This is a genomic window from Nocardia sp. NPDC058176 (assembly GCF_042883805.1).
GTDB lineage: Bacteria > Actinomycetota > Actinomycetes > Mycobacteriales > Mycobacteriaceae > Nocardia.
In genome coordinates this window covers 1,643,677-1,701,074 of sequence record NZ_JBHVVA010000001.1, presented here as the reverse complement: position 1 = coordinate 1,701,074, position 57,398 = coordinate 1,643,677, and the positions used below count along the sequence as shown (strand labels likewise).

Annotated in this window: 50 protein-coding genes (2 of these 50 only partly in view); 24 read left to right on the top strand and 26 right to left on the bottom strand. The window is 69.4% G+C overall.

Going from position 1 to position 57,398, the window contains the following annotated elements; translation table 11 throughout:
* The 3 genes from glmS to ACFVVM_RS07965 form a co-directional block, all read right to left on the bottom strand.
* Positions 1-1,654, bottom strand: partial view of a glutamine--fructose-6-phosphate transaminase (isomerizing) gene (gene glmS / locus ACFVVM_RS07975; RefSeq protein WP_387614481.1) — the 5' portion only. 179 nt of this gene lie to the left of the window's left edge; the window shows 1,654 of its 1,833 coding nt (coding positions 1-1,654); the start codon lies at positions 1,652-1,654; the stop codon falls past the left edge of the window.
* Positions 1,655-1,668: 14 nt separating this feature from the next.
* A complete protein-coding gene (locus tag ACFVVM_RS07970) occupies positions 1,669-1,938 on the bottom strand; it encodes a hypothetical protein (protein ID WP_387614478.1) in 270 nt (89 codons plus the stop codon).
* A gap of 69 nt (positions 1,939-2,007) precedes the next feature.
* A complete protein-coding gene (locus tag ACFVVM_RS07965; protein ID WP_387614475.1) occupies positions 2,008-3,087 on the bottom strand; it encodes a LacI family DNA-binding transcriptional regulator in 1,080 nt (359 codons plus the stop codon).
* Positions 3,088-3,193: 106 nt separating this feature from the next.
* Here ACFVVM_RS07965 and ACFVVM_RS07960 point away from each other — a divergent pair, with 106 nt between their 5' ends.
* Genes ACFVVM_RS07960 through ACFVVM_RS07945 form a run of 4 tightly spaced genes read left to right on the top strand, consistent with a single transcriptional unit; the run spans position 3,194 to position 7,084 of the window.
* Entirely contained in the window at positions 3,194-4,498 is a 1,305-nt protein-coding gene (locus ACFVVM_RS07960; RefSeq protein WP_387614472.1) for an aryl-sulfate sulfotransferase, read from the top strand.
* Positions 4,495-5,337 (top strand): ABC transporter permease, encoded by an 843-nt coding sequence (locus ACFVVM_RS07955; RefSeq protein ID WP_387614469.1) that lies wholly within the window; start codon positions 4,495-4,497, stop codon positions 5,335-5,337. The genes ACFVVM_RS07960 and ACFVVM_RS07955 overlap by 4 nt, the downstream gene beginning before the upstream one ends.
* 1 nt (position 5,338) lies before the next feature.
* Positions 5,339-6,097 (top strand): ABC transporter ATP-binding protein, encoded by a 759-nt coding sequence (locus ACFVVM_RS07950; protein WP_387614466.1) that lies wholly within the window; start codon positions 5,339-5,341, stop codon positions 6,095-6,097.
* Between the two features lie 27 nt (positions 6,098-6,124).
* On the top strand, positions 6,125-7,084 hold the full coding sequence (locus ACFVVM_RS07945; protein ID WP_387614463.1) for an ABC transporter substrate-binding protein: 960 nt from the start codon (positions 6,125-6,127) through the stop codon (positions 7,082-7,084).
* Positions 7,085-7,127: 43 nt separating this feature from the next.
* On the opposite strand, the gene ACFVVM_RS07940 is transcribed toward ACFVVM_RS07945, so the two are convergent.
* Positions 7,128-7,631: an SRPBCC family protein gene (locus ACFVVM_RS07940; protein WP_387614460.1), complete on the bottom strand. Its 504-nt coding sequence runs from the start codon at positions 7,629-7,631 to the stop codon at positions 7,128-7,130.
* A 119-nt stretch (positions 7,632-7,750) separates the two neighbouring features.
* Positions 7,751-9,028 (bottom strand): transcriptional regulator, encoded by a 1,278-nt coding sequence (locus tag ACFVVM_RS07935; RefSeq protein WP_387614457.1) that lies wholly within the window; start codon positions 9,026-9,028, stop codon positions 7,751-7,753.
* A gap of 120 nt (positions 9,029-9,148) precedes the next feature.
* On the opposite strand from ACFVVM_RS07935, the gene ACFVVM_RS07930 reads away from it, so the two are divergent.
* A complete protein-coding gene (locus ACFVVM_RS07930) occupies positions 9,149-10,975 on the top strand; it encodes a flavin-containing monooxygenase (protein WP_387614454.1) in 1,827 nt (608 codons plus the stop codon).
* Between the two features lie 41 nt (positions 10,976-11,016).
* Here the strand turns inward: ACFVVM_RS07930 and ilvD are convergent, their stop codons facing one another.
* From ilvD to ACFVVM_RS07905, 5 genes are all read right to left on the bottom strand, one after another.
* Entirely contained in the window at positions 11,017-12,708 is a 1,692-nt protein-coding gene (gene ilvD, locus ACFVVM_RS07925; protein WP_387614451.1) for a dihydroxy-acid dehydratase, read from the bottom strand.
* Between the two features lie 23 nt (positions 12,709-12,731).
* Complete coding sequence (locus ACFVVM_RS07920; protein WP_387614448.1) at positions 12,732-14,030, bottom strand: dicarboxylate/amino acid:cation symporter; 1,299 nt, start codon at positions 14,028-14,030, stop codon at positions 12,732-12,734.
* A 159-nt stretch (positions 14,031-14,189) separates the two neighbouring features.
* Positions 14,190-16,022 carry an ABC transporter ATP-binding protein gene (locus tag ACFVVM_RS07915; RefSeq protein ID WP_387614445.1) on the bottom strand — a complete coding sequence of 611 codons (1,833 nt, stop codon included), beginning with the start codon at positions 16,020-16,022 and terminating at the stop codon, positions 14,190-14,192.
* Entirely contained in the window at positions 16,022-17,860 is a 1,839-nt protein-coding gene (locus ACFVVM_RS07910) for an ABC transporter ATP-binding protein (RefSeq protein WP_387614442.1), read from the bottom strand. The genes ACFVVM_RS07915 and ACFVVM_RS07910 overlap by 1 nt, the downstream gene beginning before the upstream one ends.
* A 176-nt stretch (positions 17,861-18,036) precedes the next feature.
* Positions 18,037-19,242 (bottom strand): acyl-CoA dehydrogenase, encoded by a 1,206-nt coding sequence (locus ACFVVM_RS07905; RefSeq protein ID WP_387614439.1) that lies wholly within the window; start codon positions 19,240-19,242, stop codon positions 18,037-18,039.
* Between the two features lie 251 nt (positions 19,243-19,493).
* On the opposite strand from ACFVVM_RS07905, the gene ACFVVM_RS07900 reads away from it, so the two are divergent.
* Genes ACFVVM_RS07900 through ACFVVM_RS07890 form a run of 3 tightly spaced genes read left to right on the top strand, consistent with a single transcriptional unit; the run spans position 19,494 to position 23,175 of the window.
* Positions 19,494-20,471 (top strand): LLM class flavin-dependent oxidoreductase, encoded by a 978-nt coding sequence (locus tag ACFVVM_RS07900; protein ID WP_387614437.1) that lies wholly within the window; start codon positions 19,494-19,496, stop codon positions 20,469-20,471.
* Between the two features lie 14 nt (positions 20,472-20,485).
* The gene (locus ACFVVM_RS07895; RefSeq protein WP_387614434.1) at positions 20,486-21,787 is read left to right on the top strand and encodes an LLM class flavin-dependent oxidoreductase; all 1,302 of its coding nucleotides are present in this window, start codon (positions 20,486-20,488) and stop codon (positions 21,785-21,787) included.
* Positions 21,784-23,175 (top strand): NtaA/DmoA family FMN-dependent monooxygenase, encoded by a 1,392-nt coding sequence (locus tag ACFVVM_RS07890; protein ID WP_387614431.1) that lies wholly within the window; start codon positions 21,784-21,786, stop codon positions 23,173-23,175. The genes ACFVVM_RS07895 and ACFVVM_RS07890 overlap by 4 nt, the downstream gene beginning before the upstream one ends.
* Positions 23,176-23,183: 8 nt before the next feature.
* On the opposite strand, the gene ACFVVM_RS07885 is transcribed toward ACFVVM_RS07890, so the two are convergent.
* The gene (locus ACFVVM_RS07885) at positions 23,184-23,477 is read right to left on the bottom strand and encodes a hypothetical protein (RefSeq protein ID WP_387614429.1); all 294 of its coding nucleotides are present in this window, start codon (positions 23,475-23,477) and stop codon (positions 23,184-23,186) included.
* Positions 23,478-23,659: 182 nt separating this feature from the next.
* On the opposite strand from ACFVVM_RS07885, the gene ACFVVM_RS07880 reads away from it, so the two are divergent.
* From ACFVVM_RS07880 to ACFVVM_RS07865, 4 genes are all read left to right on the top strand, one after another.
* Positions 23,660-25,513, top strand: a complete 1,854-nt coding sequence (locus tag ACFVVM_RS07880) for an ATP-binding cassette domain-containing protein (protein ID WP_387614427.1) — start codon at positions 23,660-23,662, stop codon at positions 25,511-25,513.
* Positions 25,510-27,276, top strand: coding sequence for an ATP-binding cassette domain-containing protein (locus tag ACFVVM_RS07875; protein WP_387614424.1), 1,767 nt, complete (start codon positions 25,510-25,512; stop codon positions 27,274-27,276). Before ACFVVM_RS07880 ends, ACFVVM_RS07875 begins: the two co-directional genes overlap by 4 nt.
* Positions 27,277-27,578: 302 nt before the next feature.
* Positions 27,579-27,785, top strand: coding sequence for a hypothetical protein (locus ACFVVM_RS07870; RefSeq protein WP_387614421.1), 207 nt, complete (start codon positions 27,579-27,581; stop codon positions 27,783-27,785).
* 221 nt (positions 27,786-28,006) lie between these two features.
* The gene (locus tag ACFVVM_RS07865) at positions 28,007-29,200 is read left to right on the top strand and encodes an acyl-CoA dehydrogenase family protein (RefSeq protein WP_387614418.1); all 1,194 of its coding nucleotides are present in this window, start codon (positions 28,007-28,009) and stop codon (positions 29,198-29,200) included.
* 22 nt (positions 29,201-29,222) lie between these two features.
* Here ACFVVM_RS07865 and ACFVVM_RS07860 read toward each other — a convergent pair whose 3' ends face one another.
* The 5 genes from ACFVVM_RS07860 to ACFVVM_RS07840 all read right to left on the bottom strand — a co-directional run bounded on the left by ACFVVM_RS07860 (position 29,223) and on the right by ACFVVM_RS07840 (position 35,777).
* Entirely contained in the window at positions 29,223-30,890 is a 1,668-nt protein-coding gene (locus ACFVVM_RS07860; RefSeq protein WP_387614414.1) for a dipeptide ABC transporter ATP-binding protein, read from the bottom strand.
* On the bottom strand, positions 30,887-31,810 hold the full coding sequence (locus ACFVVM_RS07855; protein ID WP_387614411.1) for an ABC transporter permease: 924 nt from the start codon (positions 31,808-31,810) through the stop codon (positions 30,887-30,889). Before ACFVVM_RS07855 ends, ACFVVM_RS07860 begins: the two co-directional genes overlap by 4 nt.
* The gene (locus ACFVVM_RS07850; protein WP_387614408.1) at positions 31,807-32,760 is read right to left on the bottom strand and encodes an ABC transporter permease; all 954 of its coding nucleotides are present in this window, start codon (positions 32,758-32,760) and stop codon (positions 31,807-31,809) included. Before ACFVVM_RS07850 ends, ACFVVM_RS07855 begins: the two co-directional genes overlap by 4 nt.
* A gap of 74 nt (positions 32,761-32,834) precedes the next feature.
* Entirely contained in the window at positions 32,835-34,523 is a 1,689-nt protein-coding gene (locus ACFVVM_RS07845) for an ABC transporter substrate-binding protein (RefSeq protein WP_387614405.1), read from the bottom strand.
* A 138-nt stretch (positions 34,524-34,661) separates the two neighbouring features.
* Positions 34,662-35,777 (bottom strand): rhodanese-like domain-containing protein, encoded by a 1,116-nt coding sequence (locus ACFVVM_RS07840; protein ID WP_387614402.1) that lies wholly within the window; start codon positions 35,775-35,777, stop codon positions 34,662-34,664.
* Between the two features lie 385 nt (positions 35,778-36,162).
* Between ACFVVM_RS07840 and ACFVVM_RS07835 the strand changes: the two genes are divergently transcribed.
* Together ACFVVM_RS07835 and ACFVVM_RS07830 are read left to right on the top strand one after the other, a co-directional pair.
* Complete coding sequence (locus ACFVVM_RS07835) at positions 36,163-37,533, top strand: NtaA/DmoA family FMN-dependent monooxygenase (protein ID WP_387614399.1); 1,371 nt, start codon at positions 36,163-36,165, stop codon at positions 37,531-37,533.
* Entirely contained in the window at positions 37,530-38,831 is a 1,302-nt protein-coding gene (locus tag ACFVVM_RS07830) for an acyl-CoA dehydrogenase (protein WP_387614396.1), read from the top strand. The genes ACFVVM_RS07835 and ACFVVM_RS07830 overlap by 4 nt, the downstream gene beginning before the upstream one ends.
* Before the next feature lie 8 nt (positions 38,832-38,839).
* On the opposite strand, the gene ACFVVM_RS07825 is transcribed toward ACFVVM_RS07830, so the two are convergent.
* Entirely contained in the window at positions 38,840-39,316 is a 477-nt protein-coding gene (locus ACFVVM_RS07825) for a GNAT family N-acetyltransferase (RefSeq protein ID WP_387614394.1), read from the bottom strand.
* A gap of 58 nt (positions 39,317-39,374) precedes the next feature.
* On the bottom strand, positions 39,375-40,688 hold the full coding sequence (locus tag ACFVVM_RS07820; protein ID WP_387614391.1) for a hypothetical protein: 1,314 nt from the start codon (positions 40,686-40,688) through the stop codon (positions 39,375-39,377).
* A gap of 173 nt (positions 40,689-40,861) precedes the next feature.
* Here ACFVVM_RS07820 and ACFVVM_RS07815 point away from each other — a divergent pair, with 173 nt between their 5' ends.
* The 6 genes from ACFVVM_RS07815 (at position 40,862) to ACFVVM_RS07790 (ending at position 46,074) form a co-directional block, all read left to right on the top strand.
* The gene (locus ACFVVM_RS07815; protein ID WP_387614388.1) at positions 40,862-41,650 is read left to right on the top strand and encodes a class I SAM-dependent DNA methyltransferase; all 789 of its coding nucleotides are present in this window, start codon (positions 40,862-40,864) and stop codon (positions 41,648-41,650) included.
* 288 nt (positions 41,651-41,938) lie between these two features.
* Positions 41,939-43,180 carry an oxygenase MpaB family protein gene (locus tag ACFVVM_RS07810; RefSeq protein ID WP_387614385.1) on the top strand — a complete coding sequence of 414 codons (1,242 nt, stop codon included), beginning with the start codon at positions 41,939-41,941 and terminating at the stop codon, positions 43,178-43,180.
* 47 nt (positions 43,181-43,227) lie between these two features.
* The gene (locus tag ACFVVM_RS07805) at positions 43,228-43,521 is read left to right on the top strand and encodes a hypothetical protein (RefSeq protein WP_387614382.1); all 294 of its coding nucleotides are present in this window, start codon (positions 43,228-43,230) and stop codon (positions 43,519-43,521) included.
* Between the two features lie 61 nt (positions 43,522-43,582).
* Positions 43,583-44,014 carry a DUF6325 family protein gene (locus ACFVVM_RS07800; RefSeq protein ID WP_387614379.1) on the top strand — a complete coding sequence of 144 codons (432 nt, stop codon included), beginning with the start codon at positions 43,583-43,585 and terminating at the stop codon, positions 44,012-44,014.
* Positions 44,015-44,029: 15 nt separating this feature from the next.
* Positions 44,030-44,356, top strand: a complete 327-nt coding sequence (locus tag ACFVVM_RS07795; protein WP_387614376.1) for an SHOCT domain-containing protein — start codon at positions 44,030-44,032, stop codon at positions 44,354-44,356.
* A 125-nt stretch (positions 44,357-44,481) separates the two neighbouring features.
* Complete coding sequence (locus ACFVVM_RS07790) at positions 44,482-46,074, top strand: FAD-binding protein (RefSeq protein WP_387614374.1); 1,593 nt, start codon at positions 44,482-44,484, stop codon at positions 46,072-46,074.
* Position 46,075: 1 nt separating this feature from the next.
* On the opposite strand, the gene ACFVVM_RS07785 is transcribed toward ACFVVM_RS07790, so the two are convergent.
* Both ACFVVM_RS07785 and ACFVVM_RS07780 read right to left on the bottom strand, forming a co-directional pair.
* On the bottom strand, positions 46,076-46,462 hold the full coding sequence (locus tag ACFVVM_RS07785) for a VOC family protein (RefSeq protein WP_387614371.1): 387 nt from the start codon (positions 46,460-46,462) through the stop codon (positions 46,076-46,078).
* Positions 46,463-46,472: 10 nt separating this feature from the next.
* Positions 46,473-47,273: a helix-turn-helix domain-containing protein gene (locus ACFVVM_RS07780; RefSeq protein ID WP_387614368.1), complete on the bottom strand. Its 801-nt coding sequence runs from the start codon at positions 47,271-47,273 to the stop codon at positions 46,473-46,475.
* Positions 47,274-47,395: 122 nt separating this feature from the next.
* Between ACFVVM_RS07780 and ACFVVM_RS07775 the strand changes: the two genes are divergently transcribed.
* Together ACFVVM_RS07775 and ACFVVM_RS07770 are read left to right on the top strand one after the other, a co-directional pair.
* Positions 47,396-48,958 carry a PDR/VanB family oxidoreductase gene (locus ACFVVM_RS07775; protein ID WP_387614365.1) on the top strand — a complete coding sequence of 521 codons (1,563 nt, stop codon included), beginning with the start codon at positions 47,396-47,398 and terminating at the stop codon, positions 48,956-48,958.
* Positions 48,959-48,982: 24 nt separating this feature from the next.
* On the top strand, positions 48,983-49,567 hold the full coding sequence (locus ACFVVM_RS07770) for a TetR/AcrR family transcriptional regulator (RefSeq protein ID WP_387614362.1): 585 nt from the start codon (positions 48,983-48,985) through the stop codon (positions 49,565-49,567).
* On the opposite strand, the gene rph is transcribed toward ACFVVM_RS07770, so the two are convergent.
* The gene (rph, locus tag ACFVVM_RS07765; RefSeq protein WP_387614360.1) at positions 49,545-52,175 is read right to left on the bottom strand and encodes a rifamycin-inactivating phosphotransferase; all 2,631 of its coding nucleotides are present in this window, start codon (positions 52,173-52,175) and stop codon (positions 49,545-49,547) included. The genes ACFVVM_RS07770 and rph overlap by 23 nt on opposite strands.
* A 202-nt stretch (positions 52,176-52,377) precedes the next feature.
* On the opposite strand from rph, the gene ACFVVM_RS07760 reads away from it, so the two are divergent.
* A complete protein-coding gene (locus ACFVVM_RS07760) occupies positions 52,378-52,953 on the top strand; it encodes a dihydrofolate reductase family protein (protein ID WP_387614358.1) in 576 nt (191 codons plus the stop codon).
* On the opposite strand, the gene ACFVVM_RS07755 is transcribed toward ACFVVM_RS07760, so the two are convergent.
* The 4 genes from ACFVVM_RS07755 to ACFVVM_RS07740 all read right to left on the bottom strand — a co-directional run bounded on the left by ACFVVM_RS07755 (position 52,935) and on the right by ACFVVM_RS07740 (position 56,400).
* Positions 52,935-53,561, bottom strand: coding sequence for a helix-turn-helix domain-containing protein (locus tag ACFVVM_RS07755; RefSeq protein WP_387614356.1), 627 nt, complete (start codon positions 53,559-53,561; stop codon positions 52,935-52,937). The genes ACFVVM_RS07760 and ACFVVM_RS07755 overlap by 19 nt on opposite strands.
* Positions 53,562-53,744: 183 nt before the next feature.
* Positions 53,745-54,590, bottom strand: coding sequence for an aldo/keto reductase (locus ACFVVM_RS07750; RefSeq protein ID WP_387614353.1), 846 nt, complete (start codon positions 54,588-54,590; stop codon positions 53,745-53,747).
* A gap of 32 nt (positions 54,591-54,622) precedes the next feature.
* Complete coding sequence (locus ACFVVM_RS07745) at positions 54,623-55,354, bottom strand: hypothetical protein (protein WP_387614350.1); 732 nt, start codon at positions 55,352-55,354, stop codon at positions 54,623-54,625.
* 173 nt (positions 55,355-55,527) lie between these two features.
* Entirely contained in the window at positions 55,528-56,400 is an 873-nt protein-coding gene (locus ACFVVM_RS07740) for an alpha/beta fold hydrolase (RefSeq protein ID WP_387614347.1), read from the bottom strand.
* A gap of 107 nt (positions 56,401-56,507) precedes the next feature.
* Here ACFVVM_RS07740 and ACFVVM_RS07735 point away from each other — a divergent pair, with 107 nt between their 5' ends.
* A complete protein-coding gene (locus ACFVVM_RS07735) occupies positions 56,508-57,269 on the top strand; it encodes a class I SAM-dependent methyltransferase (RefSeq protein ID WP_387614344.1) in 762 nt (253 codons plus the stop codon).
* Between the two features lie 18 nt (positions 57,270-57,287).
* Here ACFVVM_RS07735 and ACFVVM_RS07730 read toward each other — a convergent pair whose 3' ends face one another.
* Positions 57,288-57,398 carry the 3' portion of a glutathione S-transferase family protein gene (locus tag ACFVVM_RS07730; protein ID WP_387614342.1) on the bottom strand. Its footprint extends 906 nt past the window's final position, so the window shows 111 of its 1,017 coding nt (coding positions 907-1,017); its start codon lies off the right edge, out of view; the stop codon is at positions 57,288-57,290.

Sequence of the window (57,398 nt, the reverse complement as noted above, 5' to 3'; positions counted from 1 at the left end):
TGGTGACGGCGATGACCGGGCCGCCACGGGCCTTGATCTGCTCGATGGTGTTGATGTTCTTGGCCAGGAGTTCGTCGTCGGGGACGATCACCACGCTCGGCATCTCCGGGTCGATCAGCGCGAGGGGGCCGTGCTTGAGCTCGGAGGCCTGGTAGGCCTCGGCGTGGATGTAGCTGACCTCCTTGAGCTTCTGCGCCCCTTCCCGGGCGACCGGCCAGGCCCGCACCCGGCCGATGAAGAACATGCTGCGCGCCTTGGCATAGCGCTGGGCGATCTCGGCGATGGCCGGTTCGTCGGTGAGGACCTTGTCGATGGCATCGGGCAGGGCGCGCAGGCCGTCGACGACGCGCTGGCCATCGGCGGCGGAGAGATCGCGGACGCGGCCGAGCAGCAGGGCCAGCATGGTGAACGAGACCGACATGTTGGTCAGCGCCTTGGTCGAGGCGACCGAGATCTCCGGTCCGGCATGCAGGAACACCCCGGCGCCGCACTGGCGGGCGATCGCGCTGCCCACGGCATTGACGGCGCCGATGACGCGCCCGCCCTTGCGCTGGAGTTCCTGCACCGCGGCCAGGGTGTCGAGGGTTTCGCCGGACTGGCTGATCGCGACATAGAGCGCGTCGGGATCCACCACCGGATTGCGGTAGCGGAACTCCGACGCGGGCTCGGCTGTGGCGGGGATGCGCGCGAGTTCCTCGACCACCTGCGCACCGAGCTGGCCGGCGTAGTAGGCCGAACCGCAGCCCAGGAACACGACCTTGCTGATTCCGCGCAGCTCTCGCGCGTCCATGTTCAATCCGCCGAGGTGGGCGGTGGCGAAGCGATCGTCGAGGCGGCCGCGCAGCGCTCGGCGCACCGCCTCGCCCTGTTCGGCGATCTCCTTGCGCATGAAATCGGGGTGACCGCCCAGGGCGTAGTCCTCGGCCGCCATGTCGATGGTGGTCGGCACCTTGTCGGTCTGCTCGGAGTCGGCGCCCAGGGTGCTGGTGCGGAACTCGCTCGCCCGCAGGGTGGCGATCTCGCCGTCGTCGAGGAACACCACGCGCTGGGTGTGGTGGACCAGGGCGGCGACATCGGAGGCCACGAACATCTCGCCGTCGCCCACGCCGAGCACGATGGGGCTGCCGTTGCGCGCCACGACCAGTTCGGTGGGACGGCGCGCGTCGAGGACGAGCAGCCCGTAGGTGCCCTGGATCCGGTACAGCGCGGTGCGCACGGCGGCTTCCAGCGACTCGGCGTCGTCTAGCTCGCGGGCGATCAGGTGGGCGATGGCCTCGGTGTCGGTGTCGGAAACCAGCTCGACACCGCTCGCGGTCAGCTCGGCGCGCAGCTGTTCGGCGTTCTCGACGATCCCGTTGTGCACCACGGCGATCCGGCCGGTTCCATCCACGTGGGGGTGCGCGTTGGCGTCACTGGGTTCGCCATGGGTGGCCCAGCGGGTGTGCGCGATGCCGACCGTCCCGCGCAGCGTGGCGGTCTCGGCCTTGTCGCGCAGATCCTGTACCCGCCCTCGGGTTTTGGTGACCTTGAGCTTGCCGCGATGCGGCAGCGCGAGACCGGCCGAGTCGTAGCCGCGGTATTCGAGCCGGTGCAGTCCTTCGAGCAGGACCGGGACCGCCTGCCGGTGACCGATGTATCCGACGATTCCACACATGGCGCGAGGACTCCTTACCCGTAGACGATGCGACGCAGTTGCCGTTCGGTGAACTGGGGGGCGGCGACCGGCCGCTGCGCGAGCTCGCCGGCCAGCACCTGCCAGATCTCGGCATTGCGCACCTGCCGCGCCTGCAACTCGGTGTGGCGGCGCCGGACGAACTGCTCGGCCGTCTCGTCGAAGTAGCCGACGATATCGGCGATCACCCGCGCCGCCAGCCGCTCCGGCAGGCCCGTGGACACCGCCACGTAGCGGACCAGATCAGCCGATGCCCCGTCGTTCACCCGGATGATCCTGCCTGGCGAATCCGGTTTCACCAACTTCCCTGCCCGAAATCGGGCAGAATCACCGATCTACGTGGGGAGGCAGCCGCAGGATTCGGCGGGCTTCACCGCGATCGGCAGCGATGCGGGGTCGATGGCCGCCGGTTCGGGTGCGGTCGTGAGCAGCCGGTCGAGTGCTTGGCGGGTGATCGCCTCGATCGGTTGCTGCACCGAGGTCAGGGTGATCTGGCTGAAGTTCCGGGCGGCGCTCGCGTCGAAGCCGACGATGCGCACCTGGTCGGGAACCCGGAAACCCGCGTCGGTGATCGCGCGCACCGCGGCGTCTGCCTGGGCGTTGGTGCCGACGACCAGGCCGTGCGGTGGCCGGTCGCGGGTGGCGAGGTGGTCGGTCACGCCGCGGTACGCCCCCGCGGCGGTCAGGTCGGTCGGGATCGCGGTGGCGGTGTCGCCGACGACCGAGGCGAATCCCTGGAAGCGCTGCGCGACGGTCTCCCGGTCGCCGTAGCGAACGTCGTCGGCGGTGAATCCGCCGACGAAGACGATGTCGCGACAGCCGTGAACCTCGGTGAGGTGCTGGGCGGCGAGCCGACCCGCCGCCACATGATCGGCCCCGACGATCGGTGAGTCGACGGGGCTCCTGGTGTTGTGGACCCACACCACGGGCATCCGGGCCCGCGCGCAGATCCCACCGGTCCGGGTGGGGTCGACGGCGCCGACGATCATCAGCCCGTCGATGCCGACCTCGGTGAACGCCGTGGCGAACTCGAGTTCGCGTTCGGGGTCGTACCCGGTGTTGCCGATCATCGTGAGGTGGTCGCGTTCTCGCGCTTCGATCTCGACCCGGCCGACGAGAGCCGCGTAGAGCGGCATGGTCAGGTCGGGGACCAGGAGTCCGATCTGGCGCCAGCGGCGGGGCCTGCGCAGGGCCCGCGCGAGCCGGTCGGGGCGGTAGCGCAACTCGTCGGCCGCGGCGATCACCTTGGCGCGCAAGGTGTCCGAGACGGGCCGTGGGCCGTCGTTCAGGACGTAGCTCACCACCGCCGTGGAGACACCGGCGCGGGTCGCCACGTCGGCGAGGGTGGGGCGTTTAGCGGTCACATTCGGTCCAGTCTCGGGGTCGGTGCTGCGGTTCCGAAGGGTTTCGTTCATCGCGATTCCTACCCTATGCGCCGGTCCGATCCTGCCTACGCTAATCGATTAGATCAGTTACCGGCGCGACCCACGGCCGCAACAAACGACAGGTGAAGTAGACGACATGGCATACACACGACTCACCGGAGTCACCCACTTCGAACCCGAGAACGTCCACGACAGCCTCGTCCTGTTCACCGGCGCCGACTCGGTCACCCGTCTCATCGCCCTGGACGGCACGGTCGTCAAGGACTGGCCGCACGCGGGCGTTCCACCGCGCGTCATCGACCCCGCGCTCAACGGCGGCCGCCTCGGCGATCTCGGTGTGCAGCTGAGCGAGAGCGGCGACGGTCGCGGCGGGATCTACGCCAATGGCACTGTCGGACAACTCGATTGGTCGGGGGAGCGGGTGTGGGAGTGGGGTCGCGAGGCACCGGGCGGCGCGGCCCGCCAGAATCACGACTGGCAGTTGTTGCCCAACGGCAACCGGCTGCTGCTCGTCACCGTGCCCCGGGTGGTCGCGCAACTCGGCGTCACGGCGGAGGTCGGTGACCAGGGCCTGTACGAGGTGGCGCCGGACGGTGCGATCGTCTGGCAGTGGCTCGCCGGTGATCATCTCGACGAGTTCGGCTTCTCCGAGACCGGCAGGCAAGCGCTGCGCGAGACCGCCGCCCGTGATCCCGAGGACCCGTGGGGCTATCTGGAGATGAACAGCGCCACCCCGCTCGGCCCGAACCGGTGGCACGACGCGGACCCGGACAGCGTGTTCCACCCGGACAACATCATCGTCAGCTTCCGCAAGGCGAATGTGGTCGCGGTGATCGAGAAGGCATCGGGTGCGATCGTGTGGCGGCTCGGCCCGTACTTCGAGGCCGAGGCGGGGGCGCAGCATCAGCGGATCAATGTCCACAAGGTGCCGCGTCCGGTGGACCAGATCTCCGGCCAGCACAACCCGCACCTGATCCCCGAGGGGCTGCCGGGCGCGGGCAACATCCTGGTCTTCGACAACCAGGGCGGCGCCGGATATCCACCGGCCGCGCTGGGCATCTACGCGGGATCGCGGGTGCTCGAGATCGATCCGACGACGCGGCAGATCGTCTGGCAGTACACCGCGGAGGATTCCGGGCGCCCGTCGTGGACGTTCTTCAGTTCCTTCGTGAGCAACGCGCAGCGGCTGCCGAACGGCAACACCTTGATCACCGAGGGGATGCAGGGGCGGTTGTTCCAGGTGACGCCGCAGGGTGACGTCGTCTGGGAGTACCACAGCCCGTATGAGGGCTACGGCGTCGCGGGTGAGCCCGAGGTGCGCGAACCCCGGGTGCCCGGCGTCGACCGGCTCACCCTGACACCACTGGTCTACCGCGCCCAGGCGGTGCCCTTCGCGTGGGTTCCCGAGCAGGCGCGGGCGCGGGAAGGTGCGACGACATGACGAGTACGGTGCGCGCGACGACTGCCGACCCGCCGCGGATAGGGCCACTCCCCGGCCGCAGCCGGGTCCGGTCCTGGATCGCACGCGGCGGTTCCCTCGGCTGGACGCTCGCCGGGCTGACCCTGGCCGCTCTCGCCTGGACCCTCGTCGTCGCCTCGGGCCAGTTCCCCCGCGAACTGTTTCCCAGCGTCCCCGAGATCCTCGGCGCCGGACACGCACTCTGGCAGGAGGGCCTGCTCGCCGACGACGTCCTGGCCAGCCTGCGGCGGGCGCTCGGCGGATTCGCCCTCGGCGCGGTGGCCGGGATCGCCGCCGCGATCGTCACCGCGACCACCGCGCCAGGACGCAATCTCTTACAACCGGTCCTGCGCCTGCTCTCACCCATCCCGACCATCGGCCTCGTCCCGCTGGCCATCCTCTGGTTCGGGCTCGGCGAGAGCAGCAAGGCGCTGGTCATCGCCCTCGGCGTGTTCGTGCCGGTGTGGATCAACAGCCACGCCGGACTGGCGAGCACCCCGCGCGACTACCTGAAAGCGGCCCGCTGCCTCGGCGCGCGGCGGCGCCAGACGCTGTTCGAGATCGTGTTGCCGGAGGCGGCTCCCGACATCGTCGCCGGACTCCGGGTCGGCGCCGCGATGTCGTTCGTCCTCATCGTCGTCGCCGAGATGACCGGCACCACAGCGGGAATCGGCTACCGGCTCTATCAGGCCCAGCTGTTCTCCCAGGCGGATCAGCTGATCGCCTGCCTGATCGTGCTCGGCGTCCTCGGCGCGCTGGTCGATCTGATCCTCGCCGCGACCACCACACCGATGACCCGCTGGGCCGGCGAGGAGCACTGACATGGCCATCAGCACCGACGACCTCGTCGTCCACTTCCCCGGCAATCCGGCACCCACCCTCGACCGGATCACCCTGACCATCCCGGACGGTGCGTTCACCGTGCTCGTCGGTGCGTCGGGATCCGGGAAATCGACACTGCTGCACTGCCTGGCCGGACTGATCACCCCGACCTCGGGAACCGTCAGCGACAACGGCGAACCCGTCCGCGCGCCGGATCCGCGCCGCGGCGTGGCCTTTCAGCGCGACGTGCTCTTCCCGTGGATGAGCGTGGCCGACAACATCGGCTTCGCCCTGCGCGCCCGTGGCGTGGCCGCCGCCGAGCGGCCACGCCGGATCGCCGAACTGCTCGACGACGTCGAACTCGCCCGCACCGTCGGAACGCGACGGCCCAGCGAACTCTCCGGCGGCATGCGCCAACGGGTCAGCATCGCGCGCCTGCTCGCCGGGGAACCCGCGGTGATGCTGATGGACGAGCCCTTCGCCGCCCTGGACGCGCTGACCAGGTTGCGCATGCAGGACCTGCTCATCGACCTGTGGACCCGATCCGGGCGCACGATCGTGTTCGTCACCCACGACATCGACGAGGCGATCCGGCTCGCCGACACCGTCGATGTGCTCGACAACGGCCGGATCGCCGCGCGCCTCACCAATCCTGTCGACCGGCCCAGACCCGCCGACGCCCTCGCCGACCGGCCCGGCTACAGCGACATCCGCAAAGAACTGCACCACCGGCTCGGCATCGCCCATGCCGGTGGATGACCTTCCACCACACCGAGGAACACCACTGTGAAGACCACCATCACGCGGCTGCTCGCCGCCGCGCTCACCGTCACCACCCTGGCGATCACCGCCACTGCCTGCGGTTCCGACGACGACCCCGCCACCTTGACCGTCGGTTTCGTCGTCGACCCGTCCTGGGCACAGATCCCGGTCGCCGAGCAGGCGGGCTACTTCGAGAAACACGGTGTCGACGTCAAGGTCGTGAACTTCTCCTCCGGCGTCGAGGCCCTGCAGGCCGTCGCGGCCGGGCAGCTCGACGTGGCGACCGCGGCCGATGTGCCCACCGCCGCCGCCCTCACGAAGTCCCCGTCGCTGCGCGTGGTCGGCGACGGATCGCGCTGGGAGGGATCGCGGATCATCGCCCGGCGCAGCGCGGGCATCGCCGAGGTGGGCGATCTCGCGGGCAAGTCGATCGGCACGCCGATCGGGACGAGCGCCGCCTATTTCGTGGCGAACACCTTGGCGCACAACGATATCGAGGCGACCCTGGTCCAGGTGGCACCGTCGGCGATGGTGACCGCGGCGACGCAGCGCAATGTCGACGCCGTGTCCATCTTCCAGCCGTACCAGGCCCAGGTCGTCCAGGCGCTCGGTGACGATGCCGTCGAGCTCAGGGGCGGCACCTACCAGCAGCACAGCCTGTATCTGGCCTCGCAGAACGCGCTCACTGGCAAGTCCGAGGCGCTCACGGCGTTCTTCGCGGCACTCGACGAGGCCGGGCGGGATCTGCGCGATCTCACCGAGCCCGCGGTCGCCGCGGTCGCCGCCGCCACCCGGCTCCAGCCGGATCTGCTCCGAAACGTGCTGCCCCAGTTCGACTTCGCCCTCGAGCTGACCCCCGAGCTGGCGGTCAAGCTCGATGAGCTCGGCGCCTGGGCCAAGGACCAGGGAAAGATCGACGGCGGCACCGCCCTGCCTCGCTACGACGACTTCCTCGACACCCGATTCCTGCCGGCGAATCGGTGACACGGCACCGGCGGCGGGTGTGTCCGCGCGTCGCCGGTGCGGATCAGTCCGTCGATTCGAGCTGCCGGCGAAGAGTGCGCAGGGTGCGCCGGATGTTCTTGCGCTGGAATTCGGCGAAGGTGTCGCCACCGGTGGCCACACGGTCGAAGACGCCCGCGATCGCATCCGGCCATCGAGCGCGATCGTCGTGCCAGGTCTCGGTGACCCGGGTGCCGCCGTTCGCCGGCGCGAACCGGTACTCCCAGGTGGCGATCGGCGCGCGCAACACCGGACGGCCGACCCCGATCGCCTCCACCCGGAAGGCGAAGCGCTGCCCGGGATCCGCGGCGGTCACCACGCAGCGCGTCACCCAGCGGGCGAATCCCCGCTTGTTGAATCCGTCGAATTCCATTCCCACATAGGTGGACTCGCGCGGCTCGGCGACCTTCGCCCCACGATTCTCCGGGCTCCACCGGCCCATCAGGGTCGGATCGCTGACCTGCTGATAGACGGAGACCGGGTCGGCAGCGATGTCGATGCTGTCGAAGACCGTCATGGTGCGGCTCATGGGCTCGAACCTAGCCGATCGCCCACCCCCGGTCACCGGAGGATCTGTCGGCGACGCCCGGTGGAGAGGTGCCGGGGGCCGCGAGCGCGGATAATGGGAATGCCGACGTGCCCGGTGCGTCAGCGTTCGGCGTCGGTCGCGCACCGCGCGCGCAGGCCGGGGGTCGCGGTGTGCCGGACGAAGTCGGACTCGGCCAGGCGTTCGGCCGCGCCGAGAGCGACGGTGAGACTGGCGGATTCGGCGATCCGGTAGGGGCGACTGGCCAGCACCGAACCGAGGACGCGCCGCAGCCGGGAGACCTCGGCTCGGACGGCGACCGCATGGTCCGGGTCGCCGTAGAGCGCTTCGCTGAGCTGGAGCACCGTCATGCCGTGTCGACCGGACAGGTGCAGGAGCAGCAGGATCTCGGCGTGGCGGGCCGAGAGCGCGGTGCGCCAACCGGATTCGCCGCCGAGCGCGCGCAGCATCGGCGGACCGGACAGGTCGAGCTCCCACTGCGTGACGCGCGCGCGGGCATCCGGGCGCAGGAGCCAGCCGTCGCCGAACTGCTCGGCGACGCACACGCCGAGCCCGGGAAGGGTGATCGCGGCACCGGCGTGCGGCACGGCGACCCGGCGGGCGGCGGCGACGCCGACGGCGTGCGCGACCCAGCCGTCGTCGTCGACCACCACGGCCGGGCCGGTCACGGTCGCGAGCGCCGGACCGGCGGCCGTGCGCAGCCGGGCGAGGCGGTGCTCGTGATGACGCCACAGCTGGGCTTCGGCGAGCCGAACGCTGGTCGCCACCAGCGCGGTGACGGCGGGATGCAGGGTCAGCGCGGGACCACTGATGTCGACGATGCCGAGCAGGTCGCCGGTGCGCGGGTCGTGGATCGGGGCGGCGGTGCAGTGCCAGGGATGCTGGAACTGTTCGAAGTGTTCACCGGAGAACAACTGGACCGGGGCGGCCTCGGTGAGCGCGGTCCCGATGGCGTTCGTGCCTACCGCGTTCTCGGTCCAGCGCGCGCCCTCGCGGAAGCCGAGCGTGTCGGCCTGGTGGCGGACCTTGGCCGAGCCGTGCCGCCAGAGCACGACGCCCTCGGCATCGGCCACCACGAGCATCAGCTGGGCGGCGGTGTCGGCGAGGGAGGCGACCGCCTCGGTCAGATCCTCGACCACCGCGGTGAGCGTCGATTCCCGGCGACGGCGTTCGACATCGTCGACGGCGAGGACGGACCGGGTCCGCGGCTGATCCGGAACCAGCCCGGCGGCCAGCACCCGCGACCACGACCGGGCGACGAGCGGGCGCGGACGCAGTGGCGAGCGGCCACCGGCGATCACGGCGCCGTGCATGCGAATGAGTTCGCGCGCGTAGCCGGAGAGATCGGTGCCGGGCTCGACCGCGTTGAAACCGCCCACGATCCGCCCCTTCCTCCGTTCCGGCCGGCAGCGCCGCGTGCGTTGCAACGCACTGCAACGATTGTGCCACCCCACGGTCATGGCGTGTGCTCTAGGTCACAGATCGTTGAGGAGGATTCGATGACCCAGACACTCGACGCCGTCGTGGACGGACCGGGCGCGCTCGACCCGCAACAGCGCGTGGACACCTGGCTGGCCGCTTTCGAAGCGGCGCTGGCCGCGCGTGACGTCGACGCCGCGGCCGCCATGTTCGCCACCGACAGCTTCTGGCGCGACCTGATCGCGTTCACCTGGAACATCAAGACCGTCGAGGGCCGCGGCGGTGTCGCCGACATGCTCCGCGCGCAACTGGCCGACACCGACCCGTCCGGCTTCCACACCACCGAACCGCCGACCGAGGACGACGGCGTGATCAGCGCGTGGATCGGCTTCGAGACCGGTGCGGGCCGCGGTGTCGGGCACCTGCGGCTCACCGACGAGGGCGCCTGGACCTTGCTGACGAGCCTGCAGGAGCTCGCGGGTCATGAGGAGGGCAAGGGCGCGCGCAGGCCGAAGGGTGTGCACCACGGTGCCGACCGCGCCCGGGTGACCTGGTCCGAACAGCGCAGGCTCGAACAGAACGAGCTCGGCTACACCCGGCAGCCGTATGTGCTCATCGTCGGCGGGGGACAGGGCGGGATCGCCCTCGGCGCGCGGATGCGTCAGCTCGGGGTGCCCGCGCTCGTCGTCGACAAGCACGACCGGCCCGGCGACCAGTGGCGCAAGCGGTACAAGTCGCTGTGCCTGCACGACCCGGTCTGGTACGACCACCTGCCGTATCTGCCGTTCCCGGACAACTGGCCGGTGTTCGCGCCCAAGGACAAGATCGGCGACTGGCTCGAGATGTACACCAAGGTCATGGAGGTGCCGTACTGGTCCAAGACCACCTGCACCTCGGCCCGGTACGACGAGGCGAGCCGGACCTGGACGGTGGAGGTCGAACGCGACGGTGCGCCGGTGGAGTTGCGTCCCACGCACCTGGTGCTCGCGACCGGGATGTCGGGCAAACCCAATGTCCCGAATTTCCCTGGCATGGACCGCTTTCGGGGCGATCAGCATCACTCGAGCCTGCACCCGGGACCGGACCGGTACGCGGGCCAGCGGGCGGTGGTGATCGGAGCGAACAACTCCGCGCACGACATCTGCGCGGCGCTGTGGGAGGTGGGCGCGCAGGTCACCATGGTGCAGCGGTCATCGACGCACATCGTGAAATCGGATTCGCTGATGGAGATCGGGCTCGGCGATCTGTACTCCGAACGGGCGCTGGCCGCCGGAATCACCACGCACAAGGCCGATCTCACCTTCGCCTCGCTGCCGTACCGGATCATGCACCAGTTCCAGATCCCGGTCTACGACGCCATCCGGGAACGCGACGCTGACTTCTACGCCCGCCTCGAACGGGCCGGATTCGACCTCGACTGGGGCGACGACGGTTCCGGGCTGTTCATGAAGTACCTGCGCCGTGGCTCGGGCTACTACATCGATGTGGGCGCCGCCGAACTCGTCGCCAACGGTGACATCGCGCTGGCGCACGGACAGGTGCGCGAACTCACCGAGAACAGCGTGATTCTCGCCGACGGCACCGAGCTGCCCGCCGACCTCGTCGTCTACGCGACCGGATACGGCTCGATGAACGGCTGGGCCGCCGACCTCATCGGCCAGGACGTCGCCGACACGGTGGGCAAGTGCTGGGGTTTCGGTTCCGGCACCACCAAGGACCCCGGACCGTGGGAGGGCGAACTGCGCAACATGTGGAAGCCGACCCAGCAGGACGGATTGTGGTTCCACGGCGGCAATCTGCACCAGTCCCGGCACTATTCGCTGTATCTGGCCTTGCAGCTCAAAGCCCGTTTCGAGGGGATTCCGACGCCGGTCTACGGGAAACAGGAGGTCCATCACCTGAGCTGAGCGCGGGGCGGCTCCGCTGTGCACGGAGCCGCCCGACCAGTTCAGCCGGTGACGGCGCCGTGCGCGGCCGAGCTGACGAGCTTGCGGTACTTGGCCAGCACGCCCGAGGTGTACTTGGGCGGGAACGGCTCCCAGCCGACCTTGCGCGCGGCGAGCTCGTCGTCGTCGATCTCCACGTCGAGGCGGCGGTTGGCGACATCGAGGGTGATCGGGTCACCGTCGGCGACGAAGGCGATCGGGCCCCCGTCCACCGCCTCGGGTGCGACATGGCCGACGCACAAACCTGTTGTGCCACCGGAGAATCGGCCGTCGGTGAGCAGCAGGACATCCTTGCCGAGCCCGGCGCCCTTGATCGCGCCGGTGATGGCGAGCATCTCGCGCATACCGGGGCCGCCCTTGGGGCCCTCGTTGCGGATGACGACGACGTCACCGGCCACGATCGTGCCGTTCTCCAGCGCGTCCATCGCGGCGCGCTCGCCGTCGAACACCCGTGCCGTGCCGCGGAAGACGTCGGAGTCGAACCCGGCGCTCTTCACCACGGCGCCCTCGGGGGCGAGGGACCCGTGCAGGATGGTGAGCCCGCCCGACTTGTGGATCGGCCGATCGAGCTTCCGGATGACATCACCGTCGAGGCCCAGTTCGATCTGCGCCAGATTCTCGGCCATCGTCGCACCGGTCACGGTCATCACATCGCCGTGCATCAGACCCGCGTCGAGCAGGGCCTTCATCACGACGGGGATGCCGCCGACCCGGTCGACGTCGTTCATGACGTAGCGGCCGAACGGCTTGAGATCGGCCAGGTGCGGCACCTTGTCGCCGACCCGGTTGAAGTCGGCCAGCGTGAGCCCGACTCCCGCCTCCCTGGCGATGGCGAGCAGGTGCAGCACGGCATTGGTCGAGCCGCCCAGCGCCATGACCACCGTGATGGCGTTCTCGAACGCCTCCAGGGTCATGATGTCGCGGGCGGTGATGCCACGGCGCAGCAACTCGACGACGGCCTCGCCGGACCGGCGGGCGTACTCGTCGCGGCGCCGGTCGGGTGCGGGCGGGGCGGCCGAGCCGGGCAGGCTCATCCCGAGCGCCTCGGCCGCCGAGGCCATGGTGTTGGCCGTGTACATCCCGCCGCACGCGCCCTCACCCGGACAGATCGCCCGCTCGATGCGGTCGACCTCGTCGCGGGTGATCAGGCCCTTGATACAGGCGCCGACGGCCTCGAACGCGTCGATGATCGTGACGTCCTTGCCGTCGACATTGCCCGGCAGCGTCGACCCCGCGTAGAGGAACACACTCGACAGGTCCAGGCGGGCGGCGGCCATGAGCATGCCCGGCAGGCTCTTGTCGCACCCGGCCAACAGCACCGAGCCGTCGAGGCGCTCGGCCATCATCACGGTCTCCACCGAATCAGCGATGATCTCCCGGCTGACCAGCGAGAAATGCATCCCCTCGTGGCCCATCGAGATGCCGTCGGACACCGAGATCGTGCCGAACTCGAGCGGATAGCCACCGCCCGCGTGCACGCCCTCCTTGACCGCCTTGGCGAGCCGGTCCAGTGAGAGATTGCAGGGGGTGATCTCGTTCCAGCTCGAGGCGACGCCGATCTGCGGCTTGACCCAGTCCTCGTCGCCCATGCCGACCGCGCGGAGCATGCCGCGGGCGGCGGTCTTCTCGAGTCCGTCGGTGACGTCGCGCGAGCGCGGCTTGATGTCGATCGGCTGGTCGCTGTCGGATGCCATGCCCCAAGCCTACGAGCCGGACCTCATTCCGCTCGATCGGCACGAGCCAACGTGTCGCTGTATTCGTCGAGATCGATCTCCTCGGCCGTGACGGTCTTGGTGCCGTTGTAGACCTCCCGGTCGATCTCGTCGTCGGCATCGGCGACCAGCACGGCGACGAAGGTGTCGCCGTTGACATTGAGGAAGGTGCGGAAGATGCCGGCGAACCAGTCGACGGCGATCAGCAACCCGACCGCCTCCACCGGCAGATCCAGCGAGGCGGCCAGGAACATCGCCACGACCGGGAACCCGCCGGGCACCGTGATGGTGCCCATGTTGAGCAGGATCGCCAGACCCATCCCGAGCGCGATCTGGCCGATGCTCAGCTCGACGCCACCGGCCTGCGCCAGGAACATCACGACGATCATGTAGTTGAGGACCGCGCCGTAGGAGCCCATCGTCAACCCGATCGACAGGGTGAAGTTGGCGATCTGCTGGCTCACGCCGACCTTCTCGACGGTGTTCTTCAGCACCGTCGGGAAGGTGACCGCCGAGCTGGTCGTGGTGACCGCGATGGTGGTCTGCTCGGCGAGCTTGCCCGGCAGTTTCCGCGGGTCGAGGCGGGTACGGACGGTGACGACCACGACGAACAGCGCGAACAGGATCAACACGCCGAGCAGGGTGGTGCCCAGGTATTTCAGCGAGGTGGTGACGACGGCGAATCCGACGTCACCGGCGAGTGCGGCGAGCAGGCAGAAGACACCGATCGGCGCGAGCTTCATGACCAGCCGGATCATGGTGAGCACGATCTGCTGGATCTGATCGATGAAGGTGAGCACCGAGGTGTCACCGGTCCGGCTGATCTGCTCGCGCAGCGCGATCCCGAACAGCAGCGAGAACACGATGATCGGCACCATCGTCGCGGTCGACATCGCCTGGAAGACATTGGTGGAGACGAAGTTCAGCAGGGTGTCCTGCCAGCCGAGCGCCTGATCCGCGGAATCGCGCAGCCCCGAATCCAACTCGCCGTCGAACACCATGCCCGCACCCGGCCGCACCAGCACGCTCAGCACCCACGCCAGCACCGCCGCGACGACCGAGAAGCCGAGCATCCACTGGAAGGTGCGCAGAGCGACCTTGCCGGTGCCCGCGCCCGCCATGGACCCGGTCGCCACGATCACCGAGGCCATCACCAGCGGCACGATCGACATCTGGATGAGCCGGATGAAGATGTCGCCCACGAACTTCAGCTCGGCCGCCCAGTCACCGACGATCAGGCCGAACGCCAGTCCGCCGACGGCGCCGAGGCCGATCTGGAGCGCGGGGTTGGACAGAGCTTTCATGGAATCCTCCTCGACAGCGCCGTGTACCCCGGACGTCATCGAGTGCCCCGGGTCCGCACGGCAGAGTGTGCGCGGGGCGGGCTACCGGAGGGTGGCAGGCGGATTTCCTCGATGTATCCGCCGAGATATATCGGCCGAGGCCGCTGGCCGAATGGTCGTTCAGTCGCCGAGGGTGCTCGGCGCGTAGTCGTCCGCGGTCACCGAATCGCGGGTCCAGGTCGCGTGCAGCCGCGCGTAGCGGCCGTCCTCGTCGATCAGTTCGGCGTGGGTGCCGTCCTCGGCGATGACGCCGTCGTGGAAGAGCAGGACCCGGTCGGCGGTCTCGGCGGAGTGCATCCGGTGGGCGATGGTGATGGTGGTGCGGCCGTGGGTGAGTTCGGCCAGCGCGTGCTGGACGCGCACATCGGTGCCCGCGTCGACACCGCTGGTCGCCTCGTCGAGGACGAGCAGATCGGGGTTCACCAGCGCGGTGCGCGCGAGGGCGACGAGCTGGCGTTCGCCCGCGGAGAGCGCCTCGCCGCGCTGACCGACCCGGGTGTCGAGGCCGTGCGGGAGGCCGTGGACCCAGTCGGTGAGGCCCAGGCGCGCCAGCACGGCGAGCACGTCGGCGCGGGTGGCGCCGTCGTGACCGAGGGCGATGTTCTCCTCGACGGTACGGTCGAAGAGGAAGGCGTCCTGCGGGACGACGGCGACGCGGCGGGTGAGCGCTTCGTCGGCGATCTCGTCGATCGGGACACCCCACAGCGTGAGCGTGCCGGTGCCCGGCAGCAGCTGGCGGGTCACCAGTTTGGCGAAAGTGCTCTTGCCGGAACCGGTTTCGCCGACCACCGCGACGTGTTCGCCGGGCTCGATCCGCAGGTCGATCCCGCGCAGCGCGGGCTTGCCGGTGCGGTAGCTGAACCCGACACCGCGCAGGTCGACGGTGGCGGGCCCGGTGGGCAGCGCGGTGCGGACTCCGGGGACGGTCTCGTCCTCGTCGTCGAGGATCTCCAGCACCCGCCGCAATCCGGCTTCGGCATTGCGCGAATCGGCCAGGCTGCTCACGGCGAACTGCATCGGCCGGACGAAGAACGTCACCAGGAACAGGAACGCGACGACATCGCCCGCCGACAGATCGAGGTGCAGGCCGAGCGCGCCGACGCCCGCGGCGGTGCCGGCCACCAGCACCGAGGTGGTGATCAGTCCGCTGGCGACCTCGCCGATGGAGATGTTGAAACCGGTGGGCCACAGGGTGCGTCGCTGGGCGTCGCGCACCGCGTCGATCTGGGCGTCGGTGCGGGTGCGCATCCGCTCCTCGATGCCGTAGCCGCGGATGGTGTCGATGCCGACCAGGGTCTCGAGGAGCCTGGCGTAGAGCGTGCCGATCCCGCGGCGCACGGCATCGAACCGGCGCCCGACCCACCGTTGCAGGCTGCGCCCGGCGATCGGCACGCTGAGACCGATGAGCAGCACCAGCAGCGCGGGCGCCCAGGAATAGCTGAACATCACCGCCAGCGCCAGGATCATCTGCGCGATGTTCTGCACCAGGGTGATACCGCCGGACTGGGCGTAGAGGGTGACGACATCGACATCATTGGTCACCCTGGCCACCATGGCGGTACCGGAATCGGCGCGCGCGTCGGCGGGGGAGCGGCGCAGGATGCGCGTGAACGCGGCCACCCGTAGATCCAGGAGGGTCTGCTCGACGACCCGGATCATCTGGTGGTTCATCAGCGCCGACGCGATCATCGCCAGCACCACCGCGACCACACCGGCCACGACCGCAGTGGTGACGACGTGCGCGCGGGTGGCAGGATCGACCTCGGCGAGCAGTGCGTGATCGAGGGCGTACTGGATGGTCACCGGGATGACGATGCGACCGCTCGCGGCCACCGTGGCCAGCAACGCGATCACCACGAGGGCGCCGCGGGAGAGCGTGGTGTGCCTGCGGAGCCGGCGCAACACCGCGGTGGTGCCGTAAGCGCGGTGGGGCCGTGGGGATTTCGCGCTCATCACACGGCCTTCGCGGTGTCGGGGCGGTAGGCGCCGAGCAGGGCCCGATAGCCGGGTTCGGTGTCGAGCAGTTCGGCGTGCGGGCCGTGCGCGCGGACGCGTCCGTCGTCGAGGAAGACGACGGTGTCGGCCAGTGCGACGGTGGCGCCGCGATGCCCGACCAGAACGACGGTGGTGTGCCGGTCCTCGCCGGCGAACTCACCGCGCAGCCGCTCGACCACCGTGTGTTCGACGAGCGGATCGAGCGCGGAAGTGGTGTCGTCGAGCAACAGCAGGCCCGGCCGCCGGAACACTGCGCGCGCCAAGGCGAGTCGTTGCCGCTGCCCGCCGGAGAGCTGGGTGTTCTCGTCGAGCACGGTGTCGGCACCGTGGGGCAGCGTGGCGACGAACTCCGCGGCGTCGGCGATGTGCAGCGCGCGCTCGAGTTCGCCCGGGTCCGCGTCGACGCCGAGGGTGACGTTGGCGCGCACGGTGTCGCTGAACAGGAAACCGTTCTGCGTGACCAGCGCGGTCCTGCCGCGCATCGCCTCGGGTGCGAGCAATCGGGTGTCCACCCCGTCGACGGCGACCACACCCCGATCCGCCTCGATCAGATGGGCGAGCAGCGTGAGCAAGGTGGTCTTGCCCGACCCGGTCGCCCCCACCACGGCGACGACGGCACCGGGCCGGATCGTGAGGCTCACCTCGCGCACCGCGGCCCGTTCACCGTCGGGCGCGGCGTCACCGCGATAACCGAAGCCGACTCCGCTGACCGCCAGCGCGACCCCGTGCTCGTCCCGCGCCGGGCAGTACTGTCCGTGCGCGGGCTGCTCGGCGGCGGTGAGCACCTCCTCGACGCGGGTCGCGCCCGCCACCCCGAGCGGCAGGATGCCGAGGAACCGGGCGATCACATTGAGCGGGATGGCGGTGGTGATGAGCAGGTAGATCACCTCGACCAGCGCGCCGACGCCGAGGTGCCCCGCCTCGACCCGGGAGATGCCGATGGCCAGGATCACCAGTGCGGCCAGCGGTGGCAGGAGTTCGATGGTGGGATCGAAGACCGCGCTCGCATTGCCCATCCGCCGGTTCGCGGCCCGGGAGGAGTCGGCGGCCTCGGCGAAGCGGGCGATCTCGCCTTCGGTGATGCCGAGCGTGCGCACCACCTGCTGACCGGCGATCGCCTCGTGCGCGAGCCCGCTCACCACGGCCCGCTGATGCTGGGCCGCGCGCGCCCGCGGTGCCAGCACCCGCTGATAGAGCAGATTGGCGGCGAACACGAGCGGGATGAGGACCACGGCGACCAGCGCGAGCCACCAGTCGACATGGGCGATGTCGGCCAGTACCAGCAGCAACATGCCCGCCATCCCGATCGCGAACGGGAAGTGCTGCATGGGATCCCACATGGTCTCGGCATCGGAGACCGCGCGCGAGACCAGCTGCCCGGCCGAGCGGCGCCGGTGCCAGGAGACACCGAGCCGCAGGTAGGCGGCGACCACCGCCCGGCGGGTCTCGGCCTGATTCCGGTACTCCACGATCCCGGTCGCCACCCCGCGGGAGATGATGGTGACGATCCGCAGCAGCGACACCGCCAGCACGAACACCGCGCCCGCCGCGGCCGCGCCGGGCAGGAACCTGCCCTCGGCGAAACTGGCGACCACGACGTGCTCGGTGCTCCACCCGACGGCCTTCGCCGCCAGCACCATACAGACGGCATTGACCAGGCCGGACCCGATCGCCACCGCCGCCGCGCCCGGCGCGAGCACGCACCCGCGCGCCATGATCGCCAGACCGGTGCGCAGCGAATGCGTGTCGGTCCCGGTGTCGTCCCCCGCGAGCAACGCGCCTCTGCCGTAGCTCACGACCGGGATACCTCCTGTTGCTTTCGGACACACATGCCCGGACAACTCTTCGCCGAATTAACTACCCGGGGCAATGATCGAGATCATCGTGATCGGAATACCGGGCCCTGTTTCAAGCTGAACTTCAGCGATGCTTTAGAAAATCGACAATTGTCGCGCGGGCTCCCGGAATGTGTTCAGAAGAATCCGACACTGGGCAGCGGTGCGTCATTGACGACCGCGTCACCGATCGCGCGCGCCTTGAACGCGGTGGGATTGTGCGAGAACAGGGTCCGCAGATTGCGCCAGTGCCGGTCGAGGTGGGTCGGCTGCCGGATCGCGGACGCACCGCCGACACCGTAGAGTTCGCCCGCCGCGCGCAGCGCGATCTCCTCGACCCCCACCTTCACCCTGGCCGCCGCCAGCGAGGCCGCTCGTTCGAGCTCCTCGTCGACCCGGCCGTGCTCGTGCGCGGAGTCGAGGGCGCGGCCCAGCGCGTCGGCCGCGGCCAGCACCGCGGCTTCGACGACGAAGGCGGCCGAGGACAGCTCGCCGACGATCTGCAACAGCTGCGGATCATCCTGTGACTGTTCGGCATTGCCCCAGGCGTACGAGCGCGGCCGGTTGCGCAGCAGCTCGGCCGCGTCCGCGGTGACCGCGCGCAGGATGCCCGCGGCGATGGCGTGCAGGAGCAGTTGCGGCTGCGCGCCGCCGGGGCGGCGATCGGCACCGATGCGCCGGAACGGCAGCAGTTCGGCGGGCTCGACCAGCACATTGTCCAGGATGGTCGTGCCGGTTCCGGTGTGGCGCTGGCCGATGCCGTCCCAGTCGTCGACGTGCACCACACCGGCGCGGTCGGCCGGGATGAGGGCGCTGATCTGGCCGCCGTTCTCGTCGTCGGCGGTGATACGCAGGTAGTCCGAGTACAGGCTGCCGGTGCTGTAGAACTTGCGTCCGTCGAGCCGGAAGTTGTCGCCGTCGGGCACCAGTTTGGTGTCGAAGGTGTAGACGCCGACCCGGTTGCCCAGTTCGGAACTCGCCCCGCCGAACAGCTTTCCGGCGACCACCTCGCCCAGCCACGGCCGCTTCCGGTACTGCTCGGGGTCGCGCCGCAGCTCCTCGACGAACCCGTAGTGGATGCGCAGGATGTGCGGCACGTCGGGGTCGGCCTCGCCGAGCCGGATCAGCAGCTCGAACAGTTCTCTGGTGGTGTAGCCGCCACCGCCGTCGGCGGCCGGGACGCGCACCGCGCCGAGGCGATGCTCACGAACCAGGCGCAGGGCCAGGTCGGGTCGGGCGCCGGGGGTGTCGAGCCGCTGCCGCGCGTCCTGGGCGATCGCCTCGATCACCTCCCGCAGTTCCGGTGAGTCGAGGGCGGCGGGGCGGCGGGCGATGGTGGTCATGGCGTCCTTCGGGAGGGGTGCTCGACGGCTGGCCACGGCAGCTCTGCGAGTGCCATGACCCGGACAAGTATGTGACCGCGGGCGAACGGGAACAATGTTTTATTTCGCCGGTAATTCATTTGCCGACGCCGGGAATTCGTGTTCGGAACGGCGTGAGGAGAATGCTTCCCCGCGCTCGGGATGTGTCGTTACAGTCACCTCGAATATCTGGTTGTCGCGCGGTCCGATGAATTCGGGTGAGGAGGTCGGGCATGGCGCTTGTCGTCGGTGTGGAGATTTCGGACGGTGAGCTCGCCCGCGCGGTGGGCACCGGTTTCGACGAGGTGGCGGGACTGCTCGACGGGGCCGGGATCGGCTATGTCGTCCTCGGCGCCGACCGGGCGGACGGCGCGACCGAGTCGTTGAGTCCGGCGATCGCGGGGACGCTGTTCGCCCGGCGGACCCGGGGGCTCGGGATCGTCGCGGCGGCGTCCCCGCAGCGCGACCACCCCTACAACATCGCCCGGCGACTGGCCTCACTCGACCACCTCGCCCACGGCCGGGCCGGCTGGCTCGCGCTGCGCGAGGACCGGTCCACGACCTTGGGTCAGGTGGCCCGCGGCAGCTGGACGGGGCCCGAACCACTCGGAGCCGCCCCGCTGGCCGATGCGGTGACGGCGGCGCGGGCACTGTGGCGGACCTGGCCGATCGAAACGCTCACCGGCACCGATTCCTTTGTGCGCCATGCCGATCACACCGGGCAGTACTCGACCACCGGTCCGCTCAACGTCCCGACGACGCCGCAGGGGGAGCCGGTGGTGTGGTGGCGTTACGAACGCGGCGACGACCCCGGCCACGTGGGTGTCGCCGATGTGGCGATCGTCGCGCCCGGCGAGATCGACACCGCGCGTGCCGAGTTGCCGGAATCGGTGCACCGGCACGTGCGGATCGACAATGCCGACCTCGCGGGGCACACCGGCGACCGCGCCGACGTCCACGGCTCCGCGCTACCTGGCGGCCCGACGCTCGCCGACCTCGCGGCACGCGACGATGTGCACGGGGTCCTGATCCGACTCGACCTCGCCGCGCTGCCGGATTTCGCCGAACGAACCCTCCCCGCACTGGCCGCCGCCGGACTCGTACGTCTGCGTGTCAGCGGCGGAACATCCACTCTGCGTGACCATCTCGGCATCGCCCGCCGCACCGAACCCGACCTGAGTCGGCACCGGCTCGTCTTCGCCGCTTCCTGAAGGGACCACTTGCCATGAGCCGCGACCACGTCATCCTGAACGTGAATGTGCTCGACCTCGGAATCAGCGGGGCCGCCTGGGAACTGTCCGGACTACCGAAGGACACGGTGGTCTCCGGCGACTACTACGCCGAACTCGGCCGGATCGCCGAACGCGGCACACTCGACGCCTACTTCCTCGCCGACAACCCGGCCATCCGCGAAGATCCGCGGGTCAAACCGGGCCGCGCGCTGGAACCGACCACCATCCTCGCCACCGTCGCCGCCGCGACCACCCATCTCGGCCTCATCGGCACCCTGTCGACCACCTTCAACGATCCGGTCGAACTGGCCGAACGCCTGCTCAGCCTCGACCATCTCAGCGGGGGTCGCGCCGCCTGGAACGCGGTGACCACCTACAACCCCGCCGCGGGCGGCAACTTCGGGCTCACCTCGGTACCGAGCCGCGCCGACCGCTACTCGCGCGCCCACGAGTTCGTCGACGCGGTCGTCGCACTGTGGGAGGCGGCGGTGGATGGAATCGACATCGACCACCGCGGAGCGCATTTCACCATCGCCGGGCGGCTCCCACTCGGGCCGTCACCACAGGGGCACCCCCTGATCGTGCAGGCCGGTGGGTCGCCCCAGGGCCGGGAGCTGGCGGGGCGCACCGCGAACGCGGTGTTCAGCGCCGAGCTCTCCCTCCAGGCGGGGATCGAGCACTACGAACAGGTCAAGCAGGTCGCGGTCGCCCACGGTCGCGATCGTGACGAGGTGGCGATCCTGCCCGGCCTGATCACCATCATCGGCAGCACGCACGCCGAAGCCGTCGCCCGCTACGAACGAGCTCGCGAACTGCTCGGCCCCGTCCACGAACTCAACCGGCTCGGTGCGGTTCTCGCCCATGATCTGAAGCAGTACCACTTGGACGAGCCGTTCCCCGCGGACGTGCTCGCCGATCTGCCCGATCCCGAGGGGTTCACCGCCTCCCTCGGTTTCCGCGAATCGGTCGTTCGCGGCGTCGGCGACCGGATCACGGCCACCCGAGGGCGGTACACGCTGCGCGATGCCATCGCCGAATTCGGTGACGGCGGCCATCGCCGCATCATCGGCTCACCAGAGGAAGTCGCCGACACGATCGAACAGTGGTTCCGTGCGGGCGCCGCCGACGGATTCAACCTGATGCCCGACGCCTTCCCCTCCGGGCTGGAGATCTTCGTCGACGAGGTGGTCCCGATCCTGCGCCGCCGCGGCCTGTTCCGGCACGAATACGCCGAATCGACGCTGCGGGCCCGCTTCGGGCTCGCGCCGCGCCAGGCCCGGGTGGTCGTGGCATGACGCGTCCCAGGCTGTTGCTCAACGCCTTCACCATGAACACCGCCACCCACGTCTCCTACGGCACCTGGCGACGCGAGGACACCCGCCAGACCGAGTTCCACACCCTCGACCCGTGGCTCGAACTCGTCGGGATCCTCGAACGCGGCACCTTCGACTCGGTGTTCTTCGCCGATGTCGTCGGCCTCTACGACGACTTCGACGGCGGCTGGGACACCCACGTCACCGAGGGGCTGCAGATCCCCAATCATGATCCGTCCGCGCTGGTCTCGGCCCTGGCCGCGGCCACCGAGCACCTCGGCATCGTGATCACCAGCTCGGTGCTGCAGGATCACCCGTTCTCCTTCGCCCGCAAGATCTCCACCCTCGATCACCTCTCCGGCGGGCGGATCGGCTGGAACGTGGTCACCAGCGCGCTGCGCAATTCGGCGCGCAACTTCGGGCTGCCGGACCGGCTCGCCCACGACAGCCGCTACGAATGGGCCGAGGAATACACCGAGGTCGTCTACAAGCTGTGGGAGGGATCCTGGGACGACGGTGCGCTGATCCAGGACCGCGACCGCGGAATCCACGCCGACCCGGCCCGGATCCACAAGATCAATCACCGCAGTGCCCGGTACTCGGTGGAGGGCCCGCACCTGTCCGCGCCGTCACCGCAGCGCACCCCCGTGCTGTTCCAGGCCGGCACCTCCGCGGCGGGTCGCGCCTTCGCCGCCCGGCACGCCGAAGGGGTGTTCATCAGCCAGGGTTCACCGGAGGCGGCGGGCGAGGTCATCCGGCAGACCCGCGACCTGGCCGCCGCGGCCGGGCGCGCACGTGACGACATCAAGTTCTTCCAGGGCCTCACCGTCGTCGTCGGCTCCTCGGAATACGAGGCACGCCGCAAAGCCGCCGATCTGGACGAATCCTTCAGCGAGACAGGCCTGCTCGCGCACCGCAGCGGCAGCATCGGCATCGACTTCGGCGGCCTGCCGACCGACACCCCGATCGGTGAACTGGCCGGACAGGTCGACGGCACCCGCAGTGCCATCGAAGGGCTCATCCGCGCGGCGGGCGGGCGCACCGACGTCACCATCGCCGATTTCGTCCGGCACAAGCAGGAAGCCACCCGCATCGTCGGCACCCCCGAACAGATCGCCGACGAACTCGAACGCTGGCAGGACGCGGGCGTCGACGGCATCAACCTCCAATACCTGGTCACCCCGGGCAGTTTCGCCGATTTCGCCGACCACGTGGTCCCGGTCCTGCGCACCCGCGGCCTGGCCCAGCACGAGTACACCCCGGGCACCCTGCGTCACAAACTGACCGGCGCCGACGACACCCTCCCCGACTCTCACCCCGCCCGCGCCTGGCACGGCGCCTTCAGCGCACCGGCCGCCGTGCCGCGTTGACGTCAGGGTCAGCTGTCGTCCGTGGACGAAGGGGATCGACGACTGGTGCACGCGACGACGCCGACCGCGCCAAGCCACACCACCACCGCGCAGGTTCCGGCGATCACCGTTCCCCACAGCACGATGAACGGCCCGTACTCCGCCACGCGCGGCCAATATCCGCAGGGGCCCACATCCTGGGGAATGGTCGCGCATTCGGGGTGGCCGATGGCCGCGTAGGCCAGGGCCGCGAGTATCGGAATCACCACGGCCATACCGAGAACGACCGCCAGGCTGCCGATGAGCCGGGACAGAACTGCCATACCGTCAGCCTCTCATGCGTCGCTGACGCAGGCAGTCCGCGACTCGTCGGTCGGCGACCTGTGTTCGAGTCACGATGATCCGACCCGTTGTTCCGAGAAGTACGGGCGCACAGGATGTTCAGGTCGACAGGACCCGCGATCCGGCGGATTCTGCGCATCGGGGATGGATCGGACGGGGGATCATGGGGCGGCAGGTGGGGGATCCGCGCTGGCAGGTCGGGGCTTTGGCGCCGACGGCGGCCGCGGTGTTGTTCCGGGAGCGGTGGTCGTTGCTCACCCTGCTCGGTTCGGTGCCACGGGGCATCGTGGGTGGCTATGTGGCGGTCGCTCTGGTGTCCGTCGCCGCGCCCGTCGCGCTCGCGCTGGCGACCGCGGCGTTGATCGGTGATCTGCGCGGCGGTGCGGCGGTGGGGGAGTCGTTCTCGATTCCGGTGACGGCGATCGTGCTGGGTGTGGTGGTCGTGGTGGCGGAGTCGGCGATCGGGGTGCGGTCGGCGCTGCAGTGGCGACTGACCGAAGCGGTGGACGGGCACGTTCGCGCGGTGGTGCGGCGGGCGGCCGGCGGTGACACCCCGTTCGCGGTCGTCGCCTCGACAGCGTTCCAGGCCGATGTCGTGCGGGCGTGTGATCCCGGGGTGACGGCGCGTAATCGCACGGCGGGCGCGGCCTGTGCCGGTCAGCTGCTGCTGGTGTTCCGGTTCGCCGGAGCCGTGCTCGGCGCGGTGGTGCTCGCGGTGTTCGATCCGGTCCTGGCCGCGGGCGTGCTCGGCGCGGCGCTGGTCACCAGGATGCTGGTACGCAGACAGTGGATCCACCTGTCGAGAGTCCAGGACGACACCATCACCGAGGTCTACGAGCGGGACGCGTTCGCCACCGTGGTCACCGACGAACGCGCCGCGCGCGAGCTGCGGGTCTTCGGCCTCGGCGACTGGTTCATCGACCGCTGGACCGAGATCGCCGACCGGCATCGCGGGCGGTTCACGGTCGAGCATCTGCGGGTGGTTCGCCGCCAGATCGTCACCACCGCACTGGTTTTCGTCACGATCTTCGCGGGCTTCGGCATCCCCGGCTCGGCGGCGGCCGGTGGTGGGCTCGGTCTCGGTGCGCTGACCGCCTGCCTCGTCGCGGTGGCCGTGATCTTCCAGATCGCGGCCATGGGCTACGAGGCGTTCGACATCGACTACGGGCTCGTGGCACACCGTGCGTACCAGCGCATCCTCGCTACCCGCGCACCGGAACCGACGGCGGTGGTGCCGGATCCGTCGGCTTCCACCGCGCCGATCCGGTTCGAGGCGGTGAGCTTCTCCTACCCGGGTTCGTCGCGCCGGGTCCTGCGCGATCTGAACCTCGAGATCGGCGCGGGACAGACCCTCGGGCTCGTCGGGGTCAACGGTGCGGGCAAATCGACCCTGACCTCCCTGCTGACCGGCCTCTACCCGCCGACCGCCGGACAGATCACCCGGGCCGGACAGCCCTACCCGCCGGCTGGACGCGGCGAGGTCGCGGTGGTCACCCAGAACTTCCTGCGCTACCCGCTCTCGCTGCGGGAGAACATCCGGCTCGCGCTCACCGACGACCACGCCGACGACGACCTCGTGTGGCACTGCCTGGAGAAGGCGGGCCTGGCACCGCATCTGCGCGACCGCGGCATCGCCCTCGACGATCCGGTGTGGTCGGTGACCGGCGCGGCCCGGATCGGCCTGTCCGGCGGGCAATGGCAGCGACTGGCACTCGCGCGCGCCCTGTTCGCCGCCGCCACCGGCCACTCGCTGGTGGTGCTCGACGAACCGACCTCCCAGCTGGACGTGGACGCCGAACTCCGATTCCACGAGCAGGTGCTGTCGGCACTGGCGGAGGTGACGGTCGTGCTCATCACCCACCGGCTCTCGACCGTCCGGCACGTCGACCGCATCGTACTGCTCGACGGCGGCCACATCACCGAGGACGGCACCCACGACGAGCTGATGGCCGCGGACGGAACCTACGCGGACCTGTTCCGGTTGCAGGCGGATCGATTCGGGGCGGTCCGGGCATGAGCGTGGCGACCGAATGGCTGACCACACTGAAACTCGGGCACCGGGCCTCGCCGGGACTGTCCGTCCTCACCGCGGTCCTGATTCCGGGCGCGGCGGCGGGCACCGCACTGGCCGCCGTCGGTCAGCGCTGGGTGGTCGACAGCGCGGGTGCGGGCGTGGTGCGGAGCGTGCTGATCGGCGCGGCGCTGGCCGCGCTCGGACTGGGGGTGAGCGGGTCGATCGGGCGGGTGGTGACGAACCTGCGCAACCACCTCGGTCACGAGGCGGGGCGTCAGCTGACCCGCCGGGCCTTCCAGCTGATCTCCCGGCGCCGCGACTATCAGCTGCTGTCCGACACCGCCTACGCCGACGATGTCGAGGTGCTCCGCAAACACGCACTGGCACTGGGCAATATCGGGTGGACCGGGGTCACCATGGCGGCCCAGTGCGTGGGTGTCGTCGTCGCGCTGATCCTGCTGGTCGCCGTGCATCCGGTGCTCGGGATCGCCGCGGTGCTCGTGCTGCTACCGGTCGTGCTGTCGGTGTGGGCGCAGCGCCGCACCAGGGCCGCCGACGAGGCCGCGACCGCGCAGCTGCGCCAGGAACGCGAGATCCACGCCGACTGCACCCGCGCCGACCGGGTGGGTGAACCGCGCGTCTACGGCGCGGTGCCGAACCTGGACGCCTACGCCACCCGGCTGTGGGACGAGGCGGCCGATCGGCGCGGTCACGCCCGCCTGCTTGGCGCCCTGGCGACGACGGCCGGGTGGCTGGGTTTCGGCGCGGGCCTGGTCATCGGACTCGCGGTGCTCGGCGGCGAGCTCGCCACCGGGTCGGCGAGCGTCGGTGACGTGATCCTGGTGATCGTCCTCACCACGGGGCTGCGCCTGGAACTGTCGTTCATCCTGCTCGAACTCGACATGTTCACCGACGGCGTCACCGCGGCCCGCGCCATGGTTCGGGTGCGCGCCGCCGCGGGTGGCACCAGCCCGACCCGGACCCCGCCCGCGCGGCTGGTGGACGCGATAACCGTCGAGAACGTGTCGTTCACCTACGCCACAGCGGACCATCCGGCGCTGGAACAGGTGAACCTGCGGATCCCGGCGGGCTCGGTGGTCGCGGTCATCGGGCTCAACGGCGCGGGCAAATCCACGCTGATCGACCTGCTGACCGGCGTGCTGACACCGACCAGCGGCCGCATCCTGTTCGACGGCGTCGATCTCACCGAACTCGACCTGCACGGCGAGCACCACCGGATCAGCGGCGCCTTCCAGGATTTCCTCCGGCCACCGGTCTCCCTCGGCGAAGCGGTCGGACTCGGCGAAATCACCCGGATCGCCGACGAACCCGCGATCCGGCGCGCCATCGACGCCGCCGGCGCGAGCGCACTGGTGACCTCGGCGCCCGACGGCCTGCACACCAAACTCACCGCGCATGACGGAACCGATCTGTCCCAGGGCCAATGGCAGAAGCTGGCCATCGCCCGCGCCTACATGAACAGCGCCCCCTTGCTCGTCGCCCTCGACGAACCGACCTCGGCTCTCGACCCGGCCGCCGAACACGACATGTTCACCACCGCCGTCACCCGCGCCCGCACGGTCGCCGACCGCAACGGAACGGTCACCCTCCTGGTCTCCCACCGCCTGGCCGCGGCCGCCCTGGCCGATCTGATCATCTCCGTCGACAACGGCCGCGTCGTCGAATTCGGCACGCACAGCGAACTCTTGGCCCGCCGCGGCCGCTACCACCGGCTCTACGAGGACCAGCGGGGCGCCTACCGCTGAGTAGACCTCGGTCGAAGGTCACCTCGACCGGCTGCTCACCGACACCATCGGAACCACGCCGCGGGACGTGACCGGTGTCGAAGCGGGCCCACTGGGCGGGATCGCCCGGTGCGCGACCGCCGACATGGACCTGGGGCCGACGTGACGGACACGAGCCGATCGTCATCGACCCGGGCGTCATGGCGTAAGCCGCTGTGCCACCCTACTTTCGGGGGCAAGCATTTCGAGGTCTGTCGGAAAGAGCAGTGATCTCGGTACCTTCGCTGCGATGGCCGACTCCCGGCCGCCCGAAAGGAACTGTCATGCGCAACAAGCTTCGTGTCGGCCTGCTCGCCGGTGTACTCCTGATGGCACCCTTGGCGACCGCGATCCCGGCCTCCGCCGCCGGCCTGCCGCTGCAGTCCGCCGAACCGACCGAACAGGTGGCCTCCCCGGGCTGCCCCGGTGGCGCGCCGCACTTGAGCTGCCTGCTGGAATCGCTGTCCGCCGGCGGCTCCACCGGCCAGTAGCACCCGCCACGCGAGAACGCCGCCGCGCGAACCGACCCGGTTCACGCGGCGCCGCCGTGACTCTCTCGGGTTCGGCGGTGCGGGGATTCGCGCGGTGCGATCCGATATCTGGCTGACGTATCGGCTTCGGAAATAGGCTCGTTCGTGACATTCGTGTCGAAGGTCCCGGAGTGACTGAAGGACGAGAACGTGACCGGAACGATCGTGTCGGACGGTGTCCGATGACCGCGGTGGATGTAGAGCCGAGCGCTCGGGGTGGGGATGCCGCGCCCACCGTCGCGGGGATCACCGCCGCCGTGCTTCCGATTCTGGAGCGGTTGCGTGAAAGTGCCGGTGCGCGTGAGGCGACGCGGGACTTCGCGTTCGACGACGTCGCCGAACTCGCCCGCCGCGGGGTCCTGCTCGTCGGTGTCCCGGTCGGGGACGGGGGCGCGGGTGGCAGTCTGCGCGATGTGCTCGATCTGGTGGTCACCATCGCGCGGCACGACTCCAATATCGCGCAGGCGTTGCGCGGCAGCTTCGGTACCGCCTTCGGGGTGGCGAACGATCCACGAGCCGAGGGCCGGGAGCGAACCCTCGCACGGATCCACGCCGGAGACCTGTTCGCGGGCACGGTCAACGAACGCACCGGCGGCCCCAGTGGCTCGGTGAACACCACCCTCCGCGGCGATGCGGACGGCTATGTCGTGGACGGCGAGAAGTACTACTCGACCGGCGGCCTCTACGCGTCGTGGTTCTCGACGACCGCCAAGGACGAGCAGGGCAGGACGGTGCGCTTCCAGGTGCCGCTGGACCGTGCCGGGGTCGAACGGGTCGACGACTTCGACGCGATCGGCCAGCGGCTCACTGCGAGCGGAACGACTCGCTTCACCGGGGTGCGCCTGGATGCCGACGAGGTCGACTTCTCCGGCACGGGAAAGCCACCGCTGAACCCGTGGGGCGGGCTCGGACACCTCTACCTGTGCGCGGTGCAGGCCGGAATCGCCTACAACGCGCTCGATGACGCGATCGCCTTCGTCCATGCGGCGGAGGACGGCGCGGGCCTGGACGATCCCTACATCCAGCAGGTCGTCGGGCGGATCGCCGCGAAGGCACACGCGGTGCGTTCGGCGGTGCTGATCGCCGCCGAGGAACTCGAGCGTGTCTGCGACCTGCCGGCAGAGCGGCAGCGCGCGGCCGGTGCGGCGGCATCGATCACGATCGCGCAGACCCAGGCGCTGGCAGCCGAACAGACCCTCGAGGCGGCGACGCTGCTGTTCGACCTCGGCCCCGGCACCGATCAGGCGCCCGGCTTCGACCGGCACTGGCGCAACTCGCGCACCATCGCCAATCACAATCCGCGGGATTGGAAGCTCGCGAAAGCAGGCGCCTACTTCCTCACCGGCGAGGAGCCACCGACCAGCGGCCTGTTCTGAGCCGCGGGCCGGTGGCCGCCGGTCAGCGGGACAGGGTGGCTCCCGGTACCGACTCCACGAGCCTGCGCGTGTACTCGTCGGTGGGCCGGTCGAGAATTTGTGCCGTCGTGCCGGATTCGATGACCCTGCCGTGGCGCATCACTGTGACGGTATCGGCGAGCAGCCGCACCACGCCGAGGTCGTGGGTGATGAACAGGTAGGTCAGCGAGTAGGCGGCCTGGAGGTCGACGAGCAGTTGCAGGATCTCGGCCTGCACCGACACGTCGAGCGCGGACACCGCCTCGTCGAGGATGACGATCTCGGGGTTGAGCGCGAGGGCGCGGGCGATCGCGACGCGCTGGGCCTGCCCGCCGGACAGCTCACCCGCCCGGCGGCCGACGTACTCGCGGGGCAGCCGCACCCCGTCGAGGAGTTCCTCGGCGATCGCGCGACGTTGCGCGCGCCCGATGTCCTTGCGGTGCACCCGCAGCGGCTCGGTGATCAGGTCGGCCACCGAAAGTCGCGGATTCAGCGAGGAATACGGGTTCTGGTAGACGAACTGCAGGTTCCGGCTCAATTCCTTGCGGTTCCACGTACCGGACCGGCCCAGCAGTGTCACCTCGCCCGAGTCGGGTGTGCGCAGGCCCGCGACGATGCGGGCGATCGTGGACTTGCCCGCACCGGACTCACCGACGAGTGAGTGTGTCGTGCCGGTCGCGACCCGGAACGAGACGTCATCGGCCGCGACGACGGGTTCGGCCTTGCTGTGGGCGGCGTGGAACGTCTTCGAGACCGCCGTCACCTCGATGGCGAATTCGGCGGTGCCGGTTCCGGTTTTCGGTGCGGCGTCCGCGCCGAGGGTGCCGACACGGATCGGGCGTGGGGTGAGAGTGGCGGTGTGCAGTCCGGGTGCGGCGTCGAGGAGCGTGCGCGTGTACGGATCGGCGGCGTGGTGCAGGAGCGTGGCGCTGTCGCCCTGCTCGACCACCTCGCCCGCGCGCATCACCACCACCCGGTCGGCGCGTTCGAGCGCCACCCCGAGATCGTGGGTGACGAGCAGGATGCCGATGCCGAGGTCGGCGCGGAGCCGGTCGAGATGGTCGAGGATCTGCTTCTGCACCGTCACGTCCAGCGCGCTGGTCGGTTCGTCGGCGATGAGCAGTTTCGGTTCGCCGGACAGCGCGATCGCGATGAGCACGCGTTGCTTCATCCCGCCGGAGAGCTCGTGCGGATACTTGGCGTAGATGCGTTCCGGGGTGGGCAGTCCGGCGAGCTCGAGGAAGTTCAGCGCCTGCGACTTGATCTGGTGTCGCCGCGCCGCGGACGTGAACGGCAGCCGACGACCGCGCCCCAGCCGATTGACGAGCGCGTCCTCGAGCTGCTTGCCGATCGGTTTGACGGGATTGAGCGAGACGCCGGGGTCCTGGGGCACGAAACCGACATAGCTGCCGCGCAGGCGCGCGAACCTGTTCTGCCGCCAGCCCGCGACATCGTTGCCGCCGAGCAGGATCCGGCCGCTGACCCGGCTGGTGCGCGGCAGCAGCCCGATCGAGGACCGGATGAGGGTGGACTTCCCCGAACCGGATTCACCGACGATCGCCACCAGCTCACCGGCCTCGATGGACAGGCTCACCCCGGACACCGCCTGCGTCGGTGCCCGGCCGCGACCGGTGTACCAGATGTCGATGGAGTCGAAGGACAGCAGACTCATCGCAGACCTCCTTCGCTGTGCAGTTCACGGCTGATGCGATTGCTGGCCAGCACGACCGCCAGGATCACCGCGCCCGGCAGCAGCGAGATCCACGGGGCGATGGCGAGCAGGTCGCGGCCCTCGGAGACGAGCAGGCCCCACTCCGGTTGCGGTGGCGGAGCACCGAACCCGAGGAAACCGAGCGCCGCGATCGACAGGATCGCGGCGCCGAACTGCAGCGGCACCAGTGCGACCACGGAGCTGAGCGAGTTCGGCAGGACGTGGCGCCACAGGATCGCCAGGCGATGGGTGCCGATGCTGGCCGCGGCTTCGACATAGTCGGTCTGGACGACGCGCAGCACCTCCGCGCGCATCACCCTGGCGAAGTTCGCGACCGCGGAGACGCCGACGGCGATGGCCACATTCGTCGTCCCGTACCCGAGCGCGGACACGACCACCATGGTCAGCAGCAGCCCCGGCACCGACAGCAGCACGTCGACGACCCGCATGATCACCAATTCGACCGGGCCGCCGACGAATCCGGCGACGAGCCCGAGCGCGGTCCCGACGAAGAACGCGATCGACACCGCGAGCAGGGTCGCGCTGAGGGTGATCACCGCGCCGTGCACGGTCCGCGAGTAGATGTCGCGCCCGAGCCGGTCGGTCCCGAACGGGTGCTCCGCGCTCGGACTCAGCAGGATGGCCGAGGAATCCGGCGCGTAGGGGTCGATCCAGGTGAACAGCCCGGGGACGAAGCACCACGCCACCGCGGTCGCGACGATCAGGACGGCGAGGACGAGCCCGGGGCGCGCGAGCACGGGAGCGAGCGGCCCGAAACGCCTGCGCGGCAATGCCGCCGGCGTCGGGGCGGGCCGCTTGTCGTAGTCGACCGGATCCGGGGCGAGGGGTGGGGCGAGTGCGAGATCGTTGTTGATCGTCATGTGGTGCGGACCCCTTCACGGCTGGCCGAGAGGCGTGGATCGATGAGCGGGTAGGCGACGTCGACGACGAAATTGACGATGACGAAGCTGAGGGCGACGAACATGACGACGCCCTGGACGACGGGAACGTCCTGGGCGCGCACCGCCTGCTCGGTGAGGCGCCCGATCCCGGCCCTGGAGAAGATCGTCTCGACGATGACGGCGCCGGCGAGCAGCTCACCGACGACGATGCCGCCCTGGGTGAGCGCGGGCAGGCTGGCATTGCGCAGCACGTCGCCGCTGATCACCGAGCCCTTGCGCAGCCCCTTGCTGAACGAGGTGAGCACATACGGCGAGCCGTACTCGGTGGAGAAGTTGCGCAGCAGCAGCTGCGCGATCGGACCCGCCACAGGAATCGCCAGCGCGAAGGCGGGCAGCACGAGACCGTGTAATCCGTCGCGACTGATCGACGGGAACCAGCCGAGCTGGAACGAGAAGACGCGAATGATGATGAGGCCGAGCAGGAAGCTGGGGAACGACACCAGCAGCGGGGGGAAACTCGCGATGAGATTGCGCAGCCACGGGGATTCGAGATAGGTGGCGGTCCACGCGATGGTGAGCGCGATGATCGCCGCCAGCACCAGGGCCGCGGAGGCCAGGACGAGGGTGTTCGGTAGTGCTTCCGCGATCGCGGTGACGACCGGCTTGCCGGTCTGCACCGAGCTGCCGAAGTCGAAATGCAGTGCGGCCCAGAGCCGGTCGAGGTACTGGACCACGACCGGCTGGTCGAAGCCGTACTGCCGCTCGATCTGCGCGTAGGCCTCCGGGGGAATGTCGGCGCGCTCCTCCGGGGAGAAGAGCAGTTCGATCGGGCTCGCGGGCAGCAGGTACAGCAGGATGAAGGAGGCGGTGAACGCGCCCCACACCACCACCAGACCGCGTCCCAGCTTCAGCAGGATGTAGCGGGTCATCGAAATCCTTGGGGGGTTCTTGCGGGTACCCCGGGTCCGTCCGGTCGGGACGGACCCGGGGTGGTGAGCCGAGGTCAGCTCTGGTCGATCCAGGTGCGCAGGAAGTGCAGGCGGCTGGTCGCATCGAGGTCGATGCCGTACACGTTCTTGGACGCGGCCACCTGGGAGGGCTCGAACACCGGGTTGAACAGCGCGAACTCACCGTGGATGAGTTCCTGTGCCGCCCTGGCGAGTTCGGCGCGCTTGTCCGGATCGAGGGTGGAGTCCAGTGCCTCGAGCGTGTCGATGATGCGCTGGCGCTCGGGGAAGTTCTCCGGGATCCGGGCGCCGTTGGTCCGCGACGGGTTGAAGTTGACGTTGAGCATCGCGGCGTCGTTGCGGCTGCGGTTGGTGTTGATCAGGTGGTACTCGGCCTGGATCTGCGCGGTCGGCACATTGGCCGCGTTGAACAGGAAGTCGAGTTCGATGCCGACCTCCTTGAGCGCGGCCTGGGTCGCCTCGTAGACGTAGCGGCTGTTGGGGACCAGGTGGTGCCCGGTGCCTTTGAGCTGCAACCGCTTTCCGTCCTTCACCCGGATGCCGTCGGGGCCGACCTTCCACCCGGCCGCGTCGAGCAGCCGCTTGGACTCCTCGGGGTCGTAGCGCAGCGCGTCGTCGGTCAGGTCGACCGAGCCCTGCACGTGACCGGCCAGCGCCGAGGTCGCCTCGCCCTCGGACGGTGCCAGGATCGTCTTCTTGAACCCGGCCCGGTCGGTGGCGTGCACGATCGCCCGGCGGACGTTGATGTCGTTGGTCGGCTCGAGGCCGGTGTTGATGTTCCAGCCGAGGTTCACCCCGGCGATCCGCCGGGAGGTGATGTCGAAGCCCTGTCGCTCGAGCACCGCCTCGTCGGTCGGCAGGATGTCGAACGCGGCCTGGACCTCACCGGCCTGCAGCGCCCCGGTGCGCACGCTCGCCTCGGGGATCGTGATGAACTCGATGGCGTCCAGATAGGCCGGACCCTCGTGCTTCAGGCCGGGCGGCGCCCAGTTGTAGTCCGCGCGCTTGGTGAGGACCGTCTTCTCGTTGGGGACGTACTCGCTGACGACGAACGGGCCGGTGCCGACGACGTTGGCCGGGTCGAGCCGCTGTTCGGCATTGGCGCGCAGGGTCTTCTCGCCGATGATGCCGGGCTGGTTGTTGCCGGAGTACGAGACGAACTGCAGGAAGCTCGCCGACGGGGTCGAGAAGTTGATCTTGACGACATCCTCGGCCAGCACCTCACTGCCGGTATAGGACCGCAGGTGGGTGGCCCCGTTGGGCTTGATGCCCAGCGCGGGGTCACCGTTCACGTACTGGTCGAAGTTCTGCTTCACGATGTCCGCGTCGAGCGGAGTGCCATCGCTGAAGGTGACGCCGTCACGCAGCGTGAAGGTGAACTCGGTGTAGGTGCTGTTGGTCTCCCAGGACTTCGCGAGCCAGGGGCCGATCTCACCGGTCTCCGGGTCCTGCCAGGTCAGCTTGTCGAAGACGCTGTTGCCGTAGTTGCTGGCGGCGAACGAGGTGTTCAGATGCGGATCGAGCGATTCGGTGGAGCCGAGCAGCGCGAACTTCAGCACGCCACCGTGCTGCGGTTCGCCGCCACCGTTGCCTGCGCCGGTGTTCGCGGAGTTGGCGCACCCGGCCAAGACGAGCGCTGCGGTGACCGCGAGGGCGCCGAACGCGCCGGTGAATCTCTTGCGCCGCAGCCACAACGAGTCTCGAGCAGGGGTTTTCGTTTTCATGGCCCTGAATGTAAGGCCGCACGAAGAAGCGGTCACTCTATCAGACCGCGATGAGTCGAACTACCGATAGTGGCCGAAAACAACGACTTCCAGGCCGAAGACCTCGGCGGGTCTTCGGCCTGGACGATGCCGGCGAACTCAGGCCGGCGACGCGAAATCGTGCAGCAGCAGGGCGATGTCGAAGCCACGGCGCTGCAGCCAGTGCGCGACCACCGAGGCACGGGCGGCGGTGCGATCGTCGATCAGGACCACACGGGCGCCACGCACGGCGATGGTCCGGTAGGAGACACCGAGCAGCTGCCCGCCTTCGGCATTGATCGATCCGGGCAGGTGCTCCTGGGCGAATTCTTCCGGCGTGCGTACGTCGAGGAGATAGGTGGTGCGGTCGGGATCGGCCGCCCACGCGTGTGCGGTCGCCAGATCGACGCGGTCGAACTGGTCGTCGGCCGAGATCGCCTCGACCCGCTCGGTGACGCGCTCACGGGCGGCATCGTCGACCGGGCCGTAGAGGGCGGTCGCGCCGGTCTCGAGCTCGAGGTTCTCCTGCTTCCACGCCTTCGTGCCGTCGTGCAGGTAGGACACCTTGTTCGGCACACCCGCGTCGATCAGGGTCTGCGCGCCGATGATCGCGCGGGGCAGCCCGGCGCACGACACGACGATGTGGGTGTCGGGGGAGGGGACCACATCGGCGAATCGCAGCAGCAACTCCGCGCCAGGAACGCCGACCGCGCCGGGTACGTGACCGGCGGTGAACTCGGGAACCGTGCGGGTGTCGATGACGACGACATCGGCGCCGGAGTCCTTGAGCGTCTTGAGTTCGGCCGCGGTGACCGAGGGCGTCGCGCGCTCGTCCCGGATACCGAGGGAGAACGCCTGGCCGGGGATGTCGAAGGTCGGCAGGTCCTCGACGCCGTCGCGGGTCCACTCCGGGATACCGCCGGTCAGGGCGTAGACCTCGGTGCGTCCGGCGGCGGCCAGCGCGTTCGCGAGCGGCTCGGCGACGCCGTCGCCCGCGTCGACCAGGACGGTCCGCACGGGCTTGCGCGGCACGAAACGGTCGATCTCGGCCTCGACGCGGTCGGCGGGCAGGTTCGTGGCGAACAGCGGCGACGCGTAGCCGACCACCTCGCTGGGGCGGATGTCGAGTACGGCGAGTTCGTCACCGTCGGCCAGCCAGCGGCGCAGGGTGTCGGAATCGACGGTCTTCGTGGTGCTCTCGGTGGCGGAGCTGTGCTCGATCGATGATGTGCTCACGGGTGGTCCACCTTCGGGGGAGGGGCGTGGGAGGAGCCGGGCGCGATTGCCACGGGGACCACACGGTAAACCCGGATTTCGCCATCCCGGCCGGCGTCCGATCAGGACCGGGAGCGGGAGGTGGCACTGAGCTGCGTCGACGCCACGCGGCGGCGTTCGGATCACGATGGTTCGAGTGTCGGCGGTCGAGGAGGCACCGCCGCGGGGTTTCTACCACGGCGAATCGTATTCATTGACGGACATCCGGCGAGTCAGTAGGAGATTAAGGGGTACGGAACTCGCCGCCGCCGCGGCGCCGCCGCACAGTGAAGCGTTTCAACGATTTCGAGCGTCACCCGTCGCACAGTTCGTGCGCGGAGCCTCGTTCACCGAACAGGAGCCGCCCATGAGCCCGGCAACCGAACCCGCCCCGCGAGGGCCACAGCGCAGGCTGACCCTCGCCGCGTCCATCGTCGGATCCGGCGCCTCGGCCAAGGCATGGAACTGGCCGGGCACCAAGTGGAATCGCTTCGCGGATTTCGAGCACTACCGTCGCTCGGCGGAGATCGCGCGGTCGGGGAACCTCGACGCGGTGTTCGTCTCCGATCATCCGGCGCTGCAGCGCGATGCCCGGCACGGACCGGGTCACCTGTTCGACCCGATCGTGCTGTTCGCGGCGATCGCGGCCGCCGTCCCGGACATCGGCTTCGTGCTGACGGCCTCGACCAGCTACAACTCGCCGTACAACCTGGCCCGGCGGCTGGCGAGCCTGGACACGATCTCCGGCGGCCGGGTGATCTTCAACGCGGTCGCCAACTTCAACCCCGACATCGCCGCGAACTTCACCGCCGACGGGCTGCTCGATCGCGAGGACCGCTACCGCAAGGCCGACGAGTTCCTCCAGGTGGTCAAGAAGCTGTGGCTGTCCTGGGACGCGCCGACCGGACCGGAGCCCGATGGACCGCTGTGGGACGAGACCACCGCGCGGGTGATCGATCACCACGGCGAATTCTTCGATGTGCGTGGACCTCTCAACGTGCCGGTGGGTCCACAGGGGCACCCGGTCATCTCGCAGGCCGGTGCCTCCGAGCACGGCATCGACTTCGCGGGCAAGCACGCCGAGATCGTGTACGCGGCCCTGCTGGAGAAACAGTCCGCGCTCGACTTCGCCGCGAAACTCGACGCCGCGGCGCAACGGCACGGTCGTCCGGCCGACAGCATCCGGCTGTTCCCCGGCGTGAACGTGTATCTCGGTGACACCAGGGCCGAGGCACTACGCCGCCACGAGGTGTTCAGCGGCGCCGACAACGAAGACGACCTGATCGGGAACTTCCTGCACCAGCAGCGCGCACTGAACCCGGCCTTCCCGAAGCAACTCGACGCCGATACGGCCCTGAAGCCGGAATGGTTCGAGCCACAGGAGGACCAGACCCGGCCGATCGGATTCAGCAGGGCGCTGCAGGATCTGGTCCGGAACGAGGAACCGACCACCCGCCAGATCATCCGCCGGGTCGGTGGCGCCGGTGGCCATCGGCTCGTGATCGGCACCCCGAAGGAGGTCGCCGACGCGCTCATCGACTGGTGGGCCGACGGCGCCGTCGCCGGATACAACGCGCACTTCCCGCTGCTGCACGACGATCTGGCGCGTTTCGTCGAGCAGGTGGTGCCGATCCTGCAGACCGAGGGCGTGTTCCCGACCGGCTACGACGCACCGACCATCCGTGGCCGATTCGGTCTCCCCGAACCGAGCACGAACACCACCGAGGAGGCCGCATGACCACCGCACCACTGACCGAAGCCGGACCCACCGACGCGGAACTGCTCGCGAAATACCGTCCGGTGTTCGCGCGCATCGCCGAGGGCGCCCTCGAACGGGAGACCAGCGGGCGCCTGGCCCTCGAGGAAGCCGGGTGGTTGCGCGAGGCCGGATTCCCGGCGATCCGGGTGCCCCGCGAATTCGGCGGTGACGGTGCCAGCCTGCGTCAGGTGTACCTGCTCGTCGTCGAACTCGCCGCGGCGGAATCCAATCTGCCCCATGCCCTGCGGGTACACCTGCGGTTCGTCGAGGACCGCTGGCGCGAACGGCACACCCCACGTGGGCAGGAATGGCTGCGCCGCATCGGTGACGGGCTCGTGTTCGGCACCGCAGTCAGCGAACGCGAGGGCGCCTTCGGCAAGCCCGCCACCACACTGCGCACCGTGGACGGTCGGCTGCTGCTGAACGGGAAGAAGTACTACAGCACCGGCGCGCTCTACGGCGACCACCTGACCGTCGCGGCGCTCGACGACAACGGCGAACGGGTCACCGCCGTGGTGCGGGCCGACGCACCCGGTGTCGAACGGATCGACGACTGGGCGGGTTTCGGGCAGCGCGCCAGCGCGAGCGGGACCACGATCTTCACCGATGTGGAAGTGGAAGGCCCCGAAGCGATCTTCCCGCCACCGGGCGGAACCGCCGGGCACCTGGCCCACTTCCAGCTGACCCACCTGGCGACCATCGCGGGCATCGTGCGCAGGGCCACCGACGACATCGCGGAGTTCGTGCGGCGCAGGCACCGCACCTACCCGGCGGCCAAAGCCCCTGTGGCAGCGGATGATCCGCTGATCCAGCAGGTAGTCGGGCGCACCGACGCCGCCGCGTACGCGTTGCGGGCGATCGTGATCGACGCCGCGGAATCGCTGAACGCGGCCGCCGAACTCGGCTACGCGTTCCGCGTGACGCCCGAGGCGGAGCGCACACCGGAGGCCGAAGCCGAACTCGCGGCCGCGGAGCTGAAGGCGGAATTGGACGCCTTCCGCGCCCAGTCCGTCGTCCTCGACCTCGGTTTGAAGGCGACCACCGAGATCTTCGAGGTGGGCGGCGCGTCCGCGCTCGATCGCAAGTACCAGTTCGACCGGCACTGGCGCAATGTCCGCACCTTGGCCTCCCACAACCCGCTGATCTACCGCGAACAGCAGCTCGGTGACTACGTGCTCAACGACACCCCGCCGAGGTTCCTGTCACCGGAAGGCGCCTCGGTGCTCACGGGTGCGTCCGAATCATCCACTGCGGCAACGGAGGTCGTGGCGAGCTGAGAGAGTGCTCAGGACAGTGCGAGCTCGTAGACGGCCCGGGTCCGACCGGGCCCCTTGTAATCGGTGACCGCCGAGATGTCCCCGAAGGACCGATCGCCGACGACATTGCGGAACCCGAGCGCCGTCCAGGCCGCATGCGCGGTCTGATTACCCGGCTCCGACGTCAGATACAGCCGCCGACACCCCCACTCGCGCCCGCGCCCGGCCACGGTGTCGAGCAGGGCCCGGGTGATGCCCTGACGCCGGTGCCCGGGATCGGTGACGACATCCTGCACGTAGATGTCACCGGGCTCGTCCTGACTACGAAACGCCACCACCGAACCCACCACCCGAGCGCCGACAATAGCGAGCGGACAGGTCGAGGAGAACAACGTCGCATAGGCCCAGTAGTCCGACCAGGTCCGCGGCGTCAGATAGGGCGCCCCGGTACTCACCAGGTCGATGACCTCACCGATCCTGCCGATCGACAACGGTTCGATGTCCATACCAGCACGGTAGCCCCGCCGGCGCCCGCGCAGGGACTGAGGCGTCCATGCGATGCCATCACCGAATCCCACCGACCCGGGCACGAGCGGCCAGCCGATTGTCGTCGTCCTCGCTGGGATCCTCGGCAAGGTGATCGAGCCGCTGACGGACACCAGGGACCCCGATGTCCACACAGGCGATGGCCACCGCCCTCGTCCCGGATTCGCAGTCGTCGAGACACTCGACCGCCCGACCGGCTCCGAACTCCGTGGACAGGCGGCTCAATGCCTCGGCACACTGTCGGCGCAGGTATGAATAGACGGTCGTGTCGAAGATCTCCTCGATGATCGGTACCGCGGCGACATGCTCGAGTGGCGCGAGTGCGGAGACCAGGGTGCACTGATCCACGATGTGGTCGTTGCCCCGGGCGAGCGCTTCGGTGAGGAGTTCGAGCAGCGCGGGGGCATCCGCCGGTGTGGCTGTCGACGACAGTATCGACAGCGCCCAATAGCCCAGGTCGCTGTCGAGATCGACGTTGGCCCTGGCCCATTCCGACGCGGACGGCGAATTCAGTTGTCGCAGGCATCGGCGTAGGGCGATCTGCTCCCGTCGCGTCCAACCGATATCCGCGCCGTACGAATAGTCCGTCGCGACGGTGAGAAGTGTTGTCTCCCACTGCTCGGCGGAGAGGTCGAGCGTACTCGGCGCGGCGACGACCTTTGCGGCCACCGCGGCTCGCAGCACGAGTTCCCGATCCGAGGGGCCCCGATCGCGGGCCAGCCGAGCATGCTGCGCACGGACGAGCTCTGCCGCACGGACAGTTCGGTCGATGCGCGCACTCTCGCGCCGCCACTGCGGCCAGGGCGGCAACGCCAGCTCAGCGGGCGAGCAGAAGCCGACGCAGTCCAGCAGCTGGTCGTTGTCGTACACCTGGAGGATGTCATCGAGCAGACCCTGTGCCTCGGGATGGTCCACGAACGGAATCAGCCGGTCCAGAGCGATATTCAGGTCACGGCCCGAGCGCAGGTAGTGCCGAAGCTCCGCAATGCTTCCCGCTGTACCGCGCGCGGCGAGGTGCCCCAGCACGCCAAGGGTGAGCCAGGCGTCCGAGTCACCGGTGGGATCCAGCGGGCCCGCGTAGGCCGGGCGGAACCGAATCGGATCGATCCCGAGGTCGACGACGAGATTCGCATACAGCCAGCCGCGTGACTCGACCTGGTGGTCCCATCGGGGATCGCCGACGATGCAGTCGACCACGAGCTCACGGGCGATCGTCGGCTGGGCCAACGCCGCGGGCCGGCAAGCGCCGCGTCCGCGCTGGATCATCCCGAGAAGGGTGTCCGGGCCCGCCAAGGGCGTGTCGGTGGACTCCGCATGGTCGTCAATGGTCACAGGCGGCCTGCGGGACGGCCGGTAAAGGATTTCGATCTGTTTGCACGGCAGGACCGTAGCCCTGTCTTCGGTGGTGGCCAATCGAATTATCGGACAGGCACTTCGGACCTGGCTCGGTGGGCCTGGAAATTGGAGTGCGTGGCGGATGGTGCCGGGCGTAGCGTCCCGGGGCTATGAGCGATGCGGTGGACGCGGGTGGGTCGGTCGGCGAGTGGGCGGACGACCCGGCGGACGGGTGGTTTCCGGAGAGTGTGGCCGCGCGGTACGACGGGCCGGGGGGTGCGAATGCGCCGGAGGCGGTGACTCCCGCGGTGGATGTTCTGGCGGGCCTCGCCGATGGGCCGGTGCTGGAGTTCGCGGTGGGGACCGGGCGGATCGCGGCACCGTTGGCGGCGCGGGGCGTGCGGGTCAGCGGTATCGAGTTGAGCCGGGCCATGGCGGGGCGGGCCGCGGGGAAGCCGGGCGGTGCGGCGGTCGAGGTCACGATCGGCGACATGACCTCGACGCGGGTGGCCGGGAAGTTCTCGCTGGTCTTCCTGGTGTTCAACACGATCAGCAATGTGGTGACGCAGGACGGGCAGGTGGCGGTCTTCCGGAATGCCGCGGCGCATCTGCGGCCGGGGGGATTGTTCCTGGTCGAGGTGGGCCTGCCGGATCTGCGTCGGCTGCCGCCGGGTCAGGACACCGTTCCGTTCACGGTGGCGCACGGCGACGACGGCGGCGGATATGTGGGGTTCGACCAGTACGACGTCGTCACCCAGGAATTCACGTCGAACCACGTCACCGTGGCACCGGACGGGACGGGCCGTTTCCGCCGCGTCCCGTTCCGCTATGCCTGGCCCGCCGAGCTGGACCTCATGGCGCGCATCGCGGGGATGCGCCTGAAACACCGCTGGGCGGATTGGGACGGTTCGGCGTTGACGGCGGAGAGCACCAAGCACATCTCGATCTGGGAGAAGTGACTGACCATTTCGGTATGAATCGACCAGGTTGGCCGTGGATTCTGTCAACTCCACATGACGAAGGTGGGTGACGAAGGCTCCGTAAATTCGGGGGATTCTGGCTCTGACAGGCGAAAATGTTTGCCCACGTGTTCGTGATGGCTTACAAGGCCGTGCGTGTTCGGAAAAGCGCTCATGCGCGACCACGTCCCTGTTAAGTTACTACTCATTCCAGCAGATTCGACCGACGCGCGGCAATAGTCCTCGGCGCGATCGGTGATCTGTTCGTGCTCGATGAGGAGTGACACCATGGATGGACTCACCAGGCGTGACGCGTTGAAAGCGGGCGGGGTTCTAGGCGTTGTCGGCGCCGTGGGATCGACCGCCGTGGCCCGGGCGCAACCATGGACGTGGTCGCCACACGGGTCGGTGGCCGGCACCGGTTCCGGTGCCGACCCGATGACGGTGTGGGACCCCGAAGCGGACGAATTGGTCGCTGGACTGATCGACCGGGGAGAGGTCCCCCGGGTCAACGAATTGTTGCGGACCTGGACAACGAACGGCCAACCCCTGCCCGGCGGATTGCCCCCGCAACTACGGGATTTCATGGAATACGCCCGCCGCTTGCCGCAGTGGACCGACCCGCGTCAGCTGGATCTGGCGATCGAGTTCAACAAGAAGCGCGGACTGTATCTCGGCGTGCTCTACGGATTCGCCAGCGGCATGATGAGCACCGTCATCCCGAAGGAAGCGCGAGCGGTCTACTACTCCAAAGGCGGTCACGACCTCAAGGACCGCATCTCCAAGACCGCCAAACTCGGCTACGACATCGGCAGCGCGAATGCCTACGCCCCCGGCGGGGAAATGGTCGTCACCTGTGTGAAGACCCGATTGGTGCACGCCGCGGTACGCCATTTGCTGCCGCAGTCCCCGCACTGGGTGCATTCGGCCGAAGAAGACATTCCGATCAGCCAGAACGACATCATGGTCACCTGGCACAGCCTGCCAACGACCGTCATGAAACACCTGCGGTCCTGGAACGTGCCGATCCCCGAGCGCGAATCGACGGCATTCCTGCACTCGTGGCAGGTGGCCGCGCACCTGCTCGGCGTGCGCGACGAATACATCCCCCGGTCGTGGCCCGACGCCGATGCCCAAGCGGCGCAGGTCCTCGACCCGATCATCGCGGCGACCCCGGAGGGCGCGAAACTGGCCGATCGACTGCTCGGCCTGGGCGCCAATATCGACTTCGCGCTGTTGAGCAAGCCGATTCTCGGCGCGTTCACCCGATTCCTGCTCGGCGACGCCATCGCCGACGGGCTGGCCATTCCCCGGGAACCGGTCTGGGATCCACTGCTCCGATTCAGTTGGGGCCCGTTCATCGCGGTGCGCGAGGGCCTGCTCACCGCGGTGCCGCCCCTCGGTGACCCCTACTGGTTGCTCGACGAATTCCTCCGCAAGGCCGCCCTGATCTATCTGGCCGAACTGCGCATGCCGATCAGCATCGAAATTCCGACGATGAACCGCGACATGAGCGTGCCGCCCCGGTGATCTCCGGGCGCGAATTCACCGACCATTCTCCAGTGAGGAAAGCGACCATGCGTACCACCCGGAATCTTCTCGCCGCCGCGGTGGCGGCGGTATGCCTCGTCGGCACCGCGGCGACCGCCACGGCCGACACCGGCTCCTCGGCGGTCGACGCCGGATCGGCGGCAGCCCACTCGGCCGGGGTGTTCCTCGGGCACGGCGACCTCATCGGCCTCGTCGTGCTGCTCGGCGTCGCCCCGTTCCAGATCCTGACCAGCGGCATCTGTGACCTGGCGACGATGTCGTCGCTGCCGAATCCGTGCGCGCCGGGCAGCCATCGATACGAGGCCGCGACGGTGCCGTGAGCCGCGGATCTCACCCGATTCGGGTGACGCGGGCCCGGCGCCCGGCGCGAACAATCGCGGCATGCGGACATCATCGGTACTTGGCCCTGTCGAGCTGATCGTGCTGACCTTCCCCGGCACGCGCGTCGACGCCGCGGTCACGCGGGCACTGGCGGAGATCGTCGAGCGCGGCACGGTGACCGTGCTGGACCTGATCGTGCTGGCCATGGACGAATCCGGCACGATCACCGAATTCGAAGTCGACGACGACATCGCCGAACTCGGCATCTCCGGGCTGACCGCCGCGGACCTCGATCTGGTCGCCGACGCCGATCTCGACGTGGTGCGGGCATCCATGGAACCGAACTCCACCGCGGTGGTCCTGGCCTTCGAGGAGACCTGGGCCAAGCAACTGGCCGACGCCGTCCGCGCCGCGGACGGCGAGGTGGCACTGCACGTCCAGGTGCCCCGCGACGCCGTCGACGCCGCGGTGGCCGCCGCGTCGACCACCTAGGCAAAGGAGCAGAGCATGCCACTACGCAGAGGCCGCGTCGGGCGCCCCGGCTTGCTGGGGACCGTCGCGCGGACCGCGGTCGTCGCGGGAACCGCGACCGCGACATCGAACGCCGTCAACAATCGGGCCCGCCGCCGCGGCGCCGAGCAGCAGGCCTATGCCGAGCAACAGCAGGCTTACGCGCAGCAGCCTGCCGCGCCCGCCTATGCCGCCCCGGCGCCACCGGCCGCGCCCGAACCGGAGGACATGGTGTCGAAACTGGCGACGCTGAGCCAGCTGCACAGCTCGGGCGCCTTGTCGGACGCCGAGTTCGCCGCCGCCAAAGCCCAATTGCTCGGTTGACCGGCTAGCTCGGCCGAACCTCCCCTGGGTCCACCAGCACGCCGATCGCGACTATTTCTAGAACACGTTATAGTCGGGCGATCGGCGACGATGCCGGTGGTACATCCGCCCGGAAGGTGGTCAGAGTGCGGGCCTGGGACAGTTCAGCCGATGTCGTGGTGGTCGGATACGGCGGGGCGGGTGTGGCCGCGGCACTGGCGGCGCGCGAAGCCGGTGCCGACGTCCTCGCGATCGACCGCTATCTCGGCGGCGGCGCGACGGCACTGTCCGGCGGCATCGTGTACGCGGGCGGTGGCACCTCGGTGCAGCGCGCGGCGGGCATCGACGACGACGTCGAGAACATGCTCGCCTACCTGCGCGCGGAGGTCGGCGACGCGGTGAGCGAGCAGACGCTGCGCCGATTCTGCGAGGAATCCCCGGCGCTGATCGACTGGCTCACCGGGCACGGAGTGCCGTTCGAGCCGTCGGTGTGCCCGTACAAGACGTCCTACCCGACCGACGACTACTACCTCTACTACTCGGGCAGCGAGAACTCCGGCGGGTACCGGGATCTCGCGCGACCGCGACAGCGCGGTCACCGCGCGCACGGCCCCGGTGTGTCCGGCAAGGCACTGTTCGGGCCGTTGGCGGCGTCGGCGGCCGAACGCGGTGTCCGCGTCCGACCCGGGACCAGGGCAACGCGTCTCGTGGTCGAGGACGGGCGGGTGACGGGCATCGAAGCCGTCTCGATCGCGCACGCGCCCGCCGGGGTGCGCCGGCGTTTCGCCGCGCTCGCCCGCATCTCCGCGAAACCCGGTGTGTACCACCCGGGCCTGCGGCGGGCGATGCAGCTGCTGCTCGACCGCATCGAGCGCAAACACGGTGTGCCGGTGCGCATCCAGGCGAAGTCCGCGGTGGTGCTCACCACGGGCGGGTTCATCGCCAACCAGCAGATGGTCGCCCGGCACGCGCCCGCGTACCCGTGGTCGCAGGGGCTGCCGCTGGGCACCGCGGGCGACGACGGCAGCGGCATCACCATGGCGCAGGACATCGGCGCGGCCAGCGGCAAGATGGACGCGATGTCGACGTGGCGGTTCATCGCACCGCCCAGCGCCCTGTTCGGGTCGATCGCCGTGGATGTGCGCGGCGAGCGCCTGATCGACGAATCCCGCTACGGCGCGGCACTGGGCGCGGCGATCGCGGCCGCTCCCGGCCACCGGGCCTGGCTACTCGTCGATGCGGCACTGGAGGCCGATGCCCGCAAACAGATCGGCACGCAGTCGGTGTGGTTCCAGCGCATGCAGACCGAGCGACTGCTGCGGTTCGGCCGGGTCGACGGGCGCACCGTCGAAGAGGCCGCCACCCGCGCGGGCATCGACCCGGCCGCGCTGCGCGCCACCGTCGCCGCGCACAACCAGGCCATCGAGCACGACACCCCCGACCCGCTCGGCAAGCCCGACGACATCCGCCGCCCGATTCGCACGGGACCCTTTGCCCTGCTGGACATCTCGTTCGCGGCCAGGCTCACCTACCCGATGCCCATGCTCACCCTCGGCGGTCTGCTGGTGGACGAGGACACCGGCGCCGTCCGCGCCGAAGCCGGTGGCGTGATTCCCGGCCTCTTCGCGGCGGGCCGTGCGGCGGTCGGTGTCTGCTCGAACTCCTATGTCAGCGGCCTGTCGCTGGCCGACTGCGTGTTCTCCGGGCGCCGCGCGGGCACCTACGGGGCCAAGCCGTGACCTATCGAGGCTTGCCGCTGATCACCCAGAGGTGCCCGAACGGGTCACGCACCCGGCCCTGACGTTTGCCGTACGGACGATCCTCGACCGGGATCACGAGTGCGGCGCCGTGCTCGACCAGCCGATCCGCCGTCGCGTCGGGGTCGGCGACGGTGAGTACGAGCAGAACCGGTGAGCCGCCCACGGATTCGGGATCGTGCCAGCCCCACTCCGCGACACTCTGCGCCAGCGCGAAACCGACCGCTCCGAGGGTGAGTTCGGCGTGATTCACCACGCCGTCGTCATCGGCGATCCGGCGGCGCACCTCGGCGCCGAGGGCACGGGTGTAGAAGGCGATCGCGGCATCGGCGTCGGCGACAAGCAGTTTGGGTTCCAGTGCGGTGGTCATGCCTCGATCATCACGGGGCAGGGAGCCGCCTGCCTTGTAGATTTCGGCCCTCTTCGGCCAGCCACGCGGTCGGTGTCGTGTGCATGAGGTCGTGGAAGTCGTGCACGAGATGACTGTGATCGTGGTAGCCGGATTCGGCCGCCACCTGCGTCCAGGAGTCCGCGCCCGCCCGGGCGCGACGCACCGCCGAGGCCAGCCGCGCGACCCGGGAGGCGAACTTGGGCGTGATGCCGAGGGACTGTCGCATCAGGAACCGCAGCCGTCGCGGGCTCAGGTGCGCGGCGCGGGCCAGTTCCGCCACCGGCACGGTCCCGGCGCCGGCGCCGATCAGGTGCAGTGCGCGCAGGGCATCCTCGGATTCGGTGCGGTAGTCGGCTCGGGACAGCTGCTCGAGCAGTCGGACTCGCAGGAGACGCTCGCGGTCGCCGCCCGGATGATCCACCAGTTCCTCGGCAAGGGTGTCGATCCACGGCAGGGTGGCATCGGCGCTGACTCCGCCCGCGTCGAACTCGCTCAGTGGCACGCCGGTGAGCCGCCGCAACGTCGATGGCGCCAACTCGACGTAGGCGATCGGCTGGTGTGCCCGCAGCGTCATCGACGGCGTCGCCACCCCGGGGCGCATCAGCCCGGTCGTCACCGCCGGTGAACACCGCGTCTGCCCGTCGTAGTGCACCGTGATCGGGGCGCCGAGGCCGACGACCAGCCGGGTCGACAGGGACGGAACAGCGCGATGCACGCGCGGTCGACCATCGTGTGCGCTGACATTCACCACACCGATCCCCGCGGCACGACATGCCCGATCCAGGTCCACCCTCGCATTGTCCCGCACGACCACGAGGTGGGTCGACGACGGGAATCAGGGATTGCCCTGATGTATCCGTGCCGCGAATCCTCCACCATTAAGAGACGCATTCGTTTCTTAAAGGGGTTGGTATGTCGCGTAGTCTCCGCCACCTGCTGGTGTGGCTGCACGTGGTCTCGTCGGTCAGCTGGCTCAGTCAAGCGATCGCCTTGACCGTACTGCTGCTGGTCAGCGCGTTCTCGCCACCGGGGGATCGCAAGACGGGAGCCGCGGCGACCGCCGAGCTGCTCGATCAGACCGTGCTGGTCCACTCGGCCAACACCTCCGCGTTCACGGGCCTGATCCTGGCGGCGGTCACCGCGTGGGGCTACCTCCACTACTGGTGGGTCGGGCTGAAGTTCGTCCTCACGCTCGGTCAGCTGTATCTGGGGATCTTCGTCCTCTCCGCGGCGATGCACGAGACCGTGGCGGCCACCGAGCAGGGCTCCGACGGTCTGGCGCTGTCGCTGGCCGTCGCCTCCGGGGTGATGGTCGTCGGGCTGGCCTTTCAGGTGTGGCTGTCGGTGGCCAAACCGTGGGGGCGGACGCCCCTGGGTGAACGCGCTCGCGCTCGTCCGGTTCCCGCGCCCGCCTGGCTGTACGCACTCGGTGTGCTCGCGCCGCTGGGCGACGTCGCAACCGGTGTGGCACTGGGCAATCCGGCGCCGATTCTGTCGCTCGTGACGTTGATCCTCGCACTGGTCACCCGGGCACGCCGCACGCGGAAGGCCGCGGTGCCCGTCGCTCTAGATCAGGACACCCGGACCGGCGTGATCGACCGCGTCACCCGGCTCACCCCCGAGGTCGTGGCCGTGCGCATCGCCTGCGAGGCCGGACCGTGGGAACCGGGAGCCCACATCGATCTGGTCCTGCCCTCGGGCAAGACCAGGCAGTACTCGCTGTGTGGCGACCCCGCCGACCGGACCGGCTACGAGATCGCGGTCCTGCGCGAGGACGAGGGGCGCGGCGCGTCCCGCGAGATCCACGCGCTGACCTCGGGCGACACCGTGCGAATCGGCGGTCCCCGCAACAACTTCCCCCTCGTCGACGCGCCCGCGTACCTGTTCGTCGCGGGCGGGATCGGGGTCACCCCCTTCCTGCCCATGATCGCCCGGCTGACCGCCGAGGGCCGCCCGTGGCAGCTGATCCATCGCGGCCGATCCCGCGACCGGATGCCCTTCACCGACGACCTCGAGCGCGCCTACGGCCACCGGGTACGGGTCCTGCCGTCGGACACCACCCCGCGCCCCGACTTCGCGGCCCTGCTCGCCGAACAGCCCGACGGCACCGCCGTCTACTGCTGCGGTCCCGAAAGCCTGATGCGGGCTCTGTCCGAACATGCCGGTCCCACACTGCATCTGGAACGCTTCGCCGCCACCGACCGCAGCGACGCGCCGGCACCGGCCTTCGATCTCTACCTCTCGCGGACCCACCGCGTCGTGCGGGTGCCCGAGTCGGTGAGCGCCCTGGACGCCCTGCGCACCGCCCTGCCCACCGCCCCGGGCTCCTGCGAGAACGGACTGTGCGGCAGCTGCGTCCTGCGCGTGGAGGCCGGGCATCCCGACCATCGCACCGAGGTCGCGCGGGATTCCGCGACGGTCTTCCACCCGTGCGTCTCCCGCTCCCGGGGGCCGTTGCTGGTGGTCGACGCCTGATGGTGCGCGGCTACGCTGAGGCGGATGGATCCCGCACAGCGTGTCCGCACCCGGCGCCGGGGCGAGGATCTGCTGCGCGCGATCCACGCCGCGGTCCTGGCCGAACTCGCCGACGTGGGGTACGGCGCCCTGACGATGGAGGGCGTCGCGGCCAGAGCGGGCACCGGCAAGGCGCCGCTGTACCGCCGCTGGAAGAACAAGGACGACATGGTGCTCGACGCGGTGCGCCACGGGTTTCCGCTCCGTCCGGGACCGGAGTACTCGGGCCACCTCCGCGAGGACCTGCTCGCCCTCCTGCGCGGCCTGGCGTTCGGTCTCGCCGGGCCGTTCGGCAGCATTCTGCGCGCGATTCTCAGCGAAACCCATCGCCGCCCGGCCCTGATGGCGGCGCTGCACGCATCGATCTTCGACCCGCGGGCCGCCGAACTGCGCACCATGCTGCGTGCGGCGGCCGCCGCCGGGGAGATCCGCGCCGACGCCGTCGACTCGACCGGTGCCACCCTCGGCCCGGAACTGGTGGTGTTCCGGTTCCTGACCGAGGGCGCGCCGGTGCCCGACGCGACGATCACCGGGATCGTCGACGATGTCATCCTGCCGCTGCTGTCGTGAGGATCTCGACGTATCCGTCCGTGCCGTTCACCCGGATGCGCTGCCCGTCACGGATCAGCTCGGTGGCGTGTTCGACACCGACGACGGCGGGCAGCCCGTATTCGCGGGCGATCACCGCGCCGTGCGTCATCAGACCGCCGACCTCGGTCACCAGTCCCGCGATCGCGACGAACAGCGGCGTCCAGCTCGGATCGGTGTAGGCGGTGACCAGGATGTCGCCCGCCGCGAGATCGGCCTGCGCGATATCGGTGATCACGCGAGCGCGCCCCTCGATGATCCCGGCCGACACCGCCATCCCGGGCAGCGCGCCCGCGGGCAGGTCCTCGCGCCGGTACGTTCCGGTGACGGCCTCGCCGTCGGAGGTGAGCACCCGTGGCGCGGTGAGCGTCTCGTACGTGCGGAACGCTGCCTTGCGCTCGTCGATGAGTTCCGCATCCGCGCGGCGCGTACGGACCACCTCGTCGAGTTCGTCGAACCGGAGGTAGAAGATGTCCTCGGGCTCGCGCAGGACCCCGGCCTCGACCAGCCGCGCGGCCTCGGCCGACAGGGCCTGCTTGTAGACGAAATAGCGGCTCACCATGCCGTATTTCGGATACTCCCGATACCCGGAGAACGTGCGGACCCGGTCGATCATCGCCGCGGTCTCCTCGGCCTTGCGTTCGCCGTCTGGCAGGGCATGGAGTCGTTGCAGGAGTTGGTGTTTCGTCTCCTCGGCGTCGCGGAGACCGTCGGCGAAGCGCTGTCTGCCCGCGCCGGGCCCGAAGTTCTTGATATTGCTCAGGATCGTCGGCACGAGGGTGGCGGGGCTTTCGCTCCAGCGCGGCCGGGTGATGTCGATCTCGCCGACACAGCGCATGCCGTACCTGTCGAGGAAGTCCTCGATCGCGGCCCGCGCCTCATCCCCTCCTTGGCATTCGGCCAGCTCGCCCAGGAAATCCGATCCTGTCGGCCCCGCCTCCTCGACCTGCCGCAGATAGGCCACCACCTGCGGGTGCGGGCGGAGCGCATCGGCGACGTCCAGCAGCGCAAGGCCCATCTCCGAGGTCACGTTCCCCGGCACCGACTGGGTGAGCGCGTCGGCGGCGTTCTTCTCGCCCAACCACTCCCACAGTTGGACATTGAGCCACTCCGCGGCATCCATCCCGGCCGTGATCACCTCCAGCCCGCGGGGCGCGAACAGCACGCGCCGCAACTCCTCGATATCGGCTCGGATGAAGTCGATCAGCGCCGGTCCGGACTCGGCGCGGATGTCTCGTTTCAGCGCCGCGAGGGAGACCTCGCTCTCCGTGATGAGCTCGGTGACGATGCCGGGATCGGTCTCGATCGGCTCGGGTCCACCCCCTTGCAGCGCGGTCGGTGTGCCACCGGAAACCGGCTGCGGCACTTGGCGGATGAAGTCACCGCGGTCGATGACGGTCTGCAACGCGTCGCCGATGAGCGGATCGGACTTGCCCAGCGCCTCGATCAGGCCGGTGCAGGTCGTCGGCGAGGACAGCGCCGGGGTGACATCGACGAACAGCCGCCCGCCCGCATCGCGCATGGGCGCGCGACTCGTCAACTGCCACAGCGAGATACCCAGCGGCTTCATCGCGTCGGTCATCATCTGCTGATGGCCGACCGACACGTAGACGCGGTTCTGCTCGTCGGCGGCGACGGGAATCGGAAACAGCGTGGTGATCGGCCTGCTCTGCACGATGCGGATATCGGCACCGTCGAGGCACCATTCGATGTCCTGCGGGCTGCCGAAATGCGCCTCGATGCGGCGGCCCTCGTCGGCGAGCCGGAGCACTTCGGCCTCGGTCAGAACCGGCTCGTCGCGGCGGTTCTCGGCGATCTCGCGCACCTGCGTTCCACCGGTCGGCACCGGCTCGACGGCGAGCTTCTTGGTGGCTGTCGTCGCGCCGATGATCGCGCCGTCGCGTACCCGGTACACATCGGCGTTCACGAGACCCGACACCAGGGCCTCGCCGAGGCCGAAACCCGCGTCGATGGACACGACGGTCCGGTCGGAGGTGACGGGGTCGGCGGTGACCAGGATGCCCGAGGCGCGCGGGAACACCATCCGCTGCACCACCACCGCCATCCGAATCGACCTGTGGCCGAAACCATTACGCAGCCGATAGGTGACCGCTCGCTCGGTGAACAGCGAACCCCAACAGCGACGCACGTGCTCGAGGATCGCCGCGGAGCCGAGCACATTGAGAAAGGTGTCCTGCTGGCCCGCGAAGGACGCGGTGGGCAGATCCTCGGCCGTGGCACTGGACCGGACGGCATAGGCGCCGTCGACGCCGAGCCGGGCGTGCGCGGCGACGATCTCGGCCGCCACATCATCGGGAACGGCGAGTTCTTCGACCGCGCGCCGGATCCGCGCGCTGAGCTCGGTGATCGCCGACCGGTCGTCCGGTGCGAGGCGGGCGAGTTCGTCGAGCCGGTCGTCGATGGACGGCACGCCCGCCACCGTGCGCGCGAAGGCATCCGTCGTCACACAGAAGCCGTCCGGCACCGCGACGCCGTCGATGCGCGACAGTTCACCGAGGTTCGCGCCCTTGCCGCCCACGATCGCGACCTGTGTCCGATCGATCTCCCCGAAGCCGAGCACATAAGCCATCCCGATACTCCTCACCTGGTGTTTTGGGTATATCGCGAGCGATTATGGACCACGGATCGGCGCCTCATGAGGGCACGGAATCGTGTATACAGTGAAAGGGGGAAGGGTTGCGGCGGAGCGTGTCGGTTTCGTCCAAGACAGCGCCTGCGGGGATTCCTAAGCTGACGAGCGAGAAGTTGATGCTCGTATCCAGGAGGAATTGATGGCACGCGAACTCGTCTACACAGGCTTCATGTCGCTGGACGGCGTCGTCGACTCGCCCGGTGGCACCGTCGAGGGCCACCGCAGCGGCGGTTGGGTGCTCGACCCCGAGTTCGTGCCCGAGGCCTTCTCGCTCAAAGGCGAGGAACTGGCCGACACCACCGCGCTGCTGTTCGGGCGTCGCAGCTACGAGGCGTTCGCGCCGATCTGGCGGGACTCCGAGGATCACGCCGCCTACAAGGACCTGCCGAAGTACGTCGTCTCCACCACCCTGGCCGAGGACGCGCTGCTCGACGGATGGGGCGAGACCACGATTCTGCGCTCGACCGAGGATGTCGCGAAGCTGAAGCAGACCGACGGCGGCGCCGTCTTCGTTCACGGCAGTGCCGAGCTGGCCAGGAACCTGGCGGCGGCGGACCTGATCGACCGGTACAACCTGCTGGTGTTCCCGGTCCTGCTCGGCGCGGGCAAGGGCCTGTTCGACCGGTCCGACCGTGCCAAGCGGTCGCTGCGGCTGCGCGAGTCGGCGACCTACTCCAACGGCGTGGCCAAGCTCGTCTACGACGTCGTCGACTGAGCGGGGTCGAGCGCGAGCGTGCCGCCGGTCCCGGCCCGCAGCTGTCCGGCCGTCCGCCCGACGAAGCGGCGCAGCGCGCGAGCCAGATGCGGCTCGTCGTAGTACCCGAGCTTGTCGACCACGTCGCCCGGGAGTGCACCCGCCGTCAGCAGGAGCGCGGCGGTGCGGGCGCGCCCGATCTGCCGCACCGCGCCGTGGGTGAGTCCCGTGGCCGCCCGGAACCGTCGCTCCAGCGTGCGTTCGGCCACCTGCGGCGGGGAACCTCGCAGGGTGGCCGCGACCAGCGGGTCACTGACCACGGCCCCCTCCCGGACCAGCCGGTCGACCAGCGACTCGGCGTCATCGGGTCGCGGGATCTCCCGGTGGGCGCCGTCGAGCCAGAAGGTCCGGTCGGTCACATCCGGAAGCACGACCCCACCGTCCACGAGTGACGGCGTGGCCATGGCCCGCAGTGAGGTACCGACCGTGAACTGGATTCCGACGAAATCCGCCCCCTCGGGCACCGGCGCCGTCCCGGTCCGCGTCTCCGGCCCGGTGACCGCCGCGAACGTCCGCCCCTCCTGCCCCCAGAACACCAACCCCCACGTCTCGGTCGCGACCGACGTCATCGTCGAGACATCCTCGCTCCGACACGTCCACACCGACTCGACCCACGGCGAATCCGACGCCCGCGTACCGAACTGCAGTCCCACCACCGCATCCTAAATCGACAACACATCCGTCGGTCACCCGCCGGAACGAGTACCTGGTCCGGTGGCAGCCGCTCGCCACGAGCCCGACCCGGACCCGGATCATCGGCCTGTCGATGCGGCGATACGGTCGAGACGCTCGTACTGGTGGTCGGTGAGTTCCACACGGGCTGCCGCGAGGTTCTCGGTGAGGTGGCTGGGTGAGGCGGTGCCCGGGATGGGCACGACGACGCGCGAGCGGCGCAGCAGCCAGGCGAGGACGACCTGGGTGGCGGTGGCGTCGAGCTCACGAGCGACCGTGGCGATCACGGCAGTCGCACCCGCAGTACCGGCGACCACCGGCCGCCACGGCAGGAAAGCGATACCGGCTTGTTCGCAGGCATCGACGACCTGGTCGTATTCGCGGTCGAGGATGTTGTAGCGGTTCTGCACACTCACGATGTCCACGGTTTCGCGTGCCTCGGCGAGCTGCGCGGCGGAGACCTCCGAGAGGCCGATGTGGCCGATCTTTCCCTCCGCACACAGATCGCCCAGCACTCCGACCTGGTCGGCGAGCGGAATGGCCGGGTCGACGCGGTGCAGTTGCATGAGGGCGATCCGGTCCACCCGCAGCCGACGCAGCGCATCGTCGACCTGACGGCGCAGGAAACGTTCACTGCCGTTGTACACCGCCCCGTCGGGGTGGTCGGGGCGGCGCTCGACGCCGAGTTTGGTCGCCACCAGGAGCCCGTCGGGATAGGGATGAAGGGCCTCGGCGACGAGTTCCTCGTTGGCGCCCCAACCGTAGAGATGCGCCGTGTCGATCAACGTGACACCCAGTTCGACAGCCCTGCGCAGCAACCCGATCGAAGCGGAGCGGGCATCATCGGGTTCGGCGGACAGCCGCATCGCACCGAAGCCCAGACGATGCACGCGAAATCCGGCAAGGTCGAGGGTGAGAGTCGTCATGAGTCGCCACCCTATCCACTGCACCTACCCGGTCAGCTGGTCCAACTGGCCACGACGAGCCCACGGTCGTGGGAAGCCGAATCGGATACCAGCTGCCCCTCGAGTTCTCGCCCCTCGGCCGCACCGGCCAGAACCTGCCATGACGCCCGTCCGGTTGCTTTCAGCGTCCGCGATTCCACGGGATCGAGTTGGCTCAGAGCGGCGGTGTCCACGTGCGCGAGGGCTCGCGTGAGGGCGCTGTTGTAGGCCGCTGCCCTGTTCACTGTGTCAGAGGACAGCTGTCCACCCGGCGCCGCTTCGCCGACGACGAGCATGGCAACCCTGTCTTCCTGCGCTGCCAACTCCTTCCCGAGTGCCACACACTCGTGCGGTAGCGCGTCGAACGAAACCGATTGATAGGCGAATCGTTTGATGAACAACCCCTCCGGGCCGTGGGCAGTGGCGAGCCATAGCCCGACCGACAACGACAGCGGAAGTGGCAGCGAACCCAGCTCGCCTCGGCACCAAGCGAAATCCCAGTCCCAGTCGATGCCGTAACGCCGAAGGCTGCCGAATGTGTTGGCCGACTCGTATGCCGTTGTCGTGTCGTCGCACCCAACGATCACCAACAGGTCGGGCGAAGTCGGATCGGAGAGGAACTCCTCGGACCGACCGATGGCCCAACCGTCGGCTTCGTTGCCGAACTTGGGCATCCTCAGCCGACGGATCGATTCGATACACGCGGCGCGTAACCCATCCAGTTCAGCGGACGCGGTACCTGCCACCGCGGGTATCAACGCGGGCGGGTGTGGGCAGACAGCGGCTGAGACCAGTGGCACGGATCCTCCTGAAGATCTTGGTCACAACCACTGTGGCACAACGGCCGACACCGAGCTCGCGTCCTTACGCCCGGCCGTACCGGGGGCAGTCCAGTGCAAGCACCCATCCGGAACCGCTGTCAGTCGAGGCGAGTCAGCAGGTCGGCGGCGACTCGGTCGGGGATTTCCAGGTGGGGGCAGTGGCCCGCGTCTTCGTAGCGGACCAGGTCGGCGTGTGGGGCGCGCTGGGTGATCGCGGTGGCGACCTGGGCGCCCGCGACCGGGTCGCGCATGCCCCACAGGAAGGAGACCGGGACGTCGGTGCCGAAGATCGCCTGTTCGAGGCGGTCTCGGTGGGCGGCGCGTTCGGGGATGTAGGCGAGCAGGCGGCGGTGTACGTCGCCGTCGGGGTCGTTCGCGCGCAGGGCGCGGTAGTGGACGGCGGCGAGCTCGCGGTCGAGGGGGTGGTCGGGGGAGAAGATCTCGTTCCAGCTGCGGATGAACACCGGCTCGGTGAACGCGCGCGCCAGCAGTCGGCCGACCACCGGCAGCAACAGCACACGCTGCGCCAGGCGCGGGCGATACTGGTCCGCGATCAGCCCGCCATTGAGGAAAGTCGCACCGGTGAGCTGGAATCCGGCGTCGGCACCGCGTGCGAGGAGCTCGCTCGACACGATTCCGCCGTAGTCGTAGGCCACGACATGGGCCTGGGTGATTCCGTGCGCGGCGAGCACGGCCGCGACGAGATCGGCCTGCTCGAACACGCTGTACCGGTGCCCCGGCGGCTTCTCGCTGGCGCCGTAGCCGAGGAAGTCCAGAGTCACCACGGTGTGCTCGGCCGCCAGCGCCGGTTCGATCGCGGCCCACTCCAGCGAGGAGGCCGGAAACCCGTGCAGGAGAACGACAACCGGCCCCGACCCCACCGCACGGACGAACACCCGCCGCGACCGGCCACCCACCGCGACCTCGATCACCTCACCGCCGGCCTGCCACTGCGCCCAGATATCCGCCATCGCCCCTCCTGGTCTCATTTTGAGACCACTATAGCCGACGGTGGCCACGCCGCGCCGTGTGCGGAAATCAGTTGGCCATCGCGTCCGGTGTTCTGCATGATCGGGCGGTGGAACGGACTTTCGACGACCTGGTGGACGAGGCGGCCGCGGCGCCGGTGGACGGATGGGAGTTCTCCTGGCTCGACGGACGGGCGACCGAGGAACGCCCGTCCTGGGGTTATCAGCGGCTGATCGGCGAGCGGCTCGCCCTGGCGAGCGCCGCCCTCGACATCCAGACCGGCGGCGGGGAGGTGCTGGGCGGCGTCGCGCACCTACCGCCGGTCACCGCCGCGACCGAGGCGTGGCCGCCGAACGTCGCCAAGGCCACGGCCCTGCTGCGCCCCCGTGGCGTGGTGGTGGTGGCCGACGACGACGAACCACCGCTCCCGTTCGCCGACGGTGCCTTCGACCTGGTGACCAGCCGGCATCCGGTGACCGTGCACTGGACCGAGATCGCCCGCGTCCTCGAACCGGCGGGCGTCTACCTCGCCCAGCACGTCGGCCCGGCGAGCGTCTTCGAACTGTGCGAGTTCTTCCTCGGTCCACAGCCCGAGGCGGTACGGAACCGCCGCCATCCCGACCTCGCCCGGGCGGGCGCCGAAGCCGCGGGTCTCGTGGTGACCGACCTGCGAGCCGAGCGGCTGCGCATGGAATTCCACGACATCGGCGCGGTGATCTACTTCCTGCGCAAGGTGATCTGGATCGTGCCGGGCTTCTCCGTCGACGCCTACCGCGACCGCCTGCGCGAACTCCACGAGCGGATCGTCACCGAGGGCCCCTTCGTCGCCCACTCGGCGCGCTACCTCATCGAGGCCCGCAAACAGCCGTGACGCGCCGTCCAGGCGATCTCAGACGATCGCGGGCACCAGCTCGTGGGGAACCGGCGGCGCCGGGGGAGTGCCCTCACCGAACGGGCGTCCGCCCAGTTCCTCTCGGTGGTGCGGGGTGAGCCAGTTCGA

Coding starts and splice junctions, on each gene's coding strand:
- ACFVVM_RS07855 (WP_387614411.1), bottom strand. CDS start 31,810: ATGACGATCAACAACGATCTCGCACTCGCCCCACCCCTCGCCCCGGAT.
- ACFVVM_RS07875 (WP_387614424.1), top strand. CDS start 25,510: ATGAGCGTGGCGACCGAATGGCTGACCACACTGAAACTCGGGCACCGG.
- ACFVVM_RS07965 (WP_387614475.1), bottom strand. CDS start 3,087: ATGAACGAAACCCTTCGGAACCGCAGCACCGACCCCGAGACTGGACCG.
- ACFVVM_RS07870 (WP_387614421.1), top strand. CDS start 27,579: ATGCGCAACAAGCTTCGTGTCGGCCTGCTCGCCGGTGTACTCCTGATG.
- ACFVVM_RS07800 (WP_387614379.1), top strand. CDS start 43,583: ATGCGGACATCATCGGTACTTGGCCCTGTCGAGCTGATCGTGCTGACC.
- ACFVVM_RS07905 (WP_387614439.1), bottom strand. CDS start 19,242: ATGACCACCATCGCCCGCCGCCCCGCCGCCCTCGACTCACCGGAACTG.
- ACFVVM_RS07830 (WP_387614396.1), top strand. CDS start 37,530: ATGACCACCGCACCACTGACCGAAGCCGGACCCACCGACGCGGAACTG.
- ACFVVM_RS07785 (WP_387614371.1), bottom strand. CDS start 46,462: ATGACCACCGCACTGGAACCCAAACTGCTTGTCGCCGACGCCGATGCC.
- ACFVVM_RS07750 (WP_387614353.1), bottom strand. CDS start 54,590: ATGACGACTCTCACCCTCGACCTTGCCGGATTTCGCGTGCATCGTCTG.
- ACFVVM_RS07865 (WP_387614418.1), top strand. CDS start 28,007: ATGACCGCGGTGGATGTAGAGCCGAGCGCTCGGGGTGGGGATGCCGCG.
- ACFVVM_RS07880 (WP_387614427.1), top strand. CDS start 23,660: ATGGGGCGGCAGGTGGGGGATCCGCGCTGGCAGGTCGGGGCTTTGGCG.
- ACFVVM_RS07795 (WP_387614376.1), top strand. CDS start 44,030: ATGCCACTACGCAGAGGCCGCGTCGGGCGCCCCGGCTTGCTGGGGACC.
- ACFVVM_RS07825 (WP_387614394.1), bottom strand. CDS start 39,316: ATGGACATCGAACCGTTGTCGATCGGCAGGATCGGTGAGGTCATCGAC.
- ACFVVM_RS07860 (WP_387614414.1), bottom strand. CDS start 30,890: ATGAGTCTGCTGTCCTTCGACTCCATCGACATCTGGTACACCGGTCGC.
- ACFVVM_RS07775 (WP_387614365.1), top strand. CDS start 47,396: ATGTCGCGTAGTCTCCGCCACCTGCTGGTGTGGCTGCACGTGGTCTCG.
- ACFVVM_RS07920 (WP_387614448.1), bottom strand. CDS start 14,030: ATGAAAGCTCTGTCCAACCCCGCGCTCCAGATCGGCCTCGGCGCCGTC.
- ACFVVM_RS07805 (WP_387614382.1), top strand. CDS start 43,228: ATGCGTACCACCCGGAATCTTCTCGCCGCCGCGGTGGCGGCGGTATGC.
- ilvD (WP_387614451.1), bottom strand. CDS start 12,708: ATGGCATCCGACAGCGACCAGCCGATCGACATCAAGCCGCGCTCGCGC.
- ACFVVM_RS07950 (WP_387614466.1), top strand. CDS start 5,339: ATGGCCATCAGCACCGACGACCTCGTCGTCCACTTCCCCGGCAATCCG.
- ACFVVM_RS07890 (WP_387614431.1), top strand. CDS start 21,784: ATGACGCGTCCCAGGCTGTTGCTCAACGCCTTCACCATGAACACCGCC.
- rph (WP_387614360.1), bottom strand. CDS start 52,175: ATGGCTTATGTGCTCGGCTTCGGGGAGATCGATCGGACACAGGTCGCG.
- ACFVVM_RS07845 (WP_387614405.1), bottom strand. CDS start 34,523: ATGAAAACGAAAACCCCTGCTCGAGACTCGTTGTGGCTGCGGCGCAAG.
- ACFVVM_RS07740 (WP_387614347.1), bottom strand. CDS start 56,400: ATGGCGGATATCTGGGCGCAGTGGCAGGCCGGCGGTGAGGTGATCGAG.
- ACFVVM_RS07940 (WP_387614460.1), bottom strand. CDS start 7,631: ATGAGCCGCACCATGACGGTCTTCGACAGCATCGACATCGCTGCCGAC.
- ACFVVM_RS07955 (WP_387614469.1), top strand. CDS start 4,495: ATGACGAGTACGGTGCGCGCGACGACTGCCGACCCGCCGCGGATAGGG.
- ACFVVM_RS07770 (WP_387614362.1), top strand. CDS start 48,983: ATGGATCCCGCACAGCGTGTCCGCACCCGGCGCCGGGGCGAGGATCTG.
- ACFVVM_RS07895 (WP_387614434.1), top strand. CDS start 20,486: ATGAGCCGCGACCACGTCATCCTGAACGTGAATGTGCTCGACCTCGGA.
- ACFVVM_RS07915 (WP_387614445.1), bottom strand. CDS start 16,022: ATGAGCGCGAAATCCCCACGGCCCCACCGCGCTTACGGCACCACCGCG.
- ACFVVM_RS07755 (WP_387614356.1), bottom strand. CDS start 53,561: ATGACGTCGGTCGCGACCGAGACGTGGGGGTTGGTGTTCTGGGGGCAG.
- ACFVVM_RS07815 (WP_387614388.1), top strand. CDS start 40,862: ATGAGCGATGCGGTGGACGCGGGTGGGTCGGTCGGCGAGTGGGCGGAC.
- ACFVVM_RS07850 (WP_387614408.1), bottom strand. CDS start 32,760: ATGACCCGCTACATCCTGCTGAAGCTGGGACGCGGTCTGGTGGTGGTG.
- ACFVVM_RS07835 (WP_387614399.1), top strand. CDS start 36,163: ATGAGCCCGGCAACCGAACCCGCCCCGCGAGGGCCACAGCGCAGGCTG.
- ACFVVM_RS07885 (WP_387614429.1), bottom strand. CDS start 23,477: ATGGCAGTTCTGTCCCGGCTCATCGGCAGCCTGGCGGTCGTTCTCGGT.
- ACFVVM_RS07760 (WP_387614358.1), top strand. CDS start 52,378: ATGGCACGCGAACTCGTCTACACAGGCTTCATGTCGCTGGACGGCGTC.
- ACFVVM_RS07810 (WP_387614385.1), top strand. CDS start 41,939: ATGGATGGACTCACCAGGCGTGACGCGTTGAAAGCGGGCGGGGTTCTA.
- ACFVVM_RS07930 (WP_387614454.1), top strand. CDS start 9,149: ATGACCCAGACACTCGACGCCGTCGTGGACGGACCGGGCGCGCTCGAC.
- ACFVVM_RS07960 (WP_387614472.1), top strand. CDS start 3,194: ATGGCATACACACGACTCACCGGAGTCACCCACTTCGAACCCGAGAAC.
- ACFVVM_RS07900 (WP_387614437.1), top strand. CDS start 19,494: ATGGCGCTTGTCGTCGGTGTGGAGATTTCGGACGGTGAGCTCGCCCGC.